The 57,671-nt window shown below is 36.3% G+C and carries 50 protein-coding genes and 1 pseudogene (1 of these 51 running past the window's edge); 16 read left to right on the forward strand and 35 right to left on the reverse strand.

The window, feature by feature from the left end:
- Positions 1 to 80 precede the first annotated feature (80 nt).
- The 5 genes from ltrA to M028_RS29795 form a co-directional block, all read right to left on the reverse strand.
- Positions 81 to 1,406 (reverse strand): group II intron reverse transcriptase/maturase, encoded by a 1,326-nt coding sequence (gene ltrA / locus M028_RS0110620; protein WP_051591004.1) that lies wholly within the window; start codon positions 1,404 to 1,406, stop codon positions 81 to 83.
- A gap of 137 nt (positions 1,407 to 1,543) precedes the next feature.
- Positions 1,544 to 1,684, reverse strand: a complete 141-nt coding sequence (locus M028_RS32735; RefSeq protein WP_197031401.1) for a hypothetical protein — start codon at positions 1,682 to 1,684, stop codon at positions 1,544 to 1,546.
- A gap of 460 nt (positions 1,685 to 2,144) precedes the next feature.
- Positions 2,145 to 3,260, reverse strand: coding sequence for a mechanosensitive ion channel family protein (locus M028_RS0110625; RefSeq protein ID WP_231510799.1), 1,116 nt, complete (start codon positions 3,258 to 3,260; stop codon positions 2,145 to 2,147).
- A gap of 375 nt (positions 3,261 to 3,635) precedes the next feature.
- Positions 3,636 to 4,826, reverse strand: a complete 1,191-nt coding sequence (locus M028_RS0110635) for a macrolide family glycosyltransferase (RefSeq protein ID WP_026573902.1) — start codon at positions 4,824 to 4,826, stop codon at positions 3,636 to 3,638.
- 143 nt (positions 4,827 to 4,969) lie between these two features.
- Entirely contained in the window at positions 4,970 to 6,835 is a 1,866-nt protein-coding gene (locus tag M028_RS29795; RefSeq protein WP_155925555.1) for a sigma-54 interaction domain-containing protein, read from the reverse strand.
- A 287-nt stretch (positions 6,836 to 7,122) separates the two neighbouring features.
- On the opposite strand from M028_RS29795, the gene M028_RS29800 reads away from it, so the two are divergent.
- The 5 genes from M028_RS29800 (at position 7,123) to M028_RS29805 (ending at position 13,252) form a co-directional block, all read left to right on the forward strand.
- Entirely contained in the window at positions 7,123 to 8,109 is a 987-nt protein-coding gene (locus M028_RS29800) for a heme-dependent oxidative N-demethylase family protein (RefSeq protein ID WP_035424073.1), read from the forward strand.
- A 25-nt stretch (positions 8,110 to 8,134) separates the two neighbouring features.
- Positions 8,135 to 8,653, forward strand: coding sequence for a dimethylamine monooxygenase subunit DmmA family protein (locus M028_RS0110650; protein ID WP_026573903.1), 519 nt, complete (start codon positions 8,135 to 8,137; stop codon positions 8,651 to 8,653).
- Positions 8,654 to 8,692: 39 nt separating this feature from the next.
- Positions 8,693 to 9,667 (forward strand): PDR/VanB family oxidoreductase, encoded by a 975-nt coding sequence (locus M028_RS0110655; protein WP_035424074.1) that lies wholly within the window; start codon positions 8,693 to 8,695, stop codon positions 9,665 to 9,667.
- 71 nt (positions 9,668 to 9,738) lie between these two features.
- Positions 9,739 to 11,235, forward strand: coding sequence for an aldehyde dehydrogenase family protein (locus M028_RS0110660; RefSeq protein WP_026573905.1), 1,497 nt, complete (start codon positions 9,739 to 9,741; stop codon positions 11,233 to 11,235).
- Between the two features lie 475 nt (positions 11,236 to 11,710).
- Entirely contained in the window at positions 11,711 to 13,252 is a 1,542-nt protein-coding gene (locus M028_RS29805; protein ID WP_051591005.1) for an APC family permease, read from the forward strand.
- Between the two features lies 1 nt (position 13,253).
- On the opposite strand, the gene M028_RS0110670 is transcribed toward M028_RS29805, so the two are convergent.
- Genes M028_RS0110670 through M028_RS0110680 form a run of 3 tightly spaced genes read right to left on the reverse strand, consistent with a single transcriptional unit; the run spans position 13,254 to position 15,270 of the window.
- Positions 13,254 to 13,454, reverse strand: a complete 201-nt coding sequence (locus M028_RS0110670; RefSeq protein WP_026573906.1) for a hypothetical protein — start codon at positions 13,452 to 13,454, stop codon at positions 13,254 to 13,256.
- Between the two features lie 2 nt (positions 13,455 to 13,456).
- Positions 13,457 to 14,113: a response regulator transcription factor gene (locus M028_RS0110675; RefSeq protein ID WP_026573907.1), complete on the reverse strand. Its 657-nt coding sequence runs from the start codon at positions 14,111 to 14,113 to the stop codon at positions 13,457 to 13,459.
- A 35-nt stretch (positions 14,114 to 14,148) separates the two neighbouring features.
- Positions 14,149 to 15,270, reverse strand: a complete 1,122-nt coding sequence (locus tag M028_RS0110680) for a sensor histidine kinase (protein ID WP_026573908.1) — start codon at positions 15,268 to 15,270, stop codon at positions 14,149 to 14,151.
- 220 nt (positions 15,271 to 15,490) lie between these two features.
- On the opposite strand from M028_RS0110680, the gene M028_RS0110685 reads away from it, so the two are divergent.
- Entirely contained in the window at positions 15,491 to 15,985 is a 495-nt protein-coding gene (locus M028_RS0110685) for a cytochrome c biogenesis protein CcdC (protein ID WP_026573909.1), read from the forward strand.
- A 171-nt stretch (positions 15,986 to 16,156) separates the two neighbouring features.
- Here the strand turns inward: M028_RS0110685 and M028_RS0110690 are convergent, their stop codons facing one another.
- From M028_RS0110690 to M028_RS0110700, 3 genes are all read right to left on the reverse strand, one after another.
- Positions 16,157 to 17,347 (reverse strand): pyridoxal phosphate-dependent aminotransferase, encoded by a 1,191-nt coding sequence (locus M028_RS0110690; protein ID WP_026573910.1) that lies wholly within the window; start codon positions 17,345 to 17,347, stop codon positions 16,157 to 16,159.
- A gap of 207 nt (positions 17,348 to 17,554) precedes the next feature.
- Positions 17,555 to 18,049 (reverse strand): DinB family protein, encoded by a 495-nt coding sequence (locus M028_RS0110695; RefSeq protein WP_026573911.1) that lies wholly within the window; start codon positions 18,047 to 18,049, stop codon positions 17,555 to 17,557.
- A gap of 106 nt (positions 18,050 to 18,155) precedes the next feature.
- Entirely contained in the window at positions 18,156 to 19,349 is a 1,194-nt protein-coding gene (locus M028_RS0110700; RefSeq protein ID WP_026573912.1) for an FAD-dependent monooxygenase, read from the reverse strand.
- Between the two features lie 265 nt (positions 19,350 to 19,614).
- Between M028_RS0110700 and M028_RS0110705 the strand changes: the two genes are divergently transcribed.
- Positions 19,615 to 20,565 carry a fumarylacetoacetate hydrolase family protein gene (locus M028_RS0110705; RefSeq protein WP_026573913.1) on the forward strand — a complete coding sequence of 317 codons (951 nt, stop codon included), beginning with the start codon at positions 19,615 to 19,617 and terminating at the stop codon, positions 20,563 to 20,565.
- Positions 20,566 to 20,646: 81 nt separating this feature from the next.
- Complete coding sequence (locus tag M028_RS0110710) at positions 20,647 to 21,771, forward strand: cupin domain-containing protein (RefSeq protein WP_026573914.1); 1,125 nt, start codon at positions 20,647 to 20,649, stop codon at positions 21,769 to 21,771.
- A 138-nt stretch (positions 21,772 to 21,909) separates the two neighbouring features.
- Here M028_RS0110710 and panF read toward each other — a convergent pair whose 3' ends face one another.
- The 7 genes from panF to M028_RS31475 all read right to left on the reverse strand — a co-directional run bounded on the left by panF (position 21,910) and on the right by M028_RS31475 (position 27,616).
- Positions 21,910 to 23,352, reverse strand: coding sequence for a sodium/pantothenate symporter (gene panF / locus M028_RS0110715; RefSeq protein WP_026573915.1), 1,443 nt, complete (start codon positions 23,350 to 23,352; stop codon positions 21,910 to 21,912).
- Positions 23,337 to 23,609, reverse strand: a complete 273-nt coding sequence (locus M028_RS0110720) for a YhdT family protein (protein ID WP_026573916.1) — start codon at positions 23,607 to 23,609, stop codon at positions 23,337 to 23,339. The genes panF and M028_RS0110720 overlap by 16 nt, the downstream gene beginning before the upstream one ends.
- Before the next feature lie 328 nt (positions 23,610 to 23,937).
- Complete coding sequence (locus M028_RS32745) at positions 23,938 to 24,180, reverse strand: hypothetical protein (protein WP_155925559.1); 243 nt, start codon at positions 24,178 to 24,180, stop codon at positions 23,938 to 23,940.
- Between the two features lie 269 nt (positions 24,181 to 24,449).
- Entirely contained in the window at positions 24,450 to 25,178 is a 729-nt protein-coding gene (locus M028_RS0110725) for an amino acid ABC transporter ATP-binding protein (protein WP_026573917.1), read from the reverse strand.
- Positions 25,175 to 25,819, reverse strand: coding sequence for an amino acid ABC transporter permease (locus M028_RS0110730; protein ID WP_026573918.1), 645 nt, complete (start codon positions 25,817 to 25,819; stop codon positions 25,175 to 25,177). The genes M028_RS0110725 and M028_RS0110730 overlap by 4 nt, the downstream gene beginning before the upstream one ends.
- Positions 25,820 to 25,874: 55 nt before the next feature.
- Complete coding sequence (locus M028_RS0110735) at positions 25,875 to 26,645, reverse strand: transporter substrate-binding domain-containing protein (RefSeq protein WP_026573919.1); 771 nt, start codon at positions 26,643 to 26,645, stop codon at positions 25,875 to 25,877.
- A gap of 305 nt (positions 26,646 to 26,950) precedes the next feature.
- Positions 26,951 to 27,616, reverse strand: coding sequence for a LysE family transporter (locus M028_RS31475; protein WP_051591006.1), 666 nt, complete (start codon positions 27,614 to 27,616; stop codon positions 26,951 to 26,953).
- Positions 27,617 to 27,843: 227 nt separating this feature from the next.
- Here M028_RS31475 and pdxR point away from each other — a divergent pair, with 227 nt between their 5' ends.
- The 3 genes from pdxR to M028_RS32750 all read left to right on the forward strand — a co-directional run bounded on the left by pdxR (position 27,844) and on the right by M028_RS32750 (position 30,499).
- Entirely contained in the window at positions 27,844 to 29,223 is a 1,380-nt protein-coding gene (pdxR, locus tag M028_RS0110745; protein WP_026573920.1) for a MocR-like pyridoxine biosynthesis transcription factor PdxR, read from the forward strand.
- Between the two features lie 155 nt (positions 29,224 to 29,378).
- Positions 29,379 to 29,654 (forward strand): restriction endonuclease, encoded by a 276-nt coding sequence (locus tag M028_RS34055; RefSeq protein WP_081810718.1) that lies wholly within the window; start codon positions 29,379 to 29,381, stop codon positions 29,652 to 29,654.
- A gap of 683 nt (positions 29,655 to 30,337) precedes the next feature.
- Entirely contained in the window at positions 30,338 to 30,499 is a 162-nt protein-coding gene (locus M028_RS32750) for a hypothetical protein (RefSeq protein WP_155925561.1), read from the forward strand.
- 541 nt (positions 30,500 to 31,040) lie between these two features.
- Here the strand turns inward: M028_RS32750 and M028_RS0110765 are convergent.
- From M028_RS0110765 to M028_RS32755, 12 genes and pseudogenes are all read right to left on the reverse strand, one after another.
- Positions 31,041 to 31,268 carry a hypothetical protein gene (locus M028_RS0110765; RefSeq protein ID WP_026573922.1) on the reverse strand — a complete coding sequence of 76 codons (228 nt, stop codon included), beginning with the start codon at positions 31,266 to 31,268 and terminating at the stop codon, positions 31,041 to 31,043.
- A gap of 373 nt (positions 31,269 to 31,641) precedes the next feature.
- Entirely contained in the window at positions 31,642 to 31,950 is a 309-nt protein-coding gene (locus M028_RS0110770; protein ID WP_026573923.1) for a hypothetical protein, read from the reverse strand.
- A gap of 188 nt (positions 31,951 to 32,138) precedes the next feature.
- Positions 32,139 to 33,359 carry an MFS transporter gene (locus tag M028_RS29815; protein ID WP_051591007.1) on the reverse strand — a complete coding sequence of 407 codons (1,221 nt, stop codon included), beginning with the start codon at positions 33,357 to 33,359 and terminating at the stop codon, positions 32,139 to 32,141.
- Positions 33,360 to 33,720: 361 nt separating this feature from the next.
- Positions 33,721 to 34,171: pseudogene (locus M028_RS33565) on the reverse strand (hypothetical protein).
- A 371-nt stretch (positions 34,172 to 34,542) separates the two neighbouring features.
- Positions 34,543 to 38,841 (reverse strand): AAA domain-containing protein, encoded by a 4,299-nt coding sequence (locus M028_RS0110780; protein WP_026573924.1) that lies wholly within the window; start codon positions 38,839 to 38,841, stop codon positions 34,543 to 34,545.
- 260 nt (positions 38,842 to 39,101) lie between these two features.
- On the reverse strand, positions 39,102 to 40,586 hold the full coding sequence (locus M028_RS0110785) for a recombinase family protein (RefSeq protein WP_051591008.1): 1,485 nt from the start codon (positions 40,584 to 40,586) through the stop codon (positions 39,102 to 39,104).
- Between the two features lie 17 nt (positions 40,587 to 40,603).
- Positions 40,604 to 40,726 carry a hypothetical protein gene (locus M028_RS33855; RefSeq protein ID WP_269320931.1) on the reverse strand — a complete coding sequence of 41 codons (123 nt, stop codon included), beginning with the start codon at positions 40,724 to 40,726 and terminating at the stop codon, positions 40,604 to 40,606.
- Positions 40,727 to 40,977: 251 nt separating this feature from the next.
- A complete protein-coding gene (locus M028_RS0110795; protein WP_026573926.1) occupies positions 40,978 to 42,477 on the reverse strand; it encodes a recombinase family protein in 1,500 nt (499 codons plus the stop codon).
- On the reverse strand, positions 42,474 to 43,892 hold the full coding sequence (locus M028_RS0110800; RefSeq protein WP_026573927.1) for a recombinase family protein: 1,419 nt from the start codon (positions 43,890 to 43,892) through the stop codon (positions 42,474 to 42,476). Before M028_RS0110800 ends, M028_RS0110795 begins: the two co-directional genes overlap by 4 nt.
- The gene (locus M028_RS0110805) at positions 43,885 to 44,283 is read right to left on the reverse strand and encodes a recombinase family protein (protein ID WP_026573928.1); all 399 of its coding nucleotides are present in this window, start codon (positions 44,281 to 44,283) and stop codon (positions 43,885 to 43,887) included. Before M028_RS0110805 ends, M028_RS0110800 begins: the two co-directional genes overlap by 8 nt.
- Entirely contained in the window at positions 44,270 to 44,449 is a 180-nt protein-coding gene (locus M028_RS0110810) for a hypothetical protein (RefSeq protein WP_026573929.1), read from the reverse strand. Before M028_RS0110810 ends, M028_RS0110805 begins: the two co-directional genes overlap by 14 nt.
- A gap of 55 nt (positions 44,450 to 44,504) precedes the next feature.
- Entirely contained in the window at positions 44,505 to 44,642 is a 138-nt protein-coding gene (locus M028_RS32755) for a hypothetical protein (RefSeq protein WP_155925563.1), read from the reverse strand.
- A 514-nt stretch (positions 44,643 to 45,156) separates the two neighbouring features.
- Between M028_RS32755 and M028_RS0110830 the strand changes: the two genes are divergently transcribed.
- Positions 45,157 to 45,402, forward strand: coding sequence for a DUF7662 domain-containing protein (locus M028_RS0110830; RefSeq protein WP_026573930.1), 246 nt, complete (start codon positions 45,157 to 45,159; stop codon positions 45,400 to 45,402).
- Between the two features lie 113 nt (positions 45,403 to 45,515).
- The gene (locus M028_RS0110835; protein WP_026573931.1) at positions 45,516 to 46,820 is read left to right on the forward strand and encodes a competence protein CoiA family protein; all 1,305 of its coding nucleotides are present in this window, start codon (positions 45,516 to 45,518) and stop codon (positions 46,818 to 46,820) included.
- Positions 46,821 to 47,063: 243 nt separating this feature from the next.
- On the opposite strand, the gene M028_RS0110840 is transcribed toward M028_RS0110835, so the two are convergent.
- Together M028_RS0110840 and M028_RS0110845 are read right to left on the reverse strand one after the other, a co-directional pair.
- Positions 47,064 to 48,995: a UvrD-helicase domain-containing protein gene (locus tag M028_RS0110840; RefSeq protein ID WP_026573932.1), complete on the reverse strand. Its 1,932-nt coding sequence runs from the start codon at positions 48,993 to 48,995 to the stop codon at positions 47,064 to 47,066.
- Positions 48,992 to 50,914 (reverse strand): ATP-dependent nuclease, encoded by a 1,923-nt coding sequence (locus M028_RS0110845; RefSeq protein ID WP_155925565.1) that lies wholly within the window; start codon positions 50,912 to 50,914, stop codon positions 48,992 to 48,994. Before M028_RS0110845 ends, M028_RS0110840 begins: the two co-directional genes overlap by 4 nt.
- Positions 50,915 to 51,091: 177 nt before the next feature.
- On the opposite strand from M028_RS0110845, the gene M028_RS34060 reads away from it, so the two are divergent.
- Positions 51,092 to 51,310, forward strand: coding sequence for a DUF7662 domain-containing protein (locus tag M028_RS34060; RefSeq protein WP_442852783.1), 219 nt, complete (start codon positions 51,092 to 51,094; stop codon positions 51,308 to 51,310).
- 267 nt (positions 51,311 to 51,577) lie between these two features.
- On the opposite strand, the gene M028_RS0110855 is transcribed toward M028_RS34060, so the two are convergent.
- Positions 51,578 to 51,850 carry a hypothetical protein gene (locus M028_RS0110855; protein ID WP_026573934.1) on the reverse strand — a complete coding sequence of 91 codons (273 nt, stop codon included), beginning with the start codon at positions 51,848 to 51,850 and terminating at the stop codon, positions 51,578 to 51,580.
- Between the two features lie 656 nt (positions 51,851 to 52,506).
- On the opposite strand from M028_RS0110855, the gene M028_RS0110865 reads away from it, so the two are divergent.
- A complete protein-coding gene (locus M028_RS0110865) occupies positions 52,507 to 53,124 on the forward strand; it encodes a hypothetical protein (protein ID WP_026573935.1) in 618 nt (205 codons plus the stop codon).
- A gap of 403 nt (positions 53,125 to 53,527) precedes the next feature.
- Here the strand turns inward: M028_RS0110865 and M028_RS0110875 are convergent, their stop codons facing one another.
- Entirely contained in the window at positions 53,528 to 54,892 is a 1,365-nt protein-coding gene (locus M028_RS0110875) for a phospholipase D family protein (RefSeq protein ID WP_026573936.1), read from the reverse strand.
- Positions 54,893 to 55,138: 246 nt separating this feature from the next.
- Here M028_RS0110875 and M028_RS0110880 point away from each other — a divergent pair, with 246 nt between their 5' ends.
- Positions 55,139 to 56,617, forward strand: coding sequence for a recombinase family protein (locus M028_RS0110880; RefSeq protein WP_026573937.1), 1,479 nt, complete (start codon positions 55,139 to 55,141; stop codon positions 56,615 to 56,617).
- On the opposite strand, the gene rlmD is transcribed toward M028_RS0110880, so the two are convergent.
- A protein-coding gene (gene rlmD / locus M028_RS0110885) for a 23S rRNA (uracil(1939)-C(5))-methyltransferase RlmD (RefSeq protein ID WP_026573938.1) crosses the window boundary here: on the reverse strand, positions 56,614 to 57,671 show its 3' portion. 328 nt of this gene lie beyond the right edge of the window; only the last 1,058 of its 1,386 coding nucleotides appear in the window; the start codon falls outside the window, past its right edge — the gene reads right to left on this strand; it ends in the stop codon at positions 56,614 to 56,616. The genes M028_RS0110880 and rlmD overlap by 4 nt on opposite strands.

Below are 57,671 nucleotides of genomic sequence, written 5' to 3' on the forward strand. Positions count from 1 at the left end.
AAATAGAGTAGGCGCATGAAAAATTTCATGCGCCTCTCACAGATCCGTACGTGCGGGTCATCGCATACGGCTCCTCCACTTTATCCCCGTTGGGGATGTAGTTCGTTGTATATGTCTAAAAGAAAAACAAGTTTAATTTCGCGAAACCTTTCATTAGGAATCGCGAAGTGTACATGTTGGGTCATAGAATTTCTCCATCTTGTCATTGACAGATGAGGTAGTTCACCCTCCCAATTCCTTTTTCTGAGCTCCCTGTGGAGCTTTCTTATTTTTCTCCAGCTTCTTAACTGAATCATCCTAAGTCTTCTTCGAATCCATGAGTCTAGCTGTTGAAACAGTTTCTTCGAAAATCCAATACCAAAGTACCTACCCCATCCTCTGATGATGGGGTTCAGTCGGTGTTTAACGAATTCCTCCAAATTCACTGTTTGGTTTCTTTTCGTTGTTAACTTGATACTTTTCTTAAATTTCTTTACTGCTTTGTCTGAAGGGGAATGGAAATACCCTTTTTTAAAAACATATCCTAAAAAGATAAACGGCTCTTCAAAGTTGTCTATAATCTTAGTTTTGTCTGGATGGACTTTCAGACCTAGTATTTCCTCTAATAGCTTCACTACCGTTCTTAGTACTCTTTCTGCACCCTTCCGGGACTTGCAACAGATGACGAAGTCATCCGCATACCTTGTAATACGGTGACCTCTTTCCATCATCATTTCGTCGAGTGGATGCAGATAGATGTTTGCTAGTAGTGGACTGATTACGCCGCCCTGCGGACTCCCGGTGTCACTCTCATAGAAACTTCCGTTCTCAAGGATTCCCGATTTTAAGAACTGCATTATTAGCGCTAACACGCTACTGTCCACAACTTCTTCTTTGATTAAATCGATAAGCTTATCGTGAGGAATTGAATCAAAGTATGTCTTTATATCGGCATCAATTACAAAAGAGTACCCATCCATTAAATCCTGTCGGATTTTATCTATCGCCATATGTGCACTACGGTTCGGACGAAATCCAAAACTACAGTCTAAGAATTTCTGTTCAAAGATTGGTTCAAGTATTCTTTTAGTTGCGGCTTGGAGAATTCGGTCTTCTACTGTTGGAATTCCAAGTGGACGTTTTGAACCATCAGCTTTTGGAATAAAAACTCTTCTGACTGGTTTTGCACGGTACGTTTTCATACGCAAAGATTCTTGGAGCACTCTTAAGTTGTGTTCCAATTCTACTTCATACTCTTTAATCGTAACTTTATCCACACCGTGTGAACCGCGGTTTTTCCTTACGTCATAAAAAGCTTGTTCCAGATTTTGATAGTTCCAGACTTTATCCATTAGGCTGTACCACTTGCGTTTCTTTTTAGAATTCTCCACTACACGTAAGCTTCGTTTTCCTATTGATTCATTCATGTATTCGTTTCCTTTCCCAATACAATATCAACTGAATAGGTGACCCAATGGCTGATATTTGATATCAGTACTTCGCCCCAAACAACCTACTTTCTTTCGGTCTCGATTCTTCGGCTATCTGCCTCATCGACTTCTGTTTAGTACATGACGAGTAAATAAGTTCGTATTGCTTTTCTTCCATGGACAGACGGGCTTCGCATCAGTTCACTGCCTTTTGGGTCAATGTCTGCCTTATCAACTTCGTGATAAGTCACTTGTCTTTGTGGCTTTTCCAACAAGTTTTTTCACTACTATCCCCTGCTCTGACTTCTCACCTTCCATAATCTATTTCTTGTCCATCGCGGCTTTGAAAAAGAGTTACCACCTACGGTGGAGATGATGAGATCTCCTTGGGTCACGTTCTCGCCTTTCACTCGAAGCCAGTCCTCATAACTAATAAGATACCGAGTGGTATTGGACATCCCCATCCTTTGCAAGGTTATCCCATCTTACCAGCCAACATGGTTACAGCCACCTGTTCCGAGCTTTGCCTTCAAGTCCTCCGCACGAAATCTCACGATACTCGCACTACCTGTCAGCTATACATTTCCGCCACAACGGCATGTTAGGGACTTTCACCCATTAGAGCGAGACGCTGCCAAGCGCACAAGGGTTCGAGAATTTTACAATTTCTCGAACCCCTCTTATCTCTATTAACGCATACTAGCCATTTTACTGAATTTTTTTATCTAATGTATCTCAATCATAGGAAGCCATTGTTTGTAATTCTTCGCTTGCTTGTGGAGTTACATAAATGGTCCGGCTTGGAAAAGCAATTTCTACTCCCTCTTCCTCTAAAATCCCCATGATTTCTAAATTGATTTCATGTTTAATCTTAACATGTTCTGCCCAAACGGTTGAATTGGTGAAAAAATAGACAAGAACATCGAGACTGCTCTCATTATAATGGTCAAATGCAACCATCACCGTTTCCGGATGAATTTCTTCATGATTGTTCAACATAAGTTCAATTCGATGAACCACTCTTTGAATTTGTTCCTTGGTGGTTCTATAATTGAGTCCCAAATCGAAGGAAATTCGTCTTTTTCCCATGCGGCTCCAATTGGTAATCGCTTCATTTGCAAGTGTTGCATTGGGAACAGTAACGAGTGCTTGACTAAACGTGCGAATTTTAGTACTTCTGAAATTGATATCTTCTACGATTCCCTCTACGCTCGGTGTTAAGATCCAATCTCCAATCGAAAAAGGCTTTTCTGTTACAATAACGATGCCGCCGATTAGATTACCGACCGCCTCTTTTGCAGCTAAAGCAAACGCCAGTCCCCCTAACCCAAGACCTGCCACCAAGCCATTTACGTCATAATCAAATTCCTGACCAATGATACTTAAACTAATAGCAATCATGATGACACGGATAGCTCTTGAAATAAACGGAATAAGAATTAAATCAATCTTATTATTAATTTTTTCATTAACACTAATTAAGATTCCCGAGGTTGGAGAGGACAAATTAAACAATCCCCATGTGATTAATACGATGACCATTGAACGTAAAAATTTTAAAAAGAATGTATTGTGCTGATCGATATATGGGAAATAATCCATTGCGAGGTACAAGCCGAAAATAATAAAGAACCATCCTAAAGGACGTTCAAAACTTAAACAGATTTGGGTAATAAAATCTGTTGGTGTTTTTTTAGCTAGTTTTAAAATCAATTGAAACACATACTTGGTAAATAGGTTTCTAAATAAAATAAATAAAAGTAAAATCCCTATCGAAATTCCCACATTTTTCAACTTGTCGTAGTCAATATCCGACATTGAAAAAGCCATTACAAATGAATCAAAAGACATTTCTAAAATACCTTCTCCCTTTTTACGATCAAATTTTTTAAACCATTACATCGAAATATCATAACTTTTTTAACAGGATATTTGAATACAACAAAAGTCACAGATTATAGAAATTTATATTTTTTCAAAAGTGGAAAAATGAGGTAATAATTAAAATCCTCTCCCATGTTATAAAAAGAGAAGCACCCAGCCAATAAGGTGCTCCTTTTTCTTGAATTATGATGCGGCCGATTTTTCTTTTCACGGACTCTAAAACCTAAGCCAAGGTAAATATGCTCAACGCAAAAAAAGACCCAGAAATCGGAATTGTTCTTCGCGAAACCTGGATCAGATTCATTTAGTTTAGTTTTTCTCTTAGTTGAGAAATTTTTATATTTAATTTTCATATTGACTTATAAATTCAAAAATCTCATTAACAGCCTGCTGATATCCACCCGATTTTTGTAAGGCTTCCTTCATTTTTGCCGCAGCATTATGGAAGGATGACTGGTTCAACACATGGTCAGAAGATTCACACAGCAGATTTGCCGTCAGGCCTTGCATTTGTAATTGAATACCTGTGCCTACCCTTTCTACCTGTCCGGCAATGATCGGCTGATCCGCCCCTTGCGGGATTACAATGAGCGGAACCCCATAATAAAGCCCCTCATGGACACTGTTCATTCCACCATGTGTTATAAATAATTTAACGTATTTTAGCACTTCAGTTTGTGGAACATAATTTTTCACAATAAAGTTCATTGGAATCTCGCCCAAATCAGATATTTGAGTTTTTTCCCCAATAGACATGACAACTGTATGATCAGTGTTTCCAAATGCCTTAAAACAAAGCTTATAAAAATCAATTGCTTGGTTAAAAACAGTACCCAGTGAAATGTAAATAAGACTTTTTCCTATAATTGTAGAAGAGTCGAAGTTTACTTGAGTTAATCGTTGAGAGATGGACGGACCTACAAATTTGTAGGTTTGGTCAAATTCATCCCCGAATGGTTGAAACTCCCTCGTAGTATAAACAATTGTAAGTGGTGCAGGGTTACAAAATACTTCGTAAGGAGAATGGATCACCACACCATATTTATCCTTCACCATTCCCGTCAGTCTTTGATATTCAGCAAATGTTTCTGCAGGAATATCTTTAGAAATCTGTTCAAACATGTTATCGAAGGATCGTTTCGTCTCCGCGAAAGAAGTACAAGAACAGATTGCAGGAAGATGAAGGATTTGAGCAATTAATCGGCCGCAGCCAAACATCGAATCGTGGATGATATAATCAAAATGCTCACCCTCGACTTGCTCCAGAACACTGGGTATCATAATCTCTACCGTATGTAAAAGACCATTGATTCTTTCAAGTAAATTATTTCTTCCGCCTGAGATAAAGGATTTTATATATTTTTGAGCGTCGATGGTTCTTACCGTTGCCCCTGTCTTCTCAATACGCTCCCGAAAATCCTCGATTGTAAAGTACACTACCTCTTCACCACGCGATATAAGCTCTTGCACAACACCAATTGTTGGATTGACATGCCCTTCTGATCCAGCATTAATAAATAAAACACGTGCCATTATAACCACTCCTAGATAGATTTTGAAAACGATACCATATAGATAATCTGAAAAAACCCCGACGGTTATCGGAGTTTTGGAAAACTAAATAATGTCAGTGACTGTAAGTGGCTTCTTCTTATCCTAATGTTCATGTATGGGGCCTAATTCGTTTTTAACATATTCTCTATTTTCTTTAACTCATTTTCGATATAAGATTTAGTATGGTCAAACCCAATAATAGCTAAAACCTTTCCGCTATGGTCTATTATAGGAGAAAAGCTTGTTTTCCATTCTCCATAAATATCTTCATATAATGGGGTGACTCCTGCTATCCCATTCATCGCCTCAAATGCTACTTCCATCATTTCAGGCGGGCCATCGTATAAAACTCCAGGTGGAATCACGAAATCCTCATCGGCCACAATCGTCAGCAATTTGTTATGATCAACAGCTTTAAAAATGTAGACCCATTCAATGATTCCTTCTTGTTCTCGTATTTGGGTTAATTTTTTCTGCACCTTTTGAAAAGTTGGATTAGAGGATGAAGCATTATGATTCACTAATTCAGAGATATCTTCTGGATGAATGGCAGCAGATGTAACAATAGCCATTGATCGTAATTGTTTATTTAAATGTTGTTCTAGAATTTTTCTTTTATTTGAAGGAGAGAGAGTTTCCTCTTGGACTTTCTCACGTATTTTTTTATATTTTCTGCTCATTGTAGGTTGACTAATATCGAGTACTTTTGCGGCTAGTTTAACCGATTTATATTTATCCATGGCCATTTTAATCAACTGTTCTTCAATCATATCCACTGCTTCTTCCAGCGGCATAATGTGATTAATAATAGGCGGTTCCTTAATAGTGTCCTTTTTCCAAGGGATGCAATGATGAACTAGGCTTGCATTCACATTCAATTCTCTACTAGTCACAACGATTCTTTCAATTGTATTCTCTAATTGCCGAACATTTCCCGGCCAATCGTAAATACACAATAAATCAATAGCATCTGGTAAAATATTGATGTTTCTATTATATAACGTATTATACTTTGCTGCGAAATGATAGATTAAGTAAGGAATCTCTTCTATTCTTTCTCTTAATGAAGGAATTTCGATTGGGACTACATTTAAACGATAATATAAATCTTCTCTAAATCGTCCCTCTCTGACCATTTTTTCTAATGATTGATTCGTTGCTGCAATAATCTGGACGTCAATATGAATCGGTTTTGAGCTTCCTAAAGGGGTAACTTCTTTTTCCTGTAAAATTCGGAGTAATTTGACTTGCAAATTCATCGGCATTTCTGCAATTTCATCGAGGAAAATAATTCCTTCATTTGCTAATTCAAATTTACCGGGAGCACCATTTTTGTTTGCTCCACTAAATGCTCCACCAACATAACCGAATAATTCACTTTCTAATAAATTCTCCGGAATTGCCCCACAGTTCACAGCAATAAAAGGTTTTGAGCTTCTATTTCCTAATTGATGAATGGTTTTAGCAATCATTTCTTTTCCAACACCGGATTCCCCTAATAAAAGGACAGTTGTTGGAACTTTTGAAACCATTTCTATTGTGTTAAGTACATCTCTCATTTTAGGACTATGAACGACGATTGAAGGAGTATGTTTTGTTTCTTCGCCATCGGAAATTTCTTTTGAATCAGTTAAATGATTTGAAATACCTTTTAATCCCCATATCATTAATTCTTCACTATGATTATTTGATGTGTACACGGTTATTAGCATATGACTGCCATTCCAAGCCTTTAATTGAAGAGAATGCACCTCTCTATTTAATAATTGTAAAATGGAATCCCCAAAGAAAGAAATTTCCTCTAGTTCAGTGAACATTCTTCCTTTAAGTGAGATAGAGTTTGTTGACCAAAAATTTTTCAGTTCTCCACTTCGAAATAAAATCATTCCCTTTACATTGGTTACAATAATTTCATCGTAAATAGATAGAATACTTGATTGATAAGCTTGAAGTAGTTGTTCATTCGATAAAATCATGGACACACCCATATAACACTTCCTTATATAAAGTTAAAATGATTTGATTTATTTAAAAATTATTCCATATTCAAATAAAAATTTCAAATATGAATTTTTTGAATATAATAATTTCCCTTTACCAGCTTTGTAAACTTTGAGAGTCAATAAGGATTTTAATTTTGAATAAAAATTTTATAAATGAAATATTCGGAATATAAAATAAATTAAAAATATAGGAAAAGGGCATAAAATCAACATTTATATACTTGGCACACTTATTGCAATATCATTTAGTAAATATCAAAGGAGGAGTTTATATGTACGAATCTACTAATCTTGATCTGTTTCCATACCCTTTTCATACCATTAAGGAAGGGACCAACTATCGGTATTCAAATGATTTAAGAAAACTTGAAAAGGATCGAATGAATTGCGTTAAAATTACACCAGAATATGAAAAACAAATCAAAAGAAAAAGAGAACTACTAATTGAACAACCTGAAGTAAGGTTCCAATCCTATCCACATACAATGGAAATGCAATGGGAAGTAGCAGAAATGCTCATGAATATGGCGGTTGATGCCTACCCTGAGCACTTCCAGCTAGAAAAGAACGGCAATCATTGGACTTTTCATAATTTAATCTTAAATGAAACGGAATCTTTCATTTTTGGTGATGCTTCTAGCATCGAGCTTGAACCGCTTGATTTAATTGGCCGTCATTTCACTACTGATTTTGTATTAATGGTGGTGAGAGATGATAATCTTTATTTAGAAGTTGCCCAGGAATCCTATGCAGCCTTATTCTCCCCGCACTGGAATAAAGGGATGTCATTTGACGAAATTCACGGACCTGTACCATTTGTGTCGCGCACAGGGGTACCGCTAGCTGAAAGAGTTCGTAATTTCTTAATCCGTAATGTTTTACCAGGTGAACCTTGGACGAGAATCAACTGGAATCTAATGGCAAATCGTTGGGATGTTAACTATGAAACATTTGATACATGGGGACCAACACGCTTTTTAGTTAATTCAGAAAACGCTGGTGAACTAGTAAGACTTCGTGTAGAAGAACAATTTTTCTATCGTATGCCAAGAAGTAATGCTGTTTTATTCGTCTTAAATACTCAATTTCTGGCAATGAAAGATTTGCCATTAAGACCAGAATGGCTCAAGCAGACCTACTCGATTTTATCCGATATTCCAAAGCCTATGGCTGATTATAAGGGATTTACACCATTTATTGAACCAACAGTAGAATATTTGAAAAACCTAGTTGAAAAAGTAAGTTTGCAAACTAACTAGGTCGCAAAGATGGAGGTATGTAAAAGTGGTATACAACAGTCCGGTATTATACGATCAATCAAAAACCATTGTAGAAAAATTCACTGTAAGACAGGATAGAAGAAAATTACTTATTATTTCTGCAGAACCAAAAGAAGCAGAAACCATCCAATCATTTATTAATGAAATAAATGGGCAAAAAGATTATGAGCGAATTGAATTGAATGATGAACTCCAATTAAAGAATATCAAAGAAGTATTTGATAGGCAAAAAATGGGGACACAACTTTATATTTCAGCTAAATGGGATGATGCCGTTACAATTTTCACAGCGGCAATAGAGGCTGGTTTTTCAGAAGATGAAATTCAACTGCTAATTTCAGGTAAGAAGAGACGTTATGTTTATTGCATAAAATGTTTTCATCTACAAGAAGTTGAGGCAAAAGAAACGGACACCATCTGTCATCATTGCCAAATCAGCCTAGAGATTGGCCCCTTTTACTCGAAAGAGCGAAAAGGATATATTGGATATCCTTACAATCCTGCTTTCGTCCTATCAAAGTAAATATTAAATGAAAAAATTATTACAATGGGAGAGAGGTTTATGAGAGCATTTGGAAATATTGAGGTATACGTAGGAAACATAGTTCAGGAAACAAATTTTGTAAAGCGCTTCCACTTGTACCCGGTTGATCAAGAATTACTACCCTCGTTTACGGGTGGATCACATATTGCAACATATGTAAAAAATGGCGATGAATTAATTGAAAGAAATTACTCACTAGTCAGTCATCCAACTGACCGTACTCAATATGCGATTGCCATTCGTAAAGATGACCTTTCAAGAGGAGGATCTGTTTATTGGCATGATCAGATCAAATTGGGGGACCGTTTAGAAATCAGTTGGCCAAAAAACCACTTCCCTCTTGCCTTCCAAGCTGCTAAACATCACGTGTTCTATGCAGCGGGAATTGGAATTACTCCATTCATGACAATGATGGAGGATTTAACAGCGGAAGGTAAATCATTTGAATTACATTATGCTGCAAGAACGAAGGAAGAATGTGCGTTTTATGATGATTTGAATGCAAAATATCCTGGAAAATGCCACTTCTATTTCTCAAGAACGGAAAATCCTAAAAAATTGACGCCAGTAACAATGGCTGATCATCGGATTGGCTCACATGTGTATTTCTGTGGACCCGTTTCAATGGTAAAAGAGTTTAGGGAAGCTGCAGTATCCTATGGTTACCCAAGCCATTCCATTCATTTTGAATTATTTGCATCTGCAGATGAAGGTCCAAAAAATCCTTTTGTTGTAAAATTCCCCAACAGCAAAAGAACAGTGGATGTTTCCGAAGAAGAAACGTTATTAGATGCGCTATTAAAAGCCGGGGTACAAGCACCTTATTCTTGTAAAGTAGGTGGATGCGGAAGCTGCGAAGTAGAGGTTGTTGAAGGAGATGTTGATCACCGAGACCACTTTTATAGTGATGAAGAAAGACAGACGAAGAAAGTGATTTTAACTTGTTGCTCAAGAGCAAAAGAATCTGAAAAAGAGCTCATTTTAAACCTGTAATAGCACCTTTATTTTGTAACTACGCTTTAAGCGTGCATTATATAAACTTACTATAATAGGAGGCAATTCATATGACAACAGCCACTCAAGTATTAGAATTAAAGATGTTTATTAATGGCGAATGGAGACTTTCTAGTAATCAAGATACCAATAAGGTTATCAATCCAGCAAATGGTGAATTAATCGCTATAGCTCCTAGAGCAACCATTGAAGAAACAGAAGAAGCGATTAAAGCTGCAAAAGCAACCTTTGAAAGTGGCGTTTGGTCTAAGTTAAGCGCACAAGAACGTGCAGATTACCTTTTAAAAATTGCTGATAAAATTGATGAAAAACACGATGAGTTAGTAGAACTTGAAGTCAAAGATAATGGAAAAATTAAAGCTGAAGCTGATATTGATATATCTGATGCTGCATCTTGTTTCCGCTATTATGCAGGTCTAATTAGAACTCCGGATGGAGCAACTTATCATGTTGCGGATCCTGTTCAAGCGATGGTCGTACGTGAACCAGTTGGAGTTACAGGGTTAATTGTTCCTTGGAATTTCCCTTTCCTGATGAGTGTGTGGAAATTTGCTCCTGCATTAGCAGCCGGTAATACGATTGTGTATAAGCCAGCTGAAGTCACTCCAATCACAGCAACAAAATTAGTTGAAATTATTGATGAAGTTGGAGTTCCAAAAGGTGTAGTGAATTTGGTATTAGGAAAAGGATCTATCATTGGTGACGTCATCGCAGCAAGTCAAGATGTTGATATGGTTTCATTTACAGGAAGTACTGAGGTAGGAAGAAGTATTATGCGAAGCGCCGCAGGCAATTTGAAAAAAATCTCCCTTGAACTAGGTGGAAAATCACCAAATATTATTTTTGCCGATGCTGATTTTGAAGCTGCCGTTGATAATGCATTAGTGGGTATTTTCTATGGATCTGGCCAAGTATGTTCTGCCGGAAGCCGAATTATTGTGGAAGAAAGCATTTATGACCAGTTCGTTAAAGAGTTTGTAAGACGCGCTAAAAATATCAAAGTAGGATCAGGCTTAGAAGAAGGTTCCGAAATGGGTGCAATTGTAAGTTCAGCCCAACTTAATACCATTCTAGAATATATTGAAATCGGTAAAAATGAAGGTGCAACATTAGCTTGCGGTGGAAATCGCCTAACTGAAAATGGTTTAGATAAAGGATTCTTTGTTGAACCAACTGTATTCATTGATGTAACGCCAGAAATGCGTATTGTAAAAGAAGAAATCTTTGGACCTGTTGCCGTTATTCAAAAGTTCAAAGGTGAAGAGGAAGCGATTAAACTAGCAAATGACACAATCTATGGTCTTGCCGGCGGCGTATTCACCTCTGATGGTGCCAAAGCAATGCGTGTAATTAAAGAAGTACGTGCTGGTATTACTTGGATTAACACTTATGGACCAACCTATAACGAAGCTCCATGGCACGGGTATAAACAAAGTGGTATTGGTTCAAGCCTTGGAACATTTGGATTAGATGAATTCCAAGAAGTGAAACAAATTAACTTCAATCTTGCTGTAGGACCAACAGGCTGGTTTTCAGACAATAAATAAATAAATAAATAAATAATGTTATAATGAGGGTGATTTAAAAGTCACTATGTTCTAAATCGCCCTCTCCTTTTGCTAAAAATCCCTCGATCCTATGAAGTTATGAATAAAGTATGCACTAATAACTATAAAAATAATTATCAATCCATCACCCTTCTACATTCACAGCACTAGACTCTTCTAACAATAGAATGGTTGATGAATCTTGATAAACGATCTAAGTTAAATAAACAATTTCCCTATTTCCAACCCATAAATAGCAATATTTAACACATGATTTCATGGTAATTTTGTGGTATAAAACTCCTATGCTTTCATCTTAAATATTTTTCAAATTTGAATGCAAAATATCAAAATTGAATTTTAATTTTAAGTATGTGGATCTTTATAAATTTAATTTACTGAATATTTTCAATAGTCTTATACTGGCACGGTAATTGCATATAAGAATGTATCTACTATTTAAGGAGGCTCAAATATGCAAGAAAATCTAAATAAAATTGCGTCAGAACATCATGATAGTGATGCTGCACAACTGGCATCCCTTGGCTATGAATCTGAATTTCGCCGCGACATGAGTCCGTGGGCAAACTTTTCACTAGGGTTCACATATCTTTCTCCCGTAGTAGGTGTGTATTCACTATTTGCATACGCACTTGCGCAAGGTGGTCCACCAATGATTTGGAGTTTTCTTATTGTCGGACTCGGACAATTACTAGTTGCACTTGTTTTCAGTGAGATTGTTGCGCAATATCCTGTTGCAGGAGGAGTTTATCCTTGGGCACGAAGGTTATGGGGGCGCAAGTGGGCATGGATAACGGGCTGGGTTTACTTAATGGCTTTGCTTGTGACAATTGCCAGTGTTGCATACGGAGCTGGACCTTATCTATCACAAGTGATGGGTTTTAATCCTTCGGTGAATTCCACGATTCTATGTGCATTAGTTCTTCTTGCACTGTCGACGATCATTAATTTTCTTGGAACAAGGGTTCTCGCAGCTGCAGCAGTTATTGGTTTTGCAGCAGAACTAATTGGTGCGCTTGTAGTTGGATTTTGGTTACTTTTCACACAAAGGGTTCACGGCCTTGATGTGCTTTTTGATTCTTTCGGAGCTCAAGGTAGCCATAGCTATATGTATGCATTTGCAGCTGCTGGATTAATTGGAATTTTTCAATATTATGGGTTCGAAGCTTGTGGTGACGTTGCAGAAGAAGTACCAAATCCGGGTGTTCTGATCCCAAAGGCAATGCGTCGGACGATTTACATTGGCGGTGCTGCAGCAACTTTTGTTTGCCTTGCTTTAGTACTTTCAGTTGCTGATATCCCGGCAGTTATCGCTGGTAAGGATGTAACCCCTGTTGATACTTTACTAAACGCTGCATTTGGTGCTGTTGGCGCCAAGATTGTACTGGGTGTTGTGTTGATTTCTTTCCTTTCATGTGTAATGAGTCTACAGGCAGCAGCAAGCAGGCTTGCATATTCGTATGGACGAGATGACATGATTATCGGAAGCCGTTTGTTAAAGAAGTTTTCGGCTGCTCGTCACATTCCACCATATTCTCTGCTTCTTGCAGCTTTTGTCCCAGCCCTTATTGTTCTTGGTTCAAAAGTGTCTACAGATGCACTTACAAAGGTAATCAGTTTTGCTGCATTTGGCATTTATCTTGGATTCCAACTGGTTGTCTTTGCTGCACTTCGTGCTAGATTAAAAGGATGGAAGCCAAGTGGTAAGTATCAGTTGGGCAAATGGGGATTACCTGTAAATATCGGTGCGCTTGTTTATGGAATCATTGCAATGGTCAACATGTGTTGGCCAAGAACGCCGGATGCACCTTGGTATGATAACTATATCGTGCTCCTTTCAGGAGTTATAGTTGTGGGTATTGGTTTACTGTATATGATGATTCATCGCAGTTACGGACATAGCGATGTGCCGTATGATATTGCGATACCAAAAAAAGATAAGCTGGATAACGTGTCTATGGGCCTTGACGTGCCGGCGGATTCGGCAAATCAGTAATTTAATAGGGAGGCACCTTGCGAATGTGTCTAAAAGTAAAGCCGCCACGAATGGCGGCTTTATTTTTAGTGTTGGACTTGCTTTTGTTGTTACTTTTTGTATAATCACTCATAACAGCTACAAATTGATCATCCTTTTCTTTTACTTCCCGCACCCAAGTTGATTTATCCCAAAAGTGCCACCCGAACCGTCCCCGCGGCATTCTTATCCTCTTTTGCTTGTTTGTAAATATAACACTAGTTCAGTGCGGTTGTTGAGCTCGAACTTGTCAAGAATGCGAGAAATATAGTTTTTGACCGTACCTTCCGTTAAAAACAACGCGCTTCCGATTTGTTTATTGCTATTTCCTTGCATAATCAGTTCCACGACTTCGATTTCCCTTGGTGTCAACACATTGACCAATTGTTCTTTTATCTTATTTTCATGAATAGATGTCTGATCCATGGAATTTAGTACTTTGGAGATTTTTGAGCTGATCTGTGAATGAAGCAGCATATTGCCTTCACATGCCGCCTTGATCGCTTTAATGATTTCTTTGGAACTTGAGTCTTTGAGAATATAACCGTCTGCGCCAAATTTAAGGCCGTTGAATATATACTCATCTTCATTAAAGGTTGTCAGAATAATGACTTTTACACTCGAATAGGTATCTTTCACGATTTTTAACGTCTCTATGCCGTCCATTACTGGCATTCGTATATCCATAAGAATGACATCAGGCAACATGCTTTTCAGAATCTCAAGCAATTCCTCTCCATTTCCGGCTTCTCCGACAACTTCTACTTCTTCATGCAGGCTCAAAATCATTCTCAGCCCTTCTCTTACTATTTCCTGGTCATCGACAATCATAATCTTTGTCATGTGCGTCCTCTCCATCTTTATGACATTTGTTTTTTTTAAGCTGGCATTTCAGCCGTCAGTTTAAACCCGTATCCTTTTTCTGAAGAGAAACTTACCTTTCCATTCATTAAAGCAATACGTTCTTCAATTCCTTTTAGACCAAGTGATTTTTTGATATGACCGCAGCCTTGGCCATTGTCTGCCACAACGATTCGTATTACTTCACCGCTTCTCATGATATCAATTTGGAACTGCTGTGCTTTGCCGTGCTTTAATCCGTTGGTCACCGCTTCACGTACGGAAGTATAAATACAATTCTTCATATCCTGCTGGCTCGATTCAACCTCTTTATCAAAATTAAGTGTGAACTTTAACTTTCCTGTAGTTTCCAGGCTTTCGATCATATCATTCAATAATTCCTCCAGCTCAATTTGGCTATTTACCGATTGATCTTTTAATACAGCTACAGCCTTCCGTAGCTCTTTAATCGATTTTTGGGAAAAATTATGGGCTTTCAAAATGGCCTCGCCCGCTTTTTGGGGATTAACCTCGATCATATTTTCAGCAAATTCCAAGTGCATGCGAAGTGCAATAAGGGAATGTCCAATGGAATCATGCATCTCTTGTGCAATTCTTGTTCGCTCCTTAACAATGGTGATTTCTTTCAGCTTGGCATGTGCCTCCACCAATTCCGCACTTAATAGCTGGCCTTTCTCTCTCTCTAAACTGATGGCCCTAAACAAATAAACCAAAAGCAACATGGCAAGGTAGGGAATCAACGATGTTTGAACATTCGCCTTCACAATGACCATTCCAGCAAAAAAAACAATAACATGGAAGGCAATAATCCCTTTTTGAAGCGACTGACTGGACAAAAAAATTTCCGCGAGGGGAAATACATAATAAATACCACTTAACGGACTATCAAACATCATCATAAAAATGCCGATCACCGCAATATTCACTACTAATGACACCTTATAAATAATCGGATACCTTTCTAATAAGAGATAGCGGTTCCTGAAAAAATCATTTGCTTGCAGCAGTAAAATAACCGTGACCCATACAGCTTTCATTTCGATTGGAAGGCTTTCGCTAGTCACAATTTCATACAAAATCGACAAGACAATCACTGCTTTAAAGGCCCAAACAATTTTTCCAGACTTACTGTTAAGCATACATCTCTCCTCCAAAAAACCTATATATAAAGATATTATACTATTACATTTGTTGGAAAGGACATAATCCATCGTCATATCAAAATAATGACTAAAGTCATATAGCAATTGTTGACGAAGGTGACTACTTCAAGAATGGTCAGGGGCCTTATAATCAAGGTGTGATAACGAAAAACAAAAATTCATTACAAATAAACTTATTTATAAAGGAGAATTGAAAATGAACGGAATAGCAATGTATGGAATCATGGTTGTGATTATGGGATTGGTTTTTTGGAGTAGAACAAGGGCGATGGTTCGTCCGATTCAAGGGTCAGGGATCAGGATATTGCTTCCGGTTCTTTATATACTTCCAGGTTTTTATGCATTATCAAGTCTTCCATTGCAATTGAAAATATCTGAAATGGCCGTTGCATCTTTCATTGGGTTATTGCTTGCAGTTCCTCTGATGTTGACGACCAATTATGAAATTCGGCAGGACGGCAAAATTTATGCACAAAAAAATAAAACCTTTTTCATCGCATTGGTTGCAGTTGTGGCGATTCGAATCATATTAAGGCAGTTTATATCGGGCTTGGATCCAGCAAGTTTAACGATGCTTTTCCTAACAGTAGCCTTCAGCTATATTGTACCTTGGAGAATGGTTTCCTTTGTTAAATATAGAAAAGCAAAACAGGCACAAGCTCTTGGTAAAGAGATGTTACCTATTAATTAAAAGATATCGTTTATATTGAATTCGTTTTAGTACCTGTTGAAAATGAAGTTTTTCAAAAGTAAAGGAGACCATCAAAGATGGTCCCCTTTATCGAAATTTATAATTGTTCAGGCTTCATTTTTCCTAAAAGTGCCACCCAAACCGTCCCCGCTGGCACCCCCCGGTCAAGAATCAAATTTTATATTCACTCTTTATAAACTTTTCCAATGCTGGCAGTGAGCGTTCCACTTTTTCTGTGTCGATGCAATAGGCCATTCGGAAATAGCCCGGACATCCGAAACTATCGCCCGGAACTAGAATCAAATCATATTTTAATGCCTTCTGACAGAATACTTTAGCATCTTCCTCAAGCGCCTTTGGGAAAATATAGAATGTCCCGCCTGGTTTCACACAAGTAATTCCCAATTCTACTAATTTGTCATAAATCAGATTCATATTTGTTTCATAAACAGACATATCACTCGTTAAATCCACAACTTCCGAAACGGCAAGTTGAATAATGGAAGGCGGGCAGTTATGTCCTATGCCCCTTGAAATTTGTCCGCACATACTGACAATCAGGTTAGAATCTATGCAGGCAGGATTTACCGCAATATAGCCAATCCGTTCCCCAGGCAGTGAAAGGGATTTAGAATAGGAATAACAGGATAGTGTGTTGTCATAATAGTTTGACACATAAGGAGCTTCTACCCCTTCAAACACAATCTCCCGGTATGGTTCATCAGAGATAATAAAAATTTCATGTCCGTATTCTTGTTCCTTTTTGCGAAGAAGGTCTGATAGTTTTTGAATGGTTGCCGTTGAATAGATCACACCCGATGGATTGTTTGGAGAGTTAATCAAAACAGCAGACACCTTCTCCGTCAGCATTTCCTCGAACAGAGTAAAGTTTATCTGAAAATCTTCTGAATTGGGAGGAACTACTTTCAGTACCGCACCAGTTATATCTATATATGGATGGTATTCTGGGAAAAATGGAGCAAATGTCAGTACTTCGTCCCCAGGTTGTGTTACGCAGCGTACTGCATGGGCAATTGCTCCAGCCGCACCACTTGTCATAAAAATATGATTTTCCGTGTAATTCATATGAAACCGGCGATTCAATGATTGGGCTATTTTTTTTCTTACAGAAGGAATTCCTAAACTAGGACTATAGCCGTGAAGCTCGGCAGGACTTTTACTGGTCAACAAATCCATCATCGTCTGCGTAAATTCTTTCGGAACGGGGACAGATGGATTTCCCAAACTGTAATCAAATACATTCTCATAACCTATTTCCTCACCGCGGGCTGCTGCAAATTCCGCTAGTTCTCTAATAATAGATTTACCTTTTAACATATTCTTATATTGTTCTGAAATCATTTTTCTCCTCCTAGTCTGTTAAGCCATTTCATATAATTATTTTAATCCTTAAATTGACTTTACGACCAGAAAATTAATATTTCAAGAGATTCTCCAAAATACTTTTGCAAAAGCCCTAATTAAAGAAAAAGAGACCCTCTCAGGAAGCAATCTGCTTTTGAGTTGGTCTCTGTGTGCCAATAGAATCCCCTTGGCGTAGGTGGCTTCTTATTGAATTTTTTCCAAGTGACGTACAATTTGTCCATGATGCCCCAAAACATGCTTAACAATTAAGTGGTCGACTAAAAATGATAACGGTTTTCCATCAAAGTTTGGATTATAACTTGGAGCTGTTTTCCCTAGGTCCTCTTCTTTAACTTTTACAAGTGCTTTTTCTACTTTAGGGACCAAGTTTTGCAATGCATTTACGGCATCATCTTTATTTATACGCGATACAATCTCTTCATTTACTGCAGCTAAACGACGCACATGTTCATGATTACGTCCCCATTTTGCCCCTGGAACCACCAACAGTGCTTCCAAATCAGCAACCCAAAAATCTACAGCTTCTAGAATATGAGAAACAATTTGCATGGCTGACCATTCATTTTCAGAAGGTTTAATGAAAAGCGCCGCTTCTTCCGTATTTTTCAATATTGCTACAATATCCTCAATACCTTTTTTAAACAATTCCAATTTTTCATTCAGTACGGCTGTTGTCATAGATTATGTCCTCCTTCAATAAGATAAAAATCGTCAAGAAAATATACTTCAAAGAAAATGCGCTAGAATTAGCTCTAACGCGTTTTTCTTTGCGAAAAGTTATAAATTAGCTATCTACACGCTGATAATTCTTATTGAAATAGCCATATAGGAAATCAACATTGTGGTAATCAGTTGGTTTGTGCTGATCGAAAAGACGGTCACGAAGCAAGGTTGTAAGTGGATCCACTGCGTGAATCGTTTCGCCCCATTTCCGAGCCGATCTTTGAACCATTGAAGCACGTGGAATTCGAACTTCCTGGTATGTTTTAAAGGCTTCTTCGTAGGAATTATGTCTTTTTAGTTCTTCTCCCAACACGAACGCATCTTCAAGTGCTTGAACGCCGCCTTGAGCTAAATATTGAAGCATGGCATGACCAGAATCACCTAATAATGTAATTTTGCCTTTTGTCCAATTTTCGATTGGTTCACGGTCATACATTTGCCAGCGGAATTGGCGGTTAATGTAATTTAATGCATTTTGCACTTTTGGATGACTATTTTCAAAACGACGTGCCATTTCTTCTGGTGTTCCCCAGTCTTCCACTGTAGCATCATAAGATTTAAATACCACTACCTGATTATAAAGCTCACCACGGCGAACTGGGTATTGTACCATGTGAAGGTTTGGTCCAATCCACATGATTACATCATCTAAGTCTAAGTTTGTGCCATGAGCTATTTCTTCAATTGGAATGGCCCCACGGTAAGCTACATACGCTGAGTTTACTGGTTCATCATCAATAAAAAGTTTGCGAAGCTTTGATTTTACCCCATCCGCACCAATAACAGCCTCAGCACTAAACGTTTCACCATTTTGGTTGACAACAGTTACTGTATCACCATTTTGTTCCGCAGTTTGAATACATTGATTTGTAAAGAATTGGATATTACCGCGTTTTTGACATGCTTCATAAAGGACTCTGTGCAAGTCAGACCGATGCAATACGATATAAGGTTGGCCGTATTCTTTTTGGAAAGCTTCCCCTAAGTCTAGAGTTGCTAATTCTTTTGCAGTATAAACATCTTTTAATACAAGACGTTTTGGGAACACTGCATATTTCACAATTTCTTCCTTTACACCTAACCGGTCTAAAACTTCTAACGCATTGGGTGCCAACTGAATCCCTGCACCTATTTCCCCAAATTCAGGTGCCTGCTCAAAAACTGCAATTGATTTTCCAGTTTCCTGGATTGATAGAGCTGCTGCTAAACCGCCGATTCCTCCACCGACGATAATGATGTCGCTTACATTAGCCATTGAAAATTACCTCCAATTAATTTATTATTTTCCATAAATAGAGAACTGCGTTCCTAATAAGTAAACTTTAAATCATTTTTCACTATTTCGTCAATACAAATGTTGAAAAATTTAGAAACTTCTAATCTCCTTTCTTAATATTAAAATCCAATCAACTGAGTTATTTTTCTGAAAACAAATAATATTGACAATCCTTAAAAATTCAATTAGTATTTTTATAAATAGTGAACTAAGTTTATAATTAGTGGAAACAGGGAGGATAACAATGAAACTTATAAATTTTACAGCCGCAGGGCATACACGTGCAGGGGCAATCGTTGATAATAAAGTGATCGACTTAAACTATGCTTATCAAGCACAGTTAAAAGCAGAAGGAAAATACCGATACGAAGCGATCGCAAACGCATATGTGCCAAATAATACCGATGAGTTATACCAAGGTGGTAAGGAATCACTGAAACTAGCACAAAATGCCGTTGATTTCATTTTAGCTAATCCTGAAAGCTTTGATAAAATAGTAATTTACAATCTTGAGGATGTTAAGGTAGAAGCGCCTGTGCAGCGTCCAGGCAAAATTATTTGCGTTGGTCACAACTACCGAGAGCACATTTTAGAAATGGGCCGGGAAATCCCTTCGAACCCAGTTATTTTTGCGAAATTTGCTAATACCATCTTAGGACCAGAGGACGCTATCCCACACTATCCAATTTCTGACCAGCTTGACTATGAAGCAGAGTTTACTTTTGTTGTCGGAAAACAAGCTCGCAATGTTTCCGAAGAGGATGCATTAGACTATGTAGCAGGTTATACCATTACAAATGACGTAACCTATCGTGATATTCAACGTCGCACTCTTCAATGGCTGCAAGGAAAAACAGTAGAAGGCAGTGCACCAATGGGACCATATTTAGTAACTGCCGATGAAATACCGAATCCATCCGGCTTAGATGTTGTCTTAAAAGTTAATGGTGAAGTACGTCAAAAAACGAATACTGCCAATCTAGTATTCACTGTTCAAAAATTAGTAGCTTTCTTATCAAATTTAATGACCTTAGAGCCGGGAGATGTTGTATTAACGGGAACTCCTGGGGGCGTTGGAGTTGCGATGAATCCACCAAAATTTTTAAAAGATGGGGATATAGTTACTATTGAAATCGATCAAATTGGTGTACTCGAAAATAAAGTAAAGGCAACAGAAGTGGTAGCCACAGTTTAATTAGAAGATACAAAAGGGTTGAGTAGCATACACGCGGCTCCCCTTTTCCCTATATATTTAAATAGTAGAGGAGAATGTGAAATGGCTGAAGTAAATCAAGAAGTTCAGGAATTTATGAAAAGTTCAATTGTAACCGATTACACAAAAGATATTCAACAATACAACTTAGGACCTCTTTGGGAAGCAATTCCAGCAATTATGCACAAGACGCCAAAGCCTCAAGCACAAGCTTATCTTTGGAGCGATGAATTAATCAAAAAGAAAATGGCTGAAGCAGCTCAAATCTTCACACCAGAACGCGGCGGTGAACGTCGTGCGATATATTTCCAAAATCCTGGTTTAACATATCGTGAACCTTGGGGATGGGGATCTACAACTCAAACGATTTATGCTGCGGTACAAATGTTATTGCCTGGTGAAAAAGCTCCATCTCACCGTCACTCACAAAGTGCATTGCGCTTCATTTCTGAAGGATCAGGTGCATACACGATCGTACAGGGTGAGCGTATTTTCATGGAGGAAGGCGACTTTTTAATTACGCCAAAGAACTTATGGCATGGGCATGCACATTTGGGTACAGAGCCTATGTATTGGATGGATGCTTTAGATATTCCGACTATTTATTCAATCGGCGGTACATTCTTTGAACCTTATGAAGATGGCCTGCAACAACCAGATATTCCAGATAATTTTACGGAGAGACGTTATCGCGGCGGCATGGTACGTCCTGTTGGTGATGATAAGTTCACGGTTGCTCCACTTGCTAATTATAAATGGGATCGCACTGTAGAAGGAATTAAAGGCCTGATGGAATTCGATCCAAATCCACACCATGGATATGCAGTTGAATACATTAACCCCTCAACAGGTAAATCGGCTAACCCGACACTTGGCACTAGAATGCAGCATTTGCCAAAAGGTATTCAAACAAAGGCATTACGCCATACACACTCAACGGTATACCAAGTACACAAAGGTGAAGGTTTTACCGTAATTAACGGCGTTCGCTTCGATTGGAAAAAAGGTGATTACTTCGTTGTTCCAAACTGGGCTTGGTATGAACACTCTGCATCAGAAGACTCTTACCTATTCTCAGTAAACGATTTACCGATTATGAACCGTTTCGACTTAGAACAAGAGCAATCATTTGAGGAAAATAACGGTCACCAACAAATTACTGGTGAATTTAAAGCAGACTTCCGTTAATAGATTCGGCAAGGTTAACTAAGGGGTAGAACTCAGATTCTTCCAATACAAAGTAGAATAAAAGACCATCTCAGGTCGCCGTAATGGCTTTGAGATGGTCTTTTTTATCAGCTATTATAGTTTCTTATCAAAATCATTTTACAACCTATTTGGTTGTTTGACCAAATGCTTGGTCCACATACTGACAAACACAAACACAAGAAGTGATACAACGATAGGGATTGTTACACTATTCATACCAAATAAATTAACATGGAAGTGATAAATATAAACATACGAAACAAGTCCGACAATCATCGAAGTAATCGCTCCGTATTTATTGGCACTTTTCCAATAAAGACCTAACACCACGACCCATAAAAATGCCGATTCTAGCCCGCCAAATGCAAATAAGTTTAGCCAAATTAATAGATCTGGCGGATTTAATGCAAATAACACAACGGCAATTCCGACCACTGTTGTCACAATAAAGCTCATACGTTTTATTTCAGCATCTTTTGCACTTGGTTTAATAAAATTTAAATATACATCTTTTACAAGCGTCGAGCTTACTAAAATTAATAAGGCGTTTACCGTTGACATTATGGCTGCCATTGGAGCAGCTAATACAATTCCAGCAAGAACAGGCGGTAAAATATCGAGCGTTAATGTTGGCATCACTTTATCGCCAATTTCAATCCCTGGAATCACGGCACGTCCGAATACACCGATTAAATGCATCCCAAACATAATAGTCCCAATCCCGATGGTTCCAATAATGATTGCCCGATGCATTCCTTTTGAATCTTTATAGCTCATCGCACGAACGGCAATTTGCGGCAAGCCAATTACACCGATTCCAATTAAAATCCAGAAGGTTGATACATAAAGCGGTGAAAGGCTTGAATCTGCACCGTATGGCGAAACAAGATTTGGATTCTCTGCAACAAGATTGGCCATAATGGCAGAAACCCCTCCTCCTTCGATGGTAACCGCTACAAGGAGAATGACTGTACCTATAATCATAACGGAACCCTGCAGTGCATCTGTTAATGCAACAGCCGCAAAGCCGCCAATAATTACATATACAAGCACCGCTACGGCAAAGATGAGCAAGGCACCCCGGTAAGGTAACCCAGTTAAGGATTCGATTAATCGTGCTCCACCAACCCATTGCGCTGTCATCGATGCGAATAAAAAAACAAAAATAGCAATTGCAGAAAGCAGCACAATCGCATTGGATTGATAACGAGCCTTTAGGAAGTCAATTAACGTAATTGCCTCATATTTACGTGCAATAATCGCAAACTTTTTCCCTAGAATCATCAAGACAAAATAACCCGCAGGTAATTGAGCCATTGCAAGCAGCACCCATCCTAGACCTGTTTGATACGCTACACCGGGACCACCAATAAAGCTTGATGCACTTCCATATGTCGCCATCATGGTCATTGCGAGCAGGAAGCCACCCATTTCACGTCCACCAAGGAAATAATCCGATAGGAACGATTCTGATTGACGAACACGTGCATTTGCCCAAAAGCCAATAAAGAATATAATGACAAGGAATAATGCAAGTGGAATGATTACTTGCCAGTGCATTCTTCATCTTCCTCCTCAAGTGAAACTTCGGAAAAGAAGAATTTCATGACGATGGCGATTAACACTATCATAAAGATCGTACCAGCAATACAGCTATAAAAGAACCATGCCGGAAAACCGAGGATGTACGTATATGTCGTCGGGTCCTGACTTCCAAGACCGTACGCAAATCCATACCAAATAGCAAAGTTAATTATCACAAGAATGACACCTATCTTTGCTTCTCGGTGTGCAATTCTAAAACGTTTATCTTCCATAAGTTCACACCTTTCCTTACTTCATTTTAAGTTTAATTTACTGAAAGACAAGTATTATATACAATAAAACTGTCTGCACTAGCATCTTCAGCAAAGAAACATGCGCCGCCTTTGGGTTCATCAAAGCCGTCCGAATGAGCACTTGATTCAGACACGATTGTGCTTGGCTACATCAAAGCTGTCCGAATGAACTCTTGATTCGGACACGATGATTCTTGGCTACATCGAAGCTGTCCGAATGAACTCTTGATTCGGACACGATTGCCCTTGGCTACATCAAAGCTGTCCGAATGAACTCTTGATTTGGACACGATTGCCCTTGGCTAAGTCAAAGCTGTCCGAATGAGCACTTGATTCGGACACGATTGCCCTTGGCTACATCAAAGCTGTCCGAATGAACTCTTGATTCGGACACGATGATTCTTGGATACATCCAAGCTGTCCGAATGAGCACTTGATTCAGACACGATTGTTCTTGGCTACATCGAAGCTGTCCGAATGAACTCTTGATTCGGACACGATTGTTCTTGGCTACATCGAAGCTGTCCGAATGAGCACTTGATTCAGACACGATTGCCCTTGGCTAAACCAAAGCTATCCGAATGAACTCTTGATTCGGACACGATTGCCCTCGGCTAAACCAAAGCTGTCCGAATGAACTCTTGATTCGGACACGATTGCCTTGGCTACATGGAGGCTATCCGAAAAGCCTCTAAATGGAATACTTTTTATACCAAGATCAACAAAGTTTACGAAAAGAGCCTTAAATAAAAAAGGGGGAACCTTAAAAGTTTTTATACTTTAAGGTTCCCCCTTTTTAAATTACCCTGTTATTTTTGCTTATAGCACCTTACTTAAGAAAGCCTTCGTTCTTTCATGCTGAGGGTCACCGAATAACTGATTCGGTTCATTTTCTTCTACGATATACCCTCCATCCATGAAGATAACACGATCTCCAACTTCTCGGGCAAATCCCATTTCATGTGTAACAACTACCATCGTCATGCCTTCTTTAGCAAGCTGCTTCATAACCTCTAAAACATCCCCGACCATTTCCGGGTCAAGTGCAGAAGTCGGTTCGTCAAAAAGCATGATTTTAGGATTCATGGCCAGTGCTCTTGCAATGGCAACACGCTGTTTTTGTCCGCCGGATAGTTCTCCCGGGTAGCTGTTTGCCTTTTCTTTAAGCCCAACCTTATTAAGCAGCTCTAGAGCGATTTTTTCAGCTTCCGCTTTATCCATTGAAAGAATTTTAATAGGTCCTAAAGTGATATTTTCTAAAACAGTTTTATGAGGAAACAGATTAAATTGTTGAAATACCATTCCAACTTCTTGTCTTACTTTGTTTATATTAATTTTGGGGTCCGTTATATTATGTCCATTAATTACCACTTCTCCACCTGAGATTTCCTCTAGGCGGTTTAGGCAGCGAAGAAATGTACTCTTACCTGATCCAGAAGGACCAATTACGCATATTACTTCTTTTTCTTTTATTTCTGCATTAATATCTTTTAATACCTCTAGATTCCCGAAGGATTTTCTTAAGTTTTTCACTGTTATAATGCTCATCGAACCTGAATCCTCCTTTCAACAAAATTAGCAAGAAGGGTTAATAAATAAATGATGATAAAGTAAATTACACCTACAGCCAGCCAAATCTTAAATGCTTCAAAAGTTGCCGAAGCCTGAATTTGACCCTGCTGTGTTAAATCTGCAATACCAATAACGGATAATAGGGAAGTGTCTTTTAAACTAATAATGGATTGGTTCGTAATGGTAGGCAGCATTCTTCTGAAAGCCTGAGGCAGGACTACGTAGCGCATGGTTTGCGCTCCAGTAAAACCAATCGATCTAGCTGCTTCAGTTTGTCCCTTATCGATCGATTGAATTCCTGCTCTGATAATTTCTGCAAAATATGCCCCTGCGTTAATGGCAACGGTGATGATACCAGCCGTTGTACTGTTCAAGGAAATTAAATGTAGGGAATTCACTCCAAAGTAAATAAAAAATAGCTGTACGATGAATGGTGTTCCTCGAATTGCATCAACATACACCTTAGCAATCCAATTCAAGATTTTAATAGGTGCTAGCCTGAACAAGGCCATCACTAAACCAATTAAAAAACCTAGAATAATGGCAATAACAAATATATAAATTGTGACTTGAAGTCCTTTTAATAATATCGGTAAAGATGCAGTAATTACGTCCACTGTTTCATCCCCTTTCAAGAAGAAAGCGCGCTTTTATGCGCGCCTTTTAACTATATTATTTGCCAAGATAAGATTTTACAATTTTATCATATGTTCCATCTTTTTTGAGTTCAGCTAGACCTTTATTAATTTTTTCAATTAAATCCTTGTTTTGACCTTTCAAAACAGCAATTCCATATTGGTCGCCATTTAATCGATCACCCACAATTTTCAAACCAAGATCCTTTTGAGCAATAGCGTAAGAGATAACTGGGTAGTCTTCAATAAGTGCATCTGCATTTCCATTAGAAACTTCTTGGAACATTGCAGGACTATCGTTAAATTGAACGACTTTGATTCCTAGTTTCGATGCATTATCTTGTGCATATTTCGCACCTGTTGTACCTTTTTTAACAGCAACAGTTTTTCCTTTAAGGTCATTAACTGACTTAATAATTGAATTATCTTTTTTAACAACAACAGTTAAGCCCGCATCAAAATACGGAGTTGAGAAGTCTACTACCTTTTTTCTTTCATCTGTAATGCTCATGCCAGCAATCGCTACATCAAGCTGATTAGCTTGCATCGCTGGAATAATTCCTCCAAAATCCATTGGATTAAGTTCAATCTTAAAGCCCTGATTTTTCGCAATTGCATTGATCAAATCAATATCGATACCCTTATAATCATTTCCATCTTTATATTCAAATGGAGGGTAAGTGGTATCCACGCCTACTTTATATACCTTTTCACTATCCGCTTTCTCTCCTGTTGTTTCCTTGCTTCCGCAAGCAGCGATAAAGAGAGTAAGGATTAAAAATAAACTAAATAAACCAAATTTCTTCATTCATAGCACCCCTATTTTTTAGATTATTTTTAATAGAATAAAAATATTACTTTATTAATATATCACAGATATTAAACATTATTAAAGTATTAATTTTTTGGCATTTAAATTCATCTTGTTTAATGAATATAAATAAATCAAAAATTTGAAATATCTATTATATTTATTTTTCAATATTGCCGATTAAATTATTTAAAAATAACAAACCTCTTAAATTTGAGTAATTGTTATCCCCCTTAACAAAAAAAATCCCCCAAACTAATTAGAATGAGGGGGCGTTTCCTAATTTAAGGTTAACGAGGTTCTTACTTAGTTATCTTCAACTGTGTACGCGTTGAAAACATCGGATAAATCGTACTGTGAATCAAACTCCATAACATTTCGAGAGCAAAATATGCCATCGCCAAACTCGATAATGTAAAGATCCCGCGTAAAAGCTTCTCTCCAATAAATTTCCGGGACCAAGCGACCAACAAAGATATGCCAACACACCATGCAAAAGCACCAGCAGCAAAGCCAACAAACAAAATCACCAGCTTATCCATTAACGGCATGCCTGTAATACGGGCTGCAAAACCTCCGCCAATCCCGCCCCAAAACGCAATACCAAACGGATTAGCAATTGAAAACACAATCCCCGTCAAAAAATCCCGCTGTTCTTTCGTTCCTGATTGATTCAAATCAATGGGTTTACGAGCGTCTAAAAAGGACATCCATGCCATTCGGAGTAAAAAAGCAGCACCAGCAATCCCCAAAATGATTTGTACTGCCAAAAAGTGAAAAACTAGTGCCACACCTGTTAGCCCGACTATAGCCCAGAGCAAATCACCTAGTAAAGCCCCAGTCTCCACGAAGAACGCTGGCATAAATCCCCGTTTTAATCCCCTTCGTAACGCTTCTGTGTTGACCGCTCCAGGGGCTGCACTGTAAACAAATCCTAGAATACAAGCTGTTATAATTAAACTAGTCATTCAAACAACCCTTTCCGTTGCTCACGCATCCACTCGGCAACTTGAATTTCCATTTCAACGCATCCCCAGTGAGGATACGATATTCCTTAGGAATGTACACAATAATCATCCTTTCAACTTGTAAATAAATTTTAATAAATAAGCTTCCGATAAAAAAATAATATTATACAAACTGACATAAAAAAAGGTACAATAACGAACAAATATACATGTCAGAAGGAATGCAAATGAATAATACCATTTTTACTTTTAAAGATAACTCCCCAAAATACAAACAAATCTACGAGAAATTTAAATCATTTATTGAACAAGGTGACATTTTGGCGAATGAGCAAATGCCCTCCATCCGAGGGCTTGCTGATTCCTTACAGGTAAGCCGTAATACAACATTAATGGCATATGAACAACTTGTCGCTGAAGGGTATATTCGTGGAGAGGGCCGAAAAGGTTATTTGGTAAATAAGTTAGAACCCCTAATATCTCAGGACACATTAATCTCTCATAATAAAAAGCAAACAGAATCCAAGAAACCTCCGATAGTGAATTTCAGGGCAGATGCCGTTGATCAAACACATTTCCCATTGAAAATTTGGAGAAGAATTGCCAATCAAGTATTAACATTACATGATAGTTTTCGATACGGAGAGCCATTTGGGGAAGTAGCCTTGCGCGAACAAATCTCCACGTATTTATTCCAATCACGCGGAGTGAAAACAAATGCAAAAGCAATTATTATCGGAAGTAGTACCCAACAAATGCTTGTATACCTTGGGCATATACTGAAGGACAAATTCCAGAGTATTATAGTTGAAGACCCAGGTTACGATGGTGCAAGGGAAGCTTTTCAATTCCATCGTTTTATGTTTGAAACTTTGCCAGTTTATGAAACAGGAACTGATCTTTCACAATTAGAACAAACGAGGTCACAGCTAATCTATGTAACACCCTCCCATCAAAGTCCAATAGGAGTAAGCATGTCCATTCAGCAAAGGCAAATGCTTATACATTGGGCTAACAAGATGCATGGATATATTATTGAAGATGATTATGATAGTGAATTTCGCTATACGCAACAACCATTTCCAGCACTTGCTTCCATGGATTCAAAAAAAGTCATTTACCTAGGGAATTTCTCAAAGTCCTTTCTTCCAGGAATCCGTCTAAGTTATATGGTGCTGCCAGAGGAACTTTTAAACCGTTATAAAAATCAATTTCTTCATTTTGAGAGTACCACCTCACTCCTTAGCCAACTTACAATGGCTAAATTTATGGAGGAGGGGGAATGGAATCGCCATATTAAACGAATGCGTCTTGTTTATAAGCGAAAAATGCAGTGCTTAGTTTCGGAATTAAAGGAACATTTCAAACAAAATATATCCATTATTGGGGAGCAGTCAGGTTTGTATGTATTAGTTAAAGTACATCTAAATCGTTCAGAAGAATGGTTAATCGAGCGCGCTTCCATTTATGGGGTTAAAGTGTTTCCTACCTCCATCTATTTCATAAAAAATCATTCCAATGAACCAATTATTAAACTCGGGTTCAGTAATCTTACCAATGATGAAATACAGTTAGGAGTGAAGCTTTTAAAAGAGGCTTGGGCATAAAAAACACCCCTCTGTCGTTAGTCGATTCTAACGATTGAGGGGCGTTCCAGTTATTTGATTAAATCTATCAACGCACAGCACTCAACATGTCTTGATAGTAGGTCGCAGACACTTTTTCTAAAAAAGATGTAGTGGTGTTTACCTATTTAAATTAAATAAAAAAAGAAAAAACAGTAGTACAAGCAAAACGATATGGGGAAGACAAGGTCGGTGTAGATGCGATAAATGAAGTGGATGGTGCAGCTGGATACTACAATGCAACCAAAAAGATAGTAATAACCAATCGTTATTATACTGAGGTTGCAAAGATGTCCTGCAAGAGAAATAGAGTTACTTTATTTTACAGGGATGACTTGGTAAGGATGATTAATCGTACAACGATGCACAAATTAAGACTTCAAAATAGAAACAACCCATTGAATATGTTTTAAATATTCCAAGACATGTTAACAAAACATTCGTTAAACATGTCTTTTTTATATAGAAGAGCCATATTCAAATCTGCACTACACAGAATACATTATAGTCAGACCTAATAGTAAGTGTCTTTGGTGTGAAAGAGAGGAGGAAAAAAATTTGCCCTTGAAAACAAGAGCAGAATTCCAATGCAATTTGAAGAATTTTCAAAAGCCAAATACTTTTGGCGCTTCAATCGAGTATGGATTTATTAAGGTGCCGAGAGAAGGATTTTTATGCTCTCGACTCGCCCAGGTCTCACTTTACCAAGCACTCTACTACGAGTACACCTTATCTGCCTAGCCTTCGCTATGAGGACGGTCAACATCTGGGGGGCTAAATCCCATCTAACGGGAGACACTACGAGAGTAAATCGTAGCCGGGGCAGACGGGATACCCAACGGAAAGCTTTTACGTCATTTTACAACAGCACATTTGCCTTTCAAACATACCGAGGAGCGCTTCGCTACATCTTTAATTGTGATTAAAGTAATTTAAAATGGATTGTCCAATCCATGTTTATCATTTTAAAGTAAATTCATTAAATCCTTTTTAACTCTACCTTGTATATTTTAATCGACCGATAATTTACTCTTGAATTTCTATTTTTCATCTCCAATATTGTTGATTTTTGTATAATTGGATTGAGGTGAAACATATGAGTAAAGAAGCACAAGAATATGAATATAGCGATGATGAAACCTTAAAAAGAGCAATTGAATTAATTAAAAAAGGAAGCACAGAGGAAGAAGTACGAAATAAGTTTAGTTTGTCAGATGATGATATGGTTTTGATTGACTTTATTATTAACGAATTCTAATTTTCACGCTTGCAATATACCAACAATAAAGGAAACAGAACCAAATTAAGTAGTAGGAACTTAACAGATGGTCATCATGATACAAACACAGATACACAAAAAGTTGAGAAACTTAAATTTATCATAAGAAAATATCTATGGAGAAAACATATTAGCTGGTCTAATTATGAAAATGCCTTAATCTTATTGGAACAAAATAAGGAAGAATGTGATTTTGTCGATGTTGGATTTAGTTAAAACAGGAGAAAAAATCATTGCTTTAGATGAGTCACGGGCTAAAAGCATTGGTGATGATGACAGCCGCTTGTATAAGTGCTAGAGAACAATGTAATTATTGACTCTCCGTTAAAGAATACTGTTGATACAAAAGCGAGAAAAAGGACTATTATTTTGGTCCTTTGTTTTTCTCCTTATTTTACTAAAGCATCCGTTACTTTAAGTACATTTCTTCACAAACTTTCCAAATGTAGATGGCAAGCGTTGTCCGGAAATATTGGGCGTAAAGCCCGCGTTCGGCTCCGTCTCTTCGACTAAACCCAAATTACAGAAATCCATTTTTCTTATTCCATTTGACAGAATGGAACTGTTTTTCGAATATCCTTAATCCTTCCTCTGGACTTATTGCATTAATTATCTCGCGCTCAAATAGTTCAATTTTTTCTTGTAGCTCTTTTATTTTTCCTTCTTGTTCTTTAATCGTTTTGTCTCTTTGTTTAAGTTTGATTTCATAAGCCTGGAGCTGTATTTTTGTTTTTTCTAATTCATCCATATATTCCACCCCTAAAAAACAAAATTCTACACTTTCCTTTATTCCATTTTATTCTAAAAAATATTTCACAATGATTTCGTCCATAAGGATAACCCTTTTTTATCAATTTCTTGTCGGTTAAGTCTAGGTTACTATCAATTCCCCCAAATTTCATTACAGACTTTTTCGGAATTTGTCGGACAAAATATTCGAACCATTAACTTCTCATAAATCCACCACCATCGCATTTATAAACTTTTAAGTATACTTGATTTAACAAAAAAATCTAAAATCTCAGTAGAGGTCTTAATGGGGTATCGTCAGGAAAATTGTTCAGCTAAACTGCCCCTTTAGTTGAACAACAAAAAAGCCGCCAATTATGGCAGCCCAATCATCAAGTATTAAGTTTAAACAATCCTTGCTCTTTCCATTGGTCGAAATATTTTTGATAACCCATTTCCTCAGCGGTCATAGTGTATTGCTTATCTCCCAATTTAAAAGTATGAGGTCCTGACAATTCTTCAAAGGTCGGATTCCCGCCTACATCCCCGAAAAGCATTTCGAATGTATTCACATCCACTGAATGTGTGGTTCCATTCTCGTAGGTTTCAAGAAGAATGTAATCAACCTCCTCCAGTGCAAGAGCTGTATGCCCCTTAAACATCAAACCAGCTTCATTTAATGACAGATATAATTGAATCATATTCAACCTCTACTCTTCCTGAAAAATTCATTACCTTATTTGAACTAACCTGCCCCTTAGTCGAACAAAGAAAAAGTGTAGCCATTGCACCCCCTTGACCAAACTCAAGCCCATTACCTTAAGTGTAATTCTTGACAAATGGTCAATCGAAAAAGCTGTTTAACCAAAATTAAACAGCCTTCATTTAATTAATTACTGTTTTGAAAATAATAAGCTGATAGATATTTTTTCTGTTTTAATAACATTAGGAAAGACAAACAAAGGAAAAATGATGCTATACAATATACCGCTACAATATTAAATGAATCAGCAATTAATCCCATCATCATTGTTGAAACTCCAAAAGTTATCATAATCAGTGTAGTTTGTGCAGCGTAAACCTTTGCTAAAAGTCTGCCTTGAATCATACTTTGTATGAAAGTATGAATTGAAATGTTAGTGAATTCTTGAAAAAAACCATTAACTCCAATTAGTAATAGAGCCAATAAAGGAATCTTATTTATTCCAAACAAAGCTGTTGTTAAGAATACCATAAAGCTGCCTTTGATTATGGTCATCCCCGTACTCATATCCATTTCTCGAGGTCTTCGATAAACATAAACTCCAGCAAGCGACAACCCTAATAATAAAGCAGTGTTAATATACCCCCACCAACCTGTATCCACTTTTAATTGTTGTATCATAAATGGATAAAGAAGAGCCGAGACCCATACTGTATTTGCACTGACGTTCAAAAGTAAAAATAAATGTATTGTTCGAAAACTTTTGTTTTGAATAATGATTTTCCAGCCCTCAGTAAATGAAGCTATTTTGTTCTCAGTATGCTGCGACCTTTGCTTTTGTCCCGTATCCTTAATCAAGAACATCATCAATGTGGACAGTATATACAGGATAAATGTTAAGAAAAACAATCCATCGGTTCCTAGTAAACTCGCCAATACTCCACCTATTGCCCAACCACCAAGCTGAATAAATTGGCTTATAGAAGAAAGAACACTGTTTGCTTTTGCTAACTCATTCGATGGAACCAAAGAAGGAAGCAATGCACTACTTGAGGGACTAGAAAATCCATCTAAGAAGGAAATAAGGAAAACTAACACAAAAATAAAAATTAACGTCGAAGTTGATAAATAAAACCAACAAAAAATCGCCAACAACAGTAAAATCAATGTTTTACTTAATTGTGAATACGACAATATTGATTTCAACCTATATTTATCAATAATGAAAGGAGCTAATGCTCCACTCAAACTTCCCGATACCATCTTGGTCAAAGGAACCAGAGAAACATAAAACGCTGATTTTGTATCACCATATACAATCGTAATAAGAGCGATAATATAAAATACATCACCGCCATCTGCTAATGACTGTCCTATGGTCAAAAATCGGAATGATTTATTTTTCAATGTAATATCCCCTTATATTAAATTGTAAGTCCTCTTTAAAAGGGTAATGATTACATTGGACACACTCCTAAAAATGGTATTGTTTAATACCTTATATATTCTTGATTGTATGAGAATGTCCTTCAGGATATTATGATGAATTTTAGTTTAAATCTTGTGCAACTAACCTGCCCATTTAGTGGAATAAAAAAGGCTGCCGAAGCAGCCCCCTATTCTTCAACACAAGCACCCGATAGTTTAAGTGTAATTCTTCACAAAATTTTCTCGGTAGAAACCTTTCATAAAAATTGTTGACGTGATGGTTTATCTAATAATAAAAAGGCACTACCTCATTGTTGAAGTAATGCACCTTAGCTTACAGTCACTTACACTTATTAATATTGCTTCTTAGTATAGGTGGTCCCAATTTTTCATTCTTTGAATTAGAAAGACGAACCTGCACTTCTACATTTTCCATCTTTGCTGTTATTTCATCAATTCTTCCTGCCCAAGTCGGACTATCTATTTCTGGAGTTGGATAAAGTCTGAAACGCCAACTTATTTCACTCGGCTTAAAAGCGAATCCTTCATAACTGTCGTAATTGCCAAAAGAGGATGGTTCAGGAAGGTGAACTCCAAGGACTAATATTAGTTCGTGCGAAACTAGGCGGACGCAACCGCACTTTATAAATTAATGCTGTACCCTTTGCATTTTCAAGTTTTTTATCTATTGGTTCCAAGACCATACTACATGGGAAGGTAGCTGCCTTTAATTGTAAAGGATAAATACAAAAAGTTGAGATGATAAATATGCTTAAAATAAATCGTTTCATAATGCACCTCTTACAATTCTTTTTGGTTAATTTACCCTCATTATGTTCTAAATATAGATACTCCTTCTTCAAGTAACCTGCCCCGTTAGTTTAAGTGAAATCATTCACATATTTTCAAAATAACAATTTTACCAAATGCTTCTTTGGTAGAAAAAGAAAATCATGTAGTCTTAACTGAAGGGAATATTATTGGAGTGTAAAAAAACAAAAGCATGTCGTGATAAAAGGAGTGAGGTATCCCACTCCTCTTCTTTCTGTGTTAATTGTTAAACAACAACATAACATAATTGTTAAATTAAGCATAAAACTTTACTTTTCTAATCCTTCAGTAAAAGATAACCCCTGTGTTTTCTAAAGTCATTTAATAATCATCAGTTAGCAACCTTCTCTATACCCATTTCCTCCAATTTAACCCATAAACTTTCAAGTGACTTAGTTTTGTTGTAATAAAACTCTCTACCTCTAACTCTCCAAAATTTCCAACCAGCTCGTTCTAAGTCATATTGCCGTTGCATATCCTCTTCCCATTTTTCAGGACCGTGCCATCTCTCACCATCGCATTCAACTGCAAGACGGTCTCTGATTCCCTCAATTACTAAATCAATACGGTAATTTCCTACTTTAACTTGAGGTTGTACTTTATATCCTTTTGCTACTATCATACGTAATACTTCAATCTCAAATGGAGAATCGCATTTTTCTTCTAAGTTCTCAACAATTTTATTTACCCTTGTTGGATTTTTACAATAGCTTAATAACTGGTATCGGTAACAGTCTTTCTTCAATTCATCTAACTCGACTGAATGATACAGCCTCATTTGATTTTTAGCTCTACTTGCAGCTACATTAAATGTTTGTTGTTGGTCTTTCTTTGTCATCGCTACAAATCGTCTGTTCCCCGCAACAACCATTGATAAGAAGACAATATCTCTTTCGTCCCCTTGAAGGCTGTATGCATTTCCACAAATTATTTTTCTCTTTACAAATTCACTTTCAGATATTCTCTCACGTATTTTATTCTCAATAAGAGCTGCTTGTTTATTTCCTTGTAATGCAATAACACCAATCGTTTGATTATTAAACTGTGGGTCTGCAATTATTTTTTCAATGTCTTCAACAATTTTATCCGCTTCCGGAACATTTACTAAAGAACTTCCTTCCGTGGCATAACCGTCCTCAACTTTAATTGCAATTACTGGAGGCTCAATTTTTTCGTTTTCAAATGGAAGTCTTAAAGGAACCATTTGTCCACCATAACTGAGGTCATTCGAAAATTGAATAATTTCAGGTACACATCTAAAGTGTTCTTTCAACATTAATCTACCGCTCTTAGGGAAGATTTGGTCTGCAATTTCGTAAAGAGATATTTTATGGTCAAATAGCCTCTTGTTTGGTACCCCTTCTAGATAGCGTTGTATCAACTCTTCAATTTCAGAGTCTTTTGTTCCAATACCATACGGGCTTATTTGTTCATCATCACCTACAACAACAATCTTTTCACCACGTAATAGCACAGGAACAGACATGATATCGCATTGACTACTTTCATCAAAAATAATGACATCAAATTTATCATTATAAATTGGGAAGTTTTCAATCACTTGATTGACCGGCATAATCCATACAGGAATCGCTGATTGTGCCTTTTCCATTTCTTTACGCGCATCGGCTAAGTATCGTTTGTTGTTACCAGTCCCTTTACCATAACGCTTTATAAAGTTTTTCCAAGCTACAAGAGCTCTCTTTTGTGATTCAGTTATTCGATTAATTTGATTTAACCAAGTAGAATTTGACACTATTGATGTGATTAATTTCTTCTGATAATCTTGTTCAGATTTGATGTTGTTTTCTATTCGTTCCGCTTCAAAGTCTTGATTTTCTGTCATCCAATCATATAAAGATTTAAGTTCCCAAGACTTATGAACTTCTTGAGGAATCGGTACATCTTTAGAGAGTAAATCAACCATCATTGCTGCTGTTTTAGGCGCAGTTACCTCCAGTCGCGTAAACAAAGCAAAGTATTTAGTTACATCTTCTTTCTTATTCATTAGACACTTTAATTCTTCAATTACGAACTCCCATCTTGATTCATCTTTGTCATTTAATACATCAAGGAATGATTTTACAATTGGGTGTATTTCTTTTTCTTTCAATAGTTGCTTTAATGTATCTCTATATAAATTATATTCCCTTTCCCATTCTTGGAAGTTAAGAACATCAAACAGGTAATTAGTTGTTGATTTAAGCTCTACATAATGGCTGAAATTTAGCCAGTTTGAATTATTCAGTAATAGACAATTTGAAGTCTGCATAAAACATTCTACTAAAGTTCCTAAACGCATTGTTGTCTCATAGGATTCAATTGCTTTGTCAATCGTGCTAAAAAGACGTTTATCTTCGATATCAATTGGAGTTCCACTAATTTCATCAATGTTAGCATTCCAAACTCGAACTACCTCCTCTTTTTTCCTTTTTAAAAGGAGGTGTTGTTGCAGTATTTCTATTTCTTCAAGAGTTCTTACTGGCTGACCATTAATGATTGGTTCTTGCCATAAAAATTTCGCATTCTTTCCCTTTGTTAATGCAAATATTTTATTAGGTTTCTTGTTCGCTCTTAAGCGTTCCCCAAATACATAAATATCCGATTCTAATTCAAAATCTGGTTTTTTAGGGAGTGTAATGTCATAACTAATAATGGTTTTATGAATAGATACCAATTCTTTGTTTAATTCTTTTATTTCGCTAAAGAAAGAGGTCCATCGTTCTTTTCGGGTATTACCAGCTAAGTAGTCTTCCAGTATCTTCTGATTTGCAGTTCCTTCTATAAAGCAATCTTTGTATTCTAATATTCTTGAAAGCTCCATGTTTAATTTTTCAGCATATTCCTTATCATGCGGAAATTGAATTTTATTAGTGTGAATGATTGCCATATCATGTTTATGTTTTAAATCCTGACCTTTTGAAAGCCATTTCTTCATTTCTTCTGTGCTTTTTAATAAGTTAAAATTTGGAAGAACTGTATCTTTTAAATAAAGGTCCCTTACTTCTAATAAACCTCTAAGCTCCCATAGAGTCTTAAATTCTTCTTCTGATAAGGGAAATTCCGAATTCAACTCCACTTTATCTAAAATCCAAAGATAATCTAATGATTGTTCAGTCAACATTTGGGCAGTAACTGCTTTGCTGATAGAATTACCTTTGTAGTCTACTTCTGTTTTTTCACTTTTGCTGTATTCTTGTAACTGATGCTTAAATTTCGCTTCATTTCTTCGACTATTTTCTAATTCGTTTTTACTTCGGGCAATTTCTGCTTCTAACTTTTCAATGGATGTATTTCCAAGTTTTTCTGAAATTGTCCTTATGGATGTCTCAATTTCTCTTAGAGAATCTCTTCCACCACCGAGGACTGGTACACACAAATCACGTATTTCTTCAGGAATTTTCTCTTTAAGAACTTTTAGAGGATTTTCCTTTTGGCTCGTAATAAGTATTTTCTTTCCATGCGCAAGTAAATGAGAAACAATATTGGCTATCGTATGAGTTTTACCAGTCCCCGGCGGTCCTTGCACTGTCAAACCATAGTTACTCGACAGCCTTCTGGCGATTTCTTTTTGTTCCTCATTTGCAGCAAGAGGGAAATATAAATCTGTGGCTACTTTATCCCATTTATAGCTGTTCAATTCTTCATCTATCTGCACTTCATTCCCGACAATAGACTCAATTGTTGCAGGTACCTCATACCCCTCTTCTTGCATTGACTCAATGATTTGTTCTAAATCTTTTTGTATAATCTGGTTGTCTTTTCGTCTTAAAATAATTACATATTCATCAATGTGACCTATAGCATCTTTTGAAGGATGGATAGGTTCTCCAATTAAAGCAGTACGACCACTCGCATCAATTACCTGCATAAACTGACTAGATAAGTCCCTAACATCTTCTTCAAATACATCTCTATAGCGCGCTATTCTTCCTATATTCTGAATCTCTTCCATGTTAGGAAGGGGGATACCACTAAGTATATTCAGTTCAAGTTTGTATCCTTGATTAGTTGGTTTGACAGTAATAATACCTTTATCAGTATCAAGTTCTAAATCCAGTTTCGTCGTAAATAAAGGGTGTAATATAGAATCCACTTCATGTTTCCACGTAAAAATTGTATTACCTAACAGTAGTTCAATACCTTCACCTTCAACTTGGAAATCTTGATTAATTCTGAAAAAAAGCTCATACAAAGTTTGAACCGTTTTCATTCGAGAAATTTCCGCAGCCCATTCACTCCACACTGCTTTCCAATCATTGAACAACTTTAACCGACTCGAATCCTCTTCAAAACGTACTTCTACCTCATCAGTGCCTTGGATTAATACTTTCGGTGCAGGAATTTTTGGAGGTTGAGTTTCATTATTATACGAATATGTAACCCACTCTCTAATGGACTTGTCAGGATGAGGAGGAGTCAAAATCGCTTCTGTGAACTTCTGTCTATGAATCTCAATAATTGCTTCTCCATCTACCCCTTCTCCCATTAAATATACTCCATCACCGTATTCCTCTAGAGAAGCTTTAGTCCAATTTTTATCATATTCCTTAAAATCACGGATAACCTTAAATCGCAAGTTATTGACAGCTAACAAATATTCAAACAGTTGCCTAGCCTTGTCGCTCAATTAAAAGCACCTCTTTATTATTTCATATAGTAAATATATCACATTGTATGTATGGGAATTAAAGTTAATTCTTACTAGGTTGGTTGTATATTCCCCATAAAAATCAAACATAATCGTTAAAGCAAATGGTGATAAAAACGAGTCTTTTGTCACGGAACAAATTTGTATCGTTTTAACCACTTTAATATTTTTTAGTTTATTTCGTGAAAAAGCTTAGAGAATTTATCTCTAAGCTTTTTACACCAACTATTAAATTCCTATTAAGCTATGTATTGGTTCCTTGGTGCATGAAAATTATAATAAATCCTTGGTGTTCCATCTTTTTCAATTTCTATCCGGGAAATGAATCTATGGATTAACTCAGGTAGGATTTCTGGAGTGTAAAGATATTGTAAGAAGTCTTCTTTTATACAATCCAGGTCAATTTTATGGTTACAAGCATTTGCTTCAAGAGAAGCTTTTTGAGTCTGTAAATCTTCTAATTCTTTATTATTAATAGTGTTGGAAGTCTTAAATTCTTCTGCTGTCAAATCCCCATCTGCTCTCATCTGAATATAATTTAACTTCCGTTTTTCCAGCATTTTTATTTTGCTCTCAATTTTCTCTAATTCTCTAGTGCTCTTTTTGAAAGACTTTTCTATTTTCTGCTGAAAATGTTTTGATAACATTCCAAGATTTACTCCCTTAAAAAATTCGCCAAAATCTTGAATAATAGCATTTGTTAACTTATCTTCCTTAATTGTATGGGAAGAACATTTTTCATTCCCATACCTGCCATATAAGCCACAAATATAACCCTTTCTGTCGGACCGGAACCACATTCCTCTGCCGCAATCAGCGCAGAAGGCAACATTGGTAAATAGATGTGCTTTAGGTGCAGTTAAATTCTTTTTTCTTTGCATCATTTGTTTTTGTGCAGTTTCAAAGACATCCTTCATAATGATAGGTTCATGAGTACCTTTCACAATTTTTTGTTCATCCCTATCTACGGACTTTCTTTTTGTACTAACGACACTAATTGTAGTGGTCCGGCATTGGACCAAATTCCCAGTATAATGTGGGTTGGACAGTATTGTTTTAATAGTATTACTCATCCACTCTGTTCCTGCATTTTTCTTGTTAATCACTTGAGCAGGGGTTGGTACTCCCTCTAAAGTTAAATATTTTGCAATTGTATCAACACCGGTTCCATTTGTATATTCTTGGAAAATCCGTTTTACAATAGATGGGGTTTCGTCCTTTCTTATATAAAGCTTCCCATCTTTAAGATAATATCCGTATGGCGGAGTGGAGCCCTGATACCTTCCAGTGGAAGCTCCAACTTCTTTTACGCTTTTAATTTTTTGGCTTAAATTCTGGGACTCTTTTTCGTACATCCATGCAAGCAACCCCAACATATCCATATTATTTTCCATTGTATTGACCATTCCATCCAATGAAATGATATGGACACCGGTGGCTTTCGCAAGATTAAAAATCTTGTAAGAAAGCTCACCGTTACGTGCCAAACGGGATAAGTCCTTCACCAATACAACTTCGATGTTTTTCTGTTCAATATCATTTAATAATTTTATCAGTTCAGGGCGTTTAGCTTTGGTTCCGGTCTTCCTATCTTGATAATACTTTTCAAATACCCATCCTTTGCCCTGAATATAATTTTCAAACATCAATTTCTGATTCACCAATGACGTGTCCTGTTCTTCTCGTCCAGTAGATACACGAGCATATGCGCCAACTCTCAACATGCTTTATTCCCCTCTCACTAAACCATCAATTTTTTTATGTATTTTTTGTTTACAAAGTCTTCAACCTTGGAATTTATTAAGTCTTGGAACATCTTTTCAAAAGAGTCCCCATTTTTATCAAATCGTCGTGAAATTTTCATGTTGTTTCCCCCAGAAAGTTCTTATTGTTATGTATGTATTTTCGATTTAATGTCCATAATGGTTACTAGAATTTCGATATTATAACCATGAAGGTATGCCATCTTGGAAGTAAAACCGAACCTGTTATAATAAAATGCCGTTATGATGCCGGCATTTGCCCATTCAGGCTTTTTATGATTATTGCATTATGTAATGTCGGTTCGATTTTCCATCCAAAGATATATGTAAAAGTTCGATTTTCCATCTACCGTCATTCGATGATAAATGAAACTGGATTGACTTTAAATTGAATATCAAATTCGAAATTGGACTCACTTTTAAGGCTAATTCCGATTTCATTTATGAAGTTCAATAAAATTAATCGCTGCTCTGTCTGTGATAACTTACAGATATCGATATTTTGAAAGCTGTTCATAAACACTTCCAGTTCCGCAGGACTTAGAAGTATTTCGGTTTCTTTAATCGATTGTTCGATTTGATTCATCTCATCTTTTAATCTGGTTTTAACATTGCTGAAGACACCCTTTAAATGCTTTTCCTGATGACTTTCAGCAAACCTTTCATTAGCTAATACGAGCTGTTCCTTTGCCTTCAGTACATCCAAATGCTCTTGAAGTGACTGAATAAACTCTTTAAGGGTATTGATGACAGTCTCGGAGTTGATTTTTACAGACAATGATAACTGTTGTTGGATATAGCACAACAGTTTTTCATTCAATATGTCAATATCCATTTCATAAGAGCAATTAGTGCAAAAATACTTAAAATAATTGTATTTTGTACCTTTTTTCTTGGTGGAACTGTTCCGGTGCATCAAATTGTTGCCACAGTTTTTGCATACCAGTAGACCACCAAACAAAAACGGTGTTTCCAATTTGTTGTACTTTTTCTTTAGCTCACGATTTACCTCAATGAGTTTAAAGAAAAAACTTGGAACAATTGCAACGTGACTTCGCTCAATTAAGTGCTCTTTTTGATGAATGTTATTTCGGCGGAATTTCCAATTTAAACTCCCCGCGTAGGTTTGATTTTTTAGGATATTTTCTATACTGCTTGTCCGCCATTGTTTCTTTGACGGAGATGGAATACCAGCTTCATTTAAAATATCCGTAATCTTTTGAATTGAATGACCCCAGGAAGCTAGGTAAAAGATAAAAAGGACAATCGGAGCATTTTCGTCTGGAACCAACTTTTTTTCAATTTGCTTATAGCCAAATGGAACGGTTGAACCAGGGCGTTCCTTCTTACCTATATCTGTCTTTTGAGCATCAACTGCCCTTCTTGATTTATCATTGGATTCTCCATTTGCCATAATTAGGTGAAGTTTTACGTCTAAATCAGCCGGTGTCCATTCATCTTGTTTTGTAGTTGTATAGAATTTAAGGTGCGGCTTTTTTGCAATGACATCCGTGTAAAATTCGGATACAAAAGAGTAAATTTTTCTATCAATGCGTGAAAAATCATAAAATATAATCGCACTAACATCATAAGAAAGGACAATTTCTTTCATCTTGTTTAAGCCTTTACGCTTACTGGCATTTTTACGATAAGCACTTTGCGCGTTATCGTAAAAGATAAATTCTTCTGGCAAATAGTAACCCTGCTTCTCGGCATAATCCTTAATTGCCATTCTTTGAATTTCAAACGACTGATTCCCATCCTGCTTGTGCGAAGAACGTCTTATTGAAGCAACTGCTAGTTTTCTTTTTCCATGAGGCTCTTTTTGGCTGCCGCCATTCTGGTTAATCATATTGCAACTATCCTTTCTAATTGTTCATGGTCCAGGTATTCATTAAAGTAAAGGTTAAACGCCAATTTTGATTCATTGACAAAGCAATCCTTAATAATTAAACTTACTAAATTCATAAGTTCTTCGTTTTTTAAGCAATCTTTTATTTTGACCTTGCTCACCAAGTATTTCACTTTGTTCTGGTAATTTTCACAAAGTAAAAGTTGCTCCCTTAGTTCCTTTCTTTTCTGTTTCTCTTCCATTAATAGTTTTAATTCAACTTTTTCATATTCCCTGGATAGAAATTTCTCAGAAGGCATTGTCGCAATTTGAGCCTCAATATAGTCAATTTTTCGATTTACAGCTTCAAATTCGTTCCCCAAGTTTTCTAGCAGGTCATTTATCAATTGAATGGCTTTCTTCTCGATTTCTTCCTCATTCAAATTTTCAAAGACCATTGCGCAGCTTATAAGCAAAATATCGTTGTAATCATCAACACTTATACAGATTTTTTTATGTTTATTTGAGCAAGTATAAATGCCTGATTCCCCAATTTTATCTTTCCGGTACTTCATACCTTTTTTACAAATCCCGCACTTTGGAAGCAGGATATTTTCATCACTTCGTCCGCTTATGTTTTGCTGCAATACCTCAATGAATGGTTCAATTACTTCTTGCACTTCAAGGTAAATATCCTTAGTAATAACCGGCTCAACATAAGCGAGCGAATTCAAATATGTACTTATTTTTTCACAGCCAGCATAGAAGGGGTCTGTTAGTATTCGCACGATATCAGTTGGCTGCTTTTTCATTAGACTAGAAAATGTTGAAATAAGTTGAATGAATCCAGTTGTATCACCAATATCCCTAGCCTTTTCAAACAATTGGAATATATTATTTTTTTGCTCCTTTTGAAGAGTGTAAGACTTCTTGCCCTGGTCATCTTTGTGCGTATCGTAACCAAATTTCCTTGGCGGGAGCTTTCGGTGTGCATCTGCAACCCGACGAGCAATTGATTTCCCCTCTTCTTCGATTAATATTCCATTGAAACCTTCGATTAGATAATTGCAGTTGAAAGACGGATAACTTGAATCTGCCGAAGTAAATACTACCTTAACGTCATGCGATATGAACAAATCCACCATTTCAAGGTATTCATAAAAATTTCTTGTTAGTCGGCTCCGGTCATAAACATAAAGGGTATCAACTTTGCCTTGGCTAATAATCGAAATGACCTCCATCATTTTCTCCCGGTCCTTCAGCTTCACCTTATTAGCGGACACACCAAGCTCATTTACTTCAATATATTCATCTTCATCGAGAGCATCCCGGTACTTTTTATCAGCAGCAACCTGCATCTCAAGACTTTGGTTCTCGGTACTGACTCTTCTTAAAAAGACCTTTAATTTCCCGTTAGAGTCAATGTTCTTAGCCAATTTTAAATCCCTCCCCAAGCCCCAATAATTTATTTGGCATATCAATTTCAGAGGAGCCGGTAAAAACAAGTCGAACATTATGCTTATTAAGCAAAGCCATTAATTCAAAATGGTTTGACATATTTCGAGTCAGACGACTTGCATCGTGAACATACAAAGTATCCACATTGCCGAGCTCAATAAGTTTTAATAATTGACGGATACAGCTTCTTTCTATAAATTTGGTCGCAGAAACATTTCCTTCATTAATTTCAATGAATTCATGCGGCATCAAGCTTTGCCGATATTGATAATCAGCTTGCATTTGCTTTTCAAGCTGACCTTCTTCCCTTGCTCTTCTAAAGAAAACCTTTAGTTTCATTTCCCCGTTAGTTACTTTATTTGTTAACATTGATATCATCCTTTTCTTTATAACGTTTATTTAAAATAACTGCTTGAAGAGTAGGAGCTAAACCAAGTTCCTGAATCAGCATTCTTTCAATAAGCCTTTCTATTAAAATGGTACCAAGCTCATTTGACTCTTCAATTACCTCAATTTTCCTGACTTTGTATTTCATTTCATCCACCTCCAGTCAATAATCACAGAATTGACTGAAAGTGGTTAATGTATACTTACTGCTTATCTTCTATGTATAAATCAAGCTCCAATTGGAAAGAGGCACATGGATTTTTTACATCTTTCCGAGGGACGACCAACTTATATGTCTTTATACCTGGGAGTTTTAATTGCTCCAGTCCTTTTTTACTCATGATGTTTTTCACCACCACACTTGGAACTTAAATTCCAAAACTTTTTTAGCAATTCGGGAGACACGTTATTTTTGAAACTTGCCTCTTCGATTTCCTTTCGTCGGCTATATAAGAAGCTGATGCGGCTATCCATTTCTTTTCACTCCCTGTTTTATCTTTTATGTAAAGATTCAATTTTTCTGTTGTTACTATTTCTAATCCTTTGAGCAGGACCTTTGATTTGCATTTTCATGGTTGTTCTCTCCTATCTAGTTGTTTTTTTGAATAGTCAATTTGTTTTCCAAACTTGGTATTGTCATAATACAAAATTGAAAATTAAAATGGATGGAAAATCGAAATTATTTTTTTAAAATCAAAAAATAATTTTTTTGAGTAAAAGTTTTCTCGAATTTCCCACAAAAGCGATAGCTAATTTGCTATTATTATTATTTTTCTTATAAATGAGGCTTGACTTCCAACCTGGGATATATGATTCTTGTAAAAAAAGGAAGATTTTTAGGAAGGATTGAATCATGTGTCCAGAGTAAATTGGTCCATACTATTTGATTTTTTAAATACTAAAAAAGAGGTTTCGCAAATTACTCTTACATTTGAAGAACTTGAAAAGATTTTAAGAAATAAGCTTCCGGAATCTGCCTTTGTTTATGATGCTTATTGGAGAAACGATAAAACACATTCTCAGTCAAGGGCATGGATGAACGCGGGTTGGAAGACCATCAAACCTAATCCACATGAGAAAAAAATTACCTTTATTCGATAAGTTTTTCAGAACCTACCAATGAAATACCAGATGGAGTAAATAAATAAATAAGTAAATGGTCCTTCTCGTAATATATGATTCTTAAAAAAAAGGAAAAATAGAGGTGAAGATTTTTGAGAGAGGCGCTTCATGTAATTGATAACGAATTATATAGGCTTCCATATTCTGCAACCAAAGACGAAGTAAATAATTTTAAGAAGTTAGCAGATAAAGACCTTTTCCAATGCCCTCATTGTAAAGCAAAACTAATAGTCAAATATGGCGACATGAAAGGAATATATTTTTCACATCAACATTCAGAAGCTTGTGAAGTATCAAGGAAAATTGACCAGGCAGAGAAAAGGTATAGCCGGCAAATTGAGAGGGAAACAAAAATCCATAATACTATTCAAGCCATTCTTCATGATGAAATCTCGAATCAGGCTAAGAATAATACAATAATTAAGGTTGACTATGGCTACAGGGCAAAACCTGATTTGAAAGAATTTCCGGATATTTGGGTTAAGGTTGCCGATAGGGAATTTGCACTTTCAGTCATTACCAACGTAAATTCGTTAGTTGATAATAAACTTTCAAATACAATCAGCAAAAGACATCAATACTTTTTAGAGCAAGGAATGGAACCTATTTGGTTTGTCGAAAAGAAAGAACAAGCAATTGAAAGAGAAAAAAATTCCATAGTGCTGTGGGATGCGGAATTAACAATTGCGTCAAAAACAAATCAAGATAGAGAATGGGATTCTTTGCTTGCTTCCCTTTTGAAGGACACGATGTTTTTTAAATATTTTAATTATCCTGTATCAACGGAAAACATTGCTATTGATGTTAGAAGCATGTATTACATTTATTCTAACGAGGAAAGGATTGTAGTCAAAGTCCAGCGGTTCTTAAAAGACCGTCTTGTAAAACCTTACCGTGCATTCCTTTTAGGTATCGGATATGAAATTCCATTTGCTGATGCAGTTCTAATCAAAAATGAATTCCTTTTGAGCAACCCCACACTAGAAGTTCAGTACCAAAATGAATATATTCAAAAATATAAGCAGCTACAAATCGCTGTTAAAGAACAACAGAGAATAGAAAAGGAACGGAATCAACAAGAGGAAGAAGCAAGGCAGAAATTGATGCAGCAGGAACAGGAACGTAAAAAGAAAATTTTGGAGCAAATATCCTCACAAAAATTACGAGGAAGCCAAGAACCCATTAGCGTATCATCATATGATGACCTAAAATTCTTACTAAAAAAACGAATCGGCTTAACTCAACGTCAACAAATGGAATTATGGACCCATTACATGCCAAAGATTGGATTGAAAAATTCAGGTGTGGTCTGGGATTTGTTTATTGAAAATGAATGTAAATCCTATGATGAATTACGAAAAGTCCTGCAAAATTTCATTTCAGTACGAAGTAAATAATCGAAATAACTGTGGGGTGCTCTTTAGTAAACTTGTTCTTTACAAGAGAGCACCCTATTTGCTTTTCCTGCTACTTTAATTGGCAATGAAAAGATTTTATATGATTGCAACCTTCCGACTAAGCATAATATTATATGGCAATTATCCAAAATCAACGAAGATTAAGGCAATATCAGCATCTTCTTCTGCTATATCAGTACCAACCATTGTAATTCGTACGGAAGTAGTAGCTGGCTTTCAGATTCATACGCTAGTGCTTACCTCTTCAACTCCTGGAGATATTACCTCAACGATTTCCCAACCGGCTTTTTCCAATTCTTCCTCATGCCCTTCTATAGATGACCTTTGGGCGGCAACACAAAGCAAATGTGATGGTCTGGACATGGCAACATAAGCATTTTTTAAGGCAACTTTCCCCATCTTCCCTATTTTTTCTTTTTTGTGCCCTTTAAATGAATCTATAAGACTACTGACATCATAATTACGGTAAAACGTTTCTAAATAGAGAGTTGCGGTATGTGTTTCACCTTTTACACCAGCAATTGTATCAATATCAATATTAATAGTTGTCCCGTCATCACATGTATATGAGAATATATTTAATGACGATTGACTAACTTCTACTTCGAATTGGGTTCCTTCAAAGAAAGTTTTCAATTTTTCAAAGGATTGATTACCAAATAAAAGAGTAATTACTTCCTTACTAAATACGATAAACTCCTCTCTTACATCTTCCTCCATTCTTACTTTCAAACACCACTTCATTAATTTATCTTGAATGGAATCATATAACATTGGGTCATGTTCTTTAACTTTGTTTAATAAAGCTTTTTTTGAAAAGTACGTACCTCGGTCGGTTCTAATGCCTAGAATAGCTACCATTCGTAACAATGCTGCTAAAATAGCATTCCGATATGCTTTTACATCAGAATCACTATGCGGGTCAATAAAACTTTTGTTTAAATAATCCGAAACAAACTTTGGTCCCACAGCACTCCTTTTTTGAATGTATTCTTGAAAATAGCTTGGGATTTTTATTCTCTCATCCCCATTATCTTTACCGATTCTTCCGACAGCTTTAAATCTATTGTTTCCTATGTTGTGTAAACCATTTGAAATTATTAAATTCGCAAATCGCTGCAAAACGTTATTAATATTTTCTGTATCATATACAATAATCTTAGGTGGTATAACTGGAAGCTGGTCATTTCCGGTCATTCCAGATTCTAAAAGTTCAAATGGAGCAATCACCTTACTAATTATAGAAGAATTTCTGTTACTATTCGTAATTTTCAAGGGGGCTTGTCCTATGTCCCAAGCAAATTCTTCAGAATTTCCATAGATTGCTTGATTCGGGTCCCCAAACCTTTGCATTATTACTTTCTCTTTGTCAAACAATCGATTGAGAATGTCGAGTTGTAATGGCGATGTGTCCTGCATTTCATCAATAAACACAAAAGCAAATCGTTCAGAAAAAAAACTTCTTAGGTGGCTTTCACCTTGTTGCATGTATTTGACCGCCAAATAATAAGCATCATCATAACTTAATATTCCATCTTCAATGATACCTTTTTTCAGTCCCCTTAAAGCATTTGATGTTTTTCCTTCTGATTTAAATAAAGGTTTTCCCGTTCCGTTAATTAAGGTATCATTCTCTGGATTGAGATGGATATCAATTAGATACTTAAAAACATCAACCTGAGTTTTAAATGTTTTAATAAGCCAAAATTTTACTCCTTTATCCAAAGTATAAAATCGCTTTCTAACTTCTTCATTATATTTTTCGTCATCAATGGATACTACGTTTCTATTGAACTGGTTTCTGAAATAAGGAATAGCTAAATACTGATTTATAAAAGATTGTATAGTCCCAAAATAGTTTGGATATTCAAACAATTTCTTACTATCGACATCCAATCTTTCCCTTATTTCATCAATAGCAACGTTTGTATGCGTTAGTACACAGATTCCTTTATTATTCAATTCATGCAAATGGTCTCCAATTATAGACAACTTCGCTAATAGGGTAGTTGTTTTACCACTTCCTGGGCATGCCACAATATCTTTAGACTCTAAGCAACATAGTATGCTCCGTTTTTCTTCACTAAACGTATCTCCATTGGGTAAAAAGAGGGATTCAGCCTTCACTATATCCTCTGTTGAAATCGAAATCATACTTCTTCACCTAATTTCGCAGCAAACTTAATTGCATTTACAAGGTAAGATAAGTTCTCATCCTTTTTAATTCTTTCTTTAGTTTCTGCTGGGTCAAGACTAGAAAGAATTTCGGCAAAGCATTGGGCTACAATTGCTTTTGAGATTTTTTTGTCAAGCATATAGCCATTATAGATAGCGTAGGCAATTGCTTCATTAGTTCGTTGTTCCTGTTTCCATTTTGACAATTCACCTTCCACAAACTCAATACCCGCTGCCTTTTTCTCCTCGGTTAGTCCATATTTCTCACTATTCTCGATGTATTCAGCAAACTTAATTGCAATAAAAAATTCATTTTGAAATTCACCTGCTGCAATACAATACTCTAGTGTCCATGAGTCCGAAACAAAGCACTTTACTTCGTCCTTTGTATATAGTTCTTCTTTTCTCTGTTTGTGGTAACTTTTTGCCTCTTCATAGGTAACATTATCTCTATCTCCTATTTTATAAGTTGAGCCACTTATGGAAGGTTTAACATCCAAATCAGTCACACAAGCTACAGGGATACCCATATTTTCTGCCTCGTTTTCTCTTAAGAAGATATTTGAGTATCTCAAAAACGCAGTGCTACCCACATTGATTACAGAAATCCCATACTTTGAAAGTGAGATTCCAAGTATTTGAGAAAGGGTTGGAATGAGTATGTTTTCTGCATCTCCTTCTACCATAATAATTCCATTCGCAAAAAATAAATTAGATTTTGTTACATCTAAGAATCTTTGCAGAAATAAATAGTCCCCTTTTCTTAACTTTGTATAAGTGGACCCCATGTTAAAAACACCTGAGCTTTTACACATAATTAGATTTTCTACATTCACTTTTGAAGCAAGATTTGGACTGTGTGTGGTGAGTATCATTTGAATGGATGATTCATTGCAAACAGACTCTAAATATTCTATTAATAACGACTGGGATTGAGGATGTAAATGTGCTTCTATCTCCTCAATTAAAGCTAGTTTTAACCCACTAAAATTTTCTCTTTTTAACAGGAGTAGTTCCGTTGCAATAAAAAGTAAATTTTGAGACCCTAAACCAGCTTTATTATTTTGGAGCAGTAGACTCAGTTTCTCTAGTATTGATTTTAATTTCGTATCAGCAATATTAAAGTTTGTCTTAAGAAGATTACCTTCTCTTGAAAATTTATTTAAATAGCTGTTTAGTTCTTCTAGTAACTTTTTCCCTTCAACATCGGCAATCCCATTACCATGCCCATCTAACCCTTTGAAGTAGTTACTAATTGAATTGTTGGCATCTTGGATAATCTTAATTAATTGATGATTTTCTTCATTACTAAATGCATCATGATTGTACAGAATCTGTGATAGTCGTGAGTTTCTCCTGGAGCCTAACTCTCTCTCTGAATCTCTTAGTGGCTTGAGATAAGTTGTTCTCAATAGTTCCCGCGCTTTTCCGTCCATTTGTGAGCCTTCTTCTTGAGAACCAGCTTTGATATCGTAATAAATATTTTTACCTTCCCTTTTTGCAGCAAAAGTTAACTTTAGATAAAATGTGGTTTCTCCAGCAGCTTCTTCAAAGCTCAGCCACTCCAAAAAGTTTTTTGCTTCAGTATCACTTAATCCCTTAAAGATGCATTCAATTTTAAATTCACTAGACCTGAATTTTTCTTCCTTTCCAGGCTCTAGATAAAAGTCTTCCACTTCCGGCTTTATAAAATCGTTGCTTTGTGTACTAAGGACCAACTTTACCGCATCAATGATAGCTGTTTTTCCGCCATCGTTTTCACCAACAATAAGATTTAGTTTGGGATTAAGATTTAAACTTAGTCCTGGAGTAACTTTCCCTTCTTCCATTGTTTTAATTCCATACTTTCTAAAATTTGATATATTTAGTTGATATAGATACATGACTACCTCTCCCACGTTCTTTTTATCTCCTATTATACTGGTTATTACTTACAAAACTACCAGAAGTATTAAAAATTTGTCGAACTTTAGCATTAAAAACCTATTGAGTTTTATATCCTCATTATCTATTGTTCGTTTTTTAACTTTTTTAGAAGTTAAAAAAGTCCACCCAAAAGTCATTTACAATTCTCCATTAGCGTACATTCAAGGAGTTCTTGTGATTTTTTAAACACTAAGAATGATGTTTCTCAACTAACTCTTACTTTCGATGAACTCGAAGGGATTTTAGAAAATAAACTTCCGCAGTCTGCGTTTGTCTATGATGTGTGGTGGAGAAAAGATAAAACACATTCACAAGCAAAGATGGGTGAGCAAGGAATGGAAAACTACCAAACCAAATCGACTTTATAGAAAAATTACCTTCATTAGATAGGTTGTTAATATTACTATTTAGACAAGATATTGCCGCACAATGGAGATTTTTATTTGAGCAGAATCGGTTTACGTTGTAAAAAACACTTGAAGTTTGGAGGGTAATATAATTTTTAAAAAAATTGGTGGTAGGGAGGTTTGAAACTCTAGTTCGATGCTTTATTATACAAAGAGTGTGCAATTTGATACTAGGCAAAAAAGGGTTGAAAAAGAGGATGCTCCTTATAAGTGCATCCTCTTTCTTAATTACTTAGTTACTTCAAAATCGGTATGAGCATTTTCTACGTTTTCAACAAACGTTTCTTGCCATTCATCTTTATCTTCATATTCATTAATTTTTTTCACGTGAGCTTGGATAGTCTCTTTTAAATCATCTTCATCCATAGTAGTATATTTCTTTCCCTGCGCATGATGTTCAGCAACCCAATCTTGGAAAACTTGGTCGATAGTTTGGTCATTTGTAAGTTGACCAAATTTGCGTTTTTCTAACGTAGCTGCTATTTTTTCAGTAAACGACATTTAATTACCCCCTTATTTTTGACTCTATTATTTTATCAGTAAAATTTACCAATTAAAATACCTCATTTGAATAATTCGAAATTTTCTACAAAGGAGTAAATATTCAATTTAATTGCTACTAAATTTTAATATTTGTTCTATCTGTTAGAATTTTCATAATAGTAACCGCCCATTGTATAGTCTCCTGAAATAATCCCTTCAAATGAGGTAAATCCTCTAAAGGTATTTACTATCTTTTTATTGAGATTTTTCTTACAAAAAACCGTCAATATTATATACTGGTACACACTGCTATATCTTAACCAATACAAGGAGTTGAGATATTTGAAATATGAGTTTACATTAGGGCATACAAATAAAGAGGAACAGAAAACATATTTCGAAAATCAGCAACGGTTTTTCAACATAATCGAAAACCTGTAAGTTATTTTAGGAATTCCGTTTTTATCTACCTTAATGCACTCAACGAAGTGATGGAGTATTTCCTCTTTAATGTCTGTTTAAAAGAAGTTATTTAGCGCTTACCGTCAATAACTAAAGAATGGAAAACAGTGGTGAAGAAAAGGAATAATAATTACTCCTTTCCTAATAAAATACTTTTCCCGCAATTCATTTGCTTTCGGGTAAAATATGTTTATAGGAAGGAGTTGGATGATTTGGATAAAGGGTTTGTTTGGTATATGAGTTATGGTTCTAACCTGTCTAGGGAACGCTTCATGTGTTACATCGAAGGTGGCGCACCAGAGGGCTCCACTTCAACAGAAAGAGGATGCAGGGATACCTCTTCACCTATAAGAGATGAATTTGTAGAAATACCCTATCCCCTCTATTTTGCCGGACGTTCGGGTCGTTGGGGTGCAGCTCCAGCTTTTATCGGATTAGAGCCAGTAACCAACGAAAAAACCATAGGTAGAATGTATTTGATTACAAAAGGTCAATTCATGGATATAGCCGCTCAGGAAAATGGATTGGATGAGTTAGATATAGATTTAGATAAAGTAAAAGACAAGAAAAAGTTAAGAGTAAGCAGAAGAATGTACGGAACGATGCTTCATGTAGGGCAAAAGGACGGATACGAGATTTTTTCATTTACATCTAATAATGATATTCAAGATGTCCAATTTGCAAAGCCGTCGATTGCGTATTTGGCAATGATTTTAAGCGGCATCCTTACTAATCTATCTCTTACAAAAGAAAAGGCTATCGAGTATTTACATGTTAAGCCGGGTGTAAGGGAATATTTCAGCCTAAATGAACTAAAACAACTACTATAAAAATGAAAAAAGGCACGAAATTTTAGAGGCTACTGCAAAACACAAGAATTAATCTTTGAAACACATTATGTAGAGGAACAGAAAAACGGTGGTACACTACCAATGGTAGGTACTCACCCCTTTTTTAGGTGTTTTTGGACTTTTGCAGTGCCCTCTTTTGGCGTGCCTTTTTTAATATATTGTCCATCGTATTTTTCTAGTCTTCTTTTTAAAAATGAGCCTTTGGTTTTAGGAAAGGTGCTCCTCAATGTTAACAATGCAAATTAAAGCATCCAACTGCTACCATCTCTATAAATGCGAGGAAAATTTGTACCCGTAGTTTCAGGTAGAATAGGAATCCCTAGAATAGACTTAATAACTGCTGAAGAGGAAGGTTAAACTCCTCTTCCTCGTAGTATTGTTTTCAACCCTTAGTTGTAACTTTATTTCTAAAAGTAATTAATTGATACAGTGGTAAAAGCTGCTTAATTTTCTTTAGGGCAAACTTTGCAAGGGTAATTCTATCTTTTAATATATCACTTTCAGGTAATAGTAAATAACTACAGAAAGATTCATACCCTGGCTTATCATATTTCTTATAAAATTTGATAAAATCTTCTGAGTCATTCTTATCAAATGAAAAACTTGCTATTACCCTATCATTCTTTGCGTCTGTTACAAACCACGTAAATCCTTTTCCTTTTAATTTTGCAATTTCTTTATTAATACTCTTAATTTTTACTTTATCAGGTTTGATAATAATATCGTGCATAGTACCCCTATCTACTGCATCATTAGCAACAGAATGAAAAAGAATTATTTCAAAACCATTGCTAACTAAACAAAATTGGATACATGCGTGTTTTTGAAAGCCCATATATTCATCCGATGATGAATGGCTCCCTCTTGAAGGAGATAAGAATTCATTTAGTTGCTTTACTTCTTGCTCTGTTTTCCCATAACGCACACCTATCCAAGATACTCGATTATGATTGAAATGATTTGGTTCTATCCCGGATGTTAAATTATTTGATTTCCAATGTTCATGTAAATCTAATTCATTAACATGTTTTTTTAGTAATTTGTGTACACTTGTTAATTTATCTCGAATTAGCTTTCTCCTTTCTTTAATTGCTTTATCATTTAAAATAGCATTTCTATGAAATAAAGTTTCATAATCTTCATAAGTAAAAAAGTGCTTAGATAAATCATACTCATCCTTCTCAAAAGAATCATCATTAGTAATTCTTCGATTAAGCTTTTTCTTAATATCTTTTTGTAAGTTATTTAATTTTAATAATTCAGCTTCAATTTCCTTATAAAAATCAATAATTGACTTATCTACCAAACTAGCATTATTCTTACAATAATCGAAAAAAAGGAGTATCCTATCTACGTTATGTTTATCTCCTTCATGATAGCTCATAAACTCTAGATTTTTCTGAAACCCTCCTTGAGTTAAATTAGAGGAACCATGAATTAGTTCAAAATCTCCATTTTCTTTTTCAACTAGGTATACTTTGGCATGTAAATGCAAGGAATCTACTATATAGACATTTGCGATATTACTTAATTCTTTCAACAGGAAGACTGCTGAAGTATTGTTAAACTCAGTTGATAAAAAGATAATTACATTTGATTTAGATAATTTATTTTTTTTAATAACATTTTTTAATAAGTTTAAGCCAAACTCAGAAAAGTAAGCTGTAGCAATTCGAATTGATTTTATATTAATTAACCTATCAAAATATTCTACTAAATTACCACGTTTCCATTGGTAATTAACCAATTCAGTCACCCCTTATCTGATATAACTTCAAATATTTTTTAACTACTTTATATGTAATCGTCTTCCTGCCATTCAAGTATATAAAATACCAACGATTCCTAATTATACCATGTTCATTTTTATTTAATAATTCCAAACAACATAAAAAAGCCTTCATTAAAGGATTAAATAATTAAAAAGCTGACAATATTAGTTCACAGGTAAACACTACTACATCTCAACAAATGTGTATTGGAGTTGAGATGTTTGAAATGCGCAGTATACATTCGTGTATCGACTGATAAGGAGGAGCAGAAAACTTCTCTAGAAAACCAGCAGAGGTTTTTTTACAACATTATCGTGGAGAAAGGATGGGATTTGTTTCGTTTATACATTGATGTGGAATCAGGAACAAAAGATAGGAAGCGCGAAAACTTGCGTCAACTGATTGAAGATGCGAAGCAGCATAAGTTCGATGTAATTCTTTCAAAGGAATTATCACGACTTGCACGGAATGGGAAGCTTTCTTACGAAATAAAGGATATTGCTGAAAGGCATAATATCCACATCATCACCTTTGATAATGCAATTAACTCCCTTGAGGGCAATATTCATATGTTCGGCTTGTATGCTTGGGTCTATGAACAGGAATCACAGCGTACCTCTGAACGTATCAAAGCTGCTCTAAACACAAATGCCAAAAGAGGAGATTTTCATGGTTCAAGCGCTCCCTATGGATATAAGGTAATTGATAAGAAGCTAGTTCTTGCAGATGATTATACACCTGAAGTTGTTAAGAGCATATTCGATTTATATTTGAGTGGAAAGGGTTTCGATTCCATAGCTCGCTCTCTTTCCAAAAAGGAGTACCCAACAGCCTCTCAGGTGGCACAGAAGAGCAATGCAGGTCGATATTGGCATGGTTCAACTATTAAAACCATCCTGAGTAATCCGCATTATACAGGCGATTTAGTTCAGGGAAGGGAAACAACTAGAAGTGTTACATCCCAGTCCAGGCACAGTGTTCCGGAAGAAAGCCAAATTGTTGTAAAGAACACTCACCCTGCAATCATTTCTCATGAAATGTTCAATGCCGTGCAAGAGCTAATGAAAAGCCGCAAAAAAAATTATACAAAAGTAAAAAAACATCTTTTTACGAATGTATTATATTGTTCTGATTGTGGAACAGGCATGTGGTACAGGCAGAATCGAGTTGGTTATATTTGCGGTAGTTACGCTCGACATGGGAAAATCGCTTGTACTCAAAGAACGATAAAAGAAAAGGATTTAAAAGAAACAATCCTTTCTGATATTAAAAAAATGGCTCAAGTTATTAACGATAAGGCATACCTAAATACCCTTGCCTTAGATGCTCAAAAGAAACAAAAGCAAGTTACTCAAATTTTAAACAACATTGAAAATGAGATTAAAGCTTCTAAAGCAAAAAAGAAACGTTACCTTGAGATGCTTGCAGAAAAACAAATCACTCATGAAGAATACCGTGAAGTTGCTGATGAACATCAAGGTCGAATTAATGAATTAAATATTAAAAGGAGTGGGCTTGAAGCCTCACTCCGACATGATGAATTTCTTGGAAGAATTGAAAACCTCCGGAACACAATAAACCGTTTCTTTCCTCTTAATGAAGTAACGGAGGAGATACTCCATCACTTTGTTGAACGTATTGATGTAGACAGAAACGGCAAGCCGACAATTATTTATCGGTTTTCAATTTTACCTGGTTAATTTTCCCTCAAAACTATCTGCGACACGCACTCAACATGCGCTGTCTGTGGAAACATATCCACCGGCTGAATGTACTTCACTTCATATTTAGCACTCAGTGTCTGAATATCCTTCGCTAATGTAGACGGATTACATGATACATAAATGAGTCTTCTTGGTTTTACCTGCAAAATCGTTTGAAGCAGTTGGTTATCAAGTCCAGTTCTTGGCGGATCCACAACCATAACATCTGGCTGCCAACCTTTTTTAACCCATTTCGGCAGCACTTCTTCCGCTTTCCCAGGTACATACTTTGTATTTGTGAAACCGTGGCGTTTGGCGTTTTTCTTTGCATCAACAATCGATTCTGGAATAATATCCATCCCGCGGACTTCCGCAGCCTGATCTGCCAGCCATAACCCAATTGTACCCACGCCGCAATACGCATCGGCCACTTTTTCCGTACCGGTAAGCCCTGCCGCTTTCTTCACTTCATTATAAAGCTTGACGGTTTGAGTTGGATTCAGCTGAAAAAAGGTTCTTGCTGACAGTTCGAACTGCAGGTCCCCCAACGTTTCTTGAATGACTTCACTACCGGCTAACGAAACGGTCTCCTCTCCAAAAATGAGTGAGGTTTTCTGGCCGTTAATGTTTTGCACAATCGACTTCACATTCGGCAACCTTTTTTGGATTTCTGATATAATAAGCTCCTTTTTAGGAAGTTCTTTTTGCGAAGTGATTAATACAACCTGAACTTCTCCTGAATGCACCCCAACACGAGTGACAATCGTTCGAACGATTCCTTTACGAGATTTTTCATTATAAATCGGAATCTTTAAATCCTCTAAAATTCGTTTCACCTGCGCTGTGGCTTCATTTGTTTGTGCATGCTGGACAGCACATTGGTCAATATCAATTAACTGGTGAGAGTTTAAGCCATATAATCCGGCAAGGACCTTTCCATCTCTCTGCCCCACTTGGAAACTGCTTTTGTTCCGGTATCCCCACGGATCTTCCATGCCAATTGTATCACGGATGTCCAATTTGTTTACGTCCAGCTTTGTATGGCGTTCAA

It is taken from the genome of Bacillus sp. UNC438CL73TsuS30 (assembly GCF_000482325.1).
Lineage (GTDB): Bacteria > Bacillota > Bacilli > Bacillales > Cytobacillaceae > Neobacillus.

Bases quoted from the DNA above. Each gene is read 5' to 3' on its own strand.
- M028_RS0110675 (WP_026573907.1), bottom strand. From the start codon at position 14,113: ATGACAAAGATTATGATTGTCGATGACCAGGAAATAGTAAGAGAAGGG.
- ltrA (WP_051591004.1), bottom strand. From the start codon at position 1,406: ATGAATGAATCAATAGGAAAACGAAGCTTACGTGTAGTGGAGAATTCT.
- panF (WP_026573915.1), bottom strand. From the start codon at position 23,352: ATGCACTGGCAAGTAATCATTCCACTTGCATTATTCCTTGTCATTATA.
- M028_RS0110765 (WP_026573922.1), bottom strand. From the start codon at position 31,268: ATGGATGAATTAGAAAAAACAAAAATACAGCTCCAGGCTTATGAAATC.
- M028_RS0110625 (WP_231510799.1), bottom strand. From the start codon at position 3,260: ATGTCTTTTGATTCATTTGTAATGGCTTTTTCAATGTCGGATATTGAC.
- M028_RS32755 (WP_155925563.1), bottom strand. From the start codon at position 44,642: ATGAGTAAAAAAGGACTGGAGCAATTAAAACTCCCAGGTATAAAGACA.
- M028_RS29800 (WP_035424073.1), top strand. From the start codon at position 7,123: ATGTACGAATCTACTAATCTTGATCTGTTTCCATACCCTTTTCATACC.
- M028_RS0110720 (WP_026573916.1), bottom strand. From the start codon at position 23,609: ATGGAAGATAAACGTTTTAGAATTGCACACCGAGAAGCAAAGATAGGT.
- M028_RS0110710 (WP_026573914.1), top strand. From the start codon at position 20,647: ATGGCTGAAGTAAATCAAGAAGTTCAGGAATTTATGAAAAGTTCAATT.
- M028_RS0110795 (WP_026573926.1), bottom strand. From the start codon at position 42,477: ATGATTAACCAGAATGGCGGCAGCCAAAAAGAGCCTCATGGAAAAAGA.
- M028_RS0110680 (WP_026573908.1), bottom strand. From the start codon at position 15,270: ATGCTTAACAGTAAGTCTGGAAAAATTGTTTGGGCCTTTAAAGCAGTG.
- M028_RS32750 (WP_155925561.1), top strand. From the start codon at position 30,338: ATGAGTAAAGAAGCACAAGAATATGAATATAGCGATGATGAAACCTTA.
- M028_RS0110685 (WP_026573909.1), top strand. From the start codon at position 15,491: ATGAACGGAATAGCAATGTATGGAATCATGGTTGTGATTATGGGATTG.
- M028_RS0110785 (WP_051591008.1), bottom strand. From the start codon at position 40,586: ATGTTGAGAGTTGGCGCATATGCTCGTGTATCTACTGGACGAGAAGAA.
- M028_RS0110805 (WP_026573928.1), bottom strand. From the start codon at position 44,283: ATGTTAACAAATAAAGTAACTAACGGGGAAATGAAACTAAAGGTTTTC.
- pdxR (WP_026573920.1), top strand. From the start codon at position 27,844: ATGAATAATACCATTTTTACTTTTAAAGATAACTCCCCAAAATACAAA.
- M028_RS0110660 (WP_026573905.1), top strand. From the start codon at position 9,739: ATGACAACAGCCACTCAAGTATTAGAATTAAAGATGTTTATTAATGGC.
- M028_RS29795 (WP_155925555.1), bottom strand. From the start codon at position 6,835: ATGGGTGTGTCCATGATTTTATCGAATGAACAACTACTTCAAGCTTAT.
- M028_RS0110690 (WP_026573910.1), bottom strand. From the start codon at position 17,347: ATGATTTCAGAACAATATAAGAATATGTTAAAAGGTAAATCTATTATT.
- M028_RS0110700 (WP_026573912.1), bottom strand. From the start codon at position 19,349: ATGGCTAATGTAAGCGACATCATTATCGTCGGTGGAGGAATCGGCGGT.
- M028_RS0110840 (WP_026573932.1), bottom strand. From the start codon at position 48,995: ATGATTTCGATTTCAACAGAGGATATAGTGAAGGCTGAATCCCTCTTT.
- M028_RS31475 (WP_051591006.1), bottom strand. From the start codon at position 27,616: ATGACTAGTTTAATTATAACAGCTTGTATTCTAGGATTTGTTTACAGT.
- M028_RS0110725 (WP_026573917.1), bottom strand. From the start codon at position 25,178: ATGAGCATTATAACAGTGAAAAACTTAAGAAAATCCTTCGGGAATCTA.
- M028_RS0110695 (WP_026573911.1), bottom strand. From the start codon at position 18,049: ATGACAACAGCCGTACTGAATGAAAAATTGGAATTGTTTAAAAAAGGT.
- M028_RS0110810 (WP_026573929.1), bottom strand. From the start codon at position 44,449: ATGAAATACAAAGTCAGGAAAATTGAGGTAATTGAAGAGTCAAATGAG.
- M028_RS0110855 (WP_026573934.1), bottom strand. From the start codon at position 51,850: ATGTCGTTTACTGAAAAAATAGCAGCTACGTTAGAAAAACGCAAATTT.
- M028_RS0110770 (WP_026573923.1), bottom strand. From the start codon at position 31,950: ATGATTCAATTATATCTGTCATTAAATGAAGCTGGTTTGATGTTTAAG.
- M028_RS0110735 (WP_026573919.1), bottom strand. From the start codon at position 26,645: ATGAAGAAATTTGGTTTATTTAGTTTATTTTTAATCCTTACTCTCTTT.
- M028_RS33855 (WP_269320931.1), bottom strand. From the start codon at position 40,726: ATGAAAATTTCACGACGATTTGATAAAAATGGGGACTCTTTTGAAAAG.
- M028_RS0110635 (WP_026573902.1), bottom strand. From the start codon at position 4,826: ATGGCACGTGTTTTATTTATTAATGCTGGATCAGAAGGGCATGTCAAT.
- M028_RS0110705 (WP_026573913.1), top strand. From the start codon at position 19,615: ATGAAACTTATAAATTTTACAGCCGCAGGGCATACACGTGCAGGGGCA.
- M028_RS29805 (WP_051591005.1), top strand. From the start codon at position 11,711: ATGCAAGAAAATCTAAATAAAATTGCGTCAGAACATCATGATAGTGAT.
- M028_RS0110655 (WP_035424074.1), top strand. From the start codon at position 8,693: ATGAGAGCATTTGGAAATATTGAGGTATACGTAGGAAACATAGTTCAG.
- M028_RS0110670 (WP_026573906.1), bottom strand. From the start codon at position 13,454: ATGCCGCGGGGACGGTTCGGGTGGCACTTTTGGGATAAATCAACTTGG.